Below are 57,671 nucleotides of genomic sequence, written 5' to 3'. Positions count from 1 at the left end.
TATCAAATAATCTCTTTGTTCATTTTACACAGTACAATCGATATCTCGCAACAACTTACAAATATTCTTTTCATTTCCTAAAAAGGAAAAGTGTAGAGCTTGCTTTCCTCTACACTTTTAAAATAAAACACATTGTGCAAATTGCATTGGCACTACCATCATAATTATATGCTTATTTCATATATTTTTAAAGACTTTTATTACAAACGCAACGTTTTTTGTAATAAAAGTCAAAAAAATGTTACAAATAAAACTTCTTCCTATCATATATCTTCAAATCGAAGCTTCACTCATTTTCTTGCAAATTTCTATACTGATACAATTGATTTTGCGACTTTCTCAACAGTTCTTCAAACGTTTTTCCTTCTACTGGATAGCTAGCTGCTCCAAATAAAAGAGTGACACTGAGTAAATCACCTTCTATTTCACTTTCAATATTTTTCATTAATCTGTTTGTTATTGTTGATGTTTCATGACCATTATCAATTGCTACAATAACATACTTATTTTCATCCCACTTTGTAACAACATCTCCCTTCCGAATTGTCTTTACAATGGTACTCTCTAATTTTTGTACTAACACTCCCAATTTTTTTTCTTGCAACGTGTCTTTTAATCCTTCCCATTCTTTTACAGAAAGAATGTAAACTGTAATATTACGGGAATCTCTTTCAGATAAAGCGGCTACTTTCCCAAAAAAATCAACAACAAAATCGTTGCTTGCCATTCCTCCTCCTTCCACATTCATACGCTTGTTCGCTCTTTTATCGTACCAATGTCCAAAATAATAACTTAGTATCATTTGCAATATATAAATAATAAAGACGGTATAAAATGATCGTGAATCCAGTTTTGCAATTACATCCTGAAGTGCAATCCATTCTGTAACTGCCACTGTATTTCCAAGTAATAATCCACTAATTTTCCCTTTATGTTTCATACTTCTCCCCCTTTTATACCAATATATGTTTCTATATCAATAATGTTTTTCTACAAAATAAAAAATGTACATATGCAATGTACATTTCTGCTTAAGCTTGTATACCTTTCCTACTCTATTTCATATATATAATATATAACTTTTATAGAAAGGAGTAATCTATATGCTACAAAAAGAGAATCTATCAGATGCTATGCGTTTACTAGCTGGTTTTCTATTATCATTAAAATTATTATTTACCTCTTTCGGCATACACTTTATTACAAACGATCAAATCGACGCTATTGTTAATGTTGTTTCATTTTTATTTATTCTATACTTTGGCTACAAAAATAACTATGTAGGAAAAAAAGGAATAGAGCAAAAGAAAATACTCAAAAAACACAACCTTCACTAAAAAAGGAACCTTTTGTACAGGTTCCTTTTTATCATTGCCGCACAACAACTTCATTTGTTTGCAGTGGACCATATGATATCTCTTTATCTTGAAATGTATATGTAGCCTGAAAGAATGCTTGTTTAAGAGCTTTATCTTTATTAGCTTTTATTTTGCAACGTAGTTCCACCTTTTCATTTGGTAACAAATCATCAATTCGCCACCTTACAAGCTGGAATAAAAACTCACTTATCCCCTTATCAACTTTTAAAGAATTAGGAATATAAGCAAAGTAATCTCGAATCATATGACTTACAACAACTCTCGAAATCATTTCTACCCCTTTATTTTCCACTTGAATTCGCATAATAAGTATGTCGTTTACATCGTAGGTCAATTCATACGAAAATTGTTCTGTATACATACTACCAATTTGCAATGTAACGGCTACTTGAGGAAATTCATTTTCCTTTTTCGATCCGTCAATCCACAATACTGGTTGTAGCGGTATTGAATACTTTCCTGTATCCGAAATTCGTCCCCATATTTTCATAATATATATTCACCTCATTTCAGATGTACCATACACACAATGAATTCCCCAACTTACTAAAGCTTGCTACAAGTAATGTTTAATATTTCTCTTCCTTTTATCCTATTCGACAATATGAAGAAAAAACCATTTTTCATCTATTAACAGAAGGTGTTCTTTATGAAATTTTTTTACAATTTACTTCATTTCCTTTATAGCAATATTCGTATCGCTCACTCGTTCTCTACTCATATGAAAGAATATTTTGACGGAAGAAAAAATTTGCCTTATAGTCAAATTTGACTATAATATTCTTTATGGCATATTAGTGCACTTATGGAAAAGAAATTAAAATCAACTATACATTTAAATTTTTTTCCACTGCACTCAAAACTTGATATAGTTTACTTATTTCTAAAGGAGGGTTATATTTGGAAACTCAACCATTAAAAAAAGACACCAACAAGACAAAATTTGTTGTTGCTGGTTTGCTGCTTGGTATATTAATGGCCGCAATGGATAATACAATCGTTGCAACCGCAATGGCAACAATCGTTGGAGACCTAGGAGGCTTTGATAAGTTTGTTTGGGTCACATCAGCTTATATGGTAGCAACAATGGCAGGGATGCCTATCTTTGGGAAACTTTCTGATATGTACGGGCGGAAACGTTTTTATATTGGGGGCCTCATTCTTTTCTTATTCGGTTCTGCGCTTTGCGGAACAGCTTCAAGTATTGAGCAATTAAGTATTTATAGAGCTATTCAAGGTATCGGTGGTGGTGCCCTTATGCCTATCGCCTTTACAATTATGTATGATATCTTCCCACCAGAAAAACGTGGGAAGATGACAGGGCTATTCGGTGCTGTTTTCGGGACATCTAGTGTATTCGGTCCTTTATTAGGTGCTTATATTACAGACTATATAAGTTGGCATTGGGTCTTCTATATTAATATTCCATTAGGACTTATCTCCTTTTTCTTCATTACTAAATACTACAGTGAGTCTCTAGAATTTAGAAAACAAAAAATTGATTGGGCTGGTGCTATTACACTTGTCATAAGTATCGTTTGCTTAATGTTCGCATTAGAACTTGGTGGTAAGGAATATGCCTGGAATTCCACTGTAATTATTGGCTTATTTACAACAGTAGTTATTGCGCTTATTATTTTCTTCTTTGTAGAAAGAAAAGCAACCGAGCCTATTATTTCGTTCCATCTATTTAAAAAACCTTTATTCGCAGCTAGTCAAGGAGTTGCCTTTTTCTATGGTGCTGCTTTTATTATCTGTACAGTTTATATTCCAATCTTCATTCAAGGTGTTCTTGGAGGTTCGGCCTCTAATGCTGGATTAATTTTAACACCAATGATGGTTGGTTCTGTAATTGGAAGTCAAACAGGAGGACAATTAGCTTCTCGAACAAGTTATCGTAACATTATGATGGTATCTGGTGTCTTCTTCGTTCTTGGTATTTATTCATTAAGTACTTTAACAATGGACACACCTCGTTTACTCGTAACACTATTTATGATTCTCGCTGGGCTTGGTGTTGGCTTCTCATTCTCAGTATTAAGTATGTCTTCTATTCACAAGTTAGAAATGCGAGACCGCGGTTCGGCGACATCAACAAACTCATTCTTCCGATCACTCGGTATGACTCTTGGTGTAACGATTTTCGGTACAATTCAAAATCATATTTTTACAGATAAACTAAACTCTGTGTTCCCCCCTGAACTAGCAAAATTAGCTCCAAAAGGCGGAGACACAAGTTTCTTATTATCACCAGGCGCTACCGCAAAAATTCCTGTTGAAATATTAGCGGGTATTAAAGAAGCTCTCGCTACATCTATTGCGAACACATTCTTCTGGGCAATCATCCCGGCTGTACTAAGTGTTATTTGTATTTTACTAATGGGAAATGAACGCCTCTTTACAGGCCCTAAAAAGAAAGAAAAACAAAAGCAAGTCAGTTAATATAAAAAAGAAGCGGCATATCCCTTTATGAAAAAGGATATGCCGTTTATAATATGTATAAAGTTTTTATATACAGGAGTTGAGACAGCATGAGCATGAAATTAGTCATTCTCGGCTTGCTACTCGAAGGAGATAAACATCCATATGAAGTGCAGCATATTATGAAAGAACGACAAATGGATTGTTATATTAAATATGCTAAAGGATCACTTTATTACGCTTTCGAGCAATTAGAAAAGCAAGGCGCAATTCACATTACAAATGTAATTAGAGACACAAACCGACCTGACAAAACGATTTTTCATATAACAGAAGAAGGCAAAAAACTATTCCACACTTTACTATTAAAACAATTCGAAGCAAAAAACCAAATATATAAACCTATTTATTCAGCCCTATCTTTCGCTCACTTTAGCAATGATCACGAATTAGTTCCTATTTTAGAAAAAAAGAAAAACGATACTCTTCAATATTTACATACTATGCAAACGATATATGATTGTAATAAAGGAAAGGTTCCACGTGCACAACTATATATTTTGCAAAGTGTAATTGAGCATATTACAGTTGAATTACAATGGCTAAACACCCTCCTTAAAGATGCTATAGCAGGCCGACTTTCAGAAGTTGCTATAGATGAAAATTGAGCTATGAAAGAAGACATCCCTACTTCTTTCATAGCTCAATTTCTCTTTTTATACTGTAATATTATTAGTTACTTCAGAATAAAAAGTCAGAATAATAAGAAATAAAAACTTTGGAATTTTCTTATTTTAAAACAGTAGACAAAATTCCAAAAATTGTGTTAGAATTTGTTTCAATATCATATCGCTTGTTAAATTCCTTTCAAAAGGAAAATAGGTACACGAACATTTCGTTTCGTGTTTAAAAGGGAAGCTTGGTGAAACTCCAACACGGTCCCGCCACTGTAAATGCTGAGATTTCTTTTTGGTGCCACTGTGAAAACGGGAAGGTGAAAGAAATTATATGAAGCATAAGTCAGGAGACCTGCCTGTTTTAACAACACTGATAGATTCACGGATGATGATGAGGTGTTAAAACAAAAAGGAAGGCTTATTTTCTATGTCTTTGCACTTTTTGTTATAGGTATTTCCTAGTAAACGGAAATGCTTACTTTCAATTAGGGAGGAATTTAAAATGGCAATTCAAACAAGTAACTTAGGTTATCCACGTATCGGACTACAACGAGAGTGGAAAAAAACATTGGAAGCTTTTTGGTCCAATAAAATTGATGAAGAACAATTTTTAACAACAATGAAAGAAATTCGCCTTCAACACGTAAAAGTACAGCAAGAAAAAGGGATTGAACTCATTCCAATTGGCGACTTTACATATTATGATCACGTTTTGGATACTGCCTATATGCTAGGATTTATCCCATCACGTTTTTCTGAGTTTACATCTTACCTTGATGTATATTTCGCAATGGCGCGTGGCTCTAAAAATCACGTAGCTTCCGAAATGACAAAATGGTTTAACACAAACTATCACTATATCGTTCCTGAATATGAAGAGGGATTACAAATCTCTTTAAAAGATAATCGTCCACTTCGCTTATACGAAGAGGCAAAACAAGAATTAGGAGTAGATGGAAAGCCTGTTATTTTAGGTCCATATACTTTCTTAAAATTAGCTAAAGGCTATACACAAGAACAATTCCCTTCGATTTTAAAACAGTTAGTTGCACCTTACGTACAACTGCTTTCAGAACTACATGCAGCTGGTGCACAAGCCATTCAAGTTGATGAACCAATTTTCGCTTCTTTAACGAAAGAAGAAGTTCAACAAACAAAAGAAATTTATGAAGCTATTCGTAAAGAAGTTCCAAATGCGACTCTTCTTTTACAAACGTATTTTGATAGCGTGGAAGAAAACTATGAAGAAATTATTACATTCCCGGTATCCGGTATTGGATTAGATTTCATTCATGGTAAAGAAGGTAATTTAAATGCTATTTCAAAATATGGATTCCCAGCTGATAAAACTTTAGCTGTCGGTTGTATAGATGGCCGTAACATTTGGAGAGCTGACCTTGATGAAGTTCTTGAGTTATTTACAACGTTACAAAAACAAGTCCAAACGAAAGATTTCATCGTTCAGCCTTCTTGTAGCTTATTGCATACACCGATCGATAAAACAGAAGAAACTCACTTATCGACTGAGCTATTTGATGCATTAGCATTTGCAAATCAAAAATTAGAAGAGTTAGTTCTTATTCATTCCGCTCTCACTCAAGGTACAGAAAGCATTAGTACTGAGCTGGAAACATATCGAAACGTACATCATACAATTCGCTCATCTGCTGCACGTAACCGAGAAGATGTCAAAGCAGCACGAACAGCACTAAAAGAAGAAGATTTTTCACGCCCTCTTCCATTTGAAAAACGATACGAATTACAACAAGTTGCCCTGGAGTTACCGCTATTACCAACAACGACCATTGGTAGCTTCCCGCAAACAACTGAAGTTCGTCAAACGCGAAAAGAATGGCGTAACGGTGTTATTTCAAATGAACAATATGAACAATTTATTGAAAAAGAGACAGAAAAATGGATTCGTTACCAAGAAGAAATTGGGCTTGATGTCCTTGTACATGGTGAATTTGAAAGAACTGACATGGTCGAATATTTTGGTGAGCGCCTTGCTGGTTTCTCATTCACTAAAAACGGTTGGGTACAATCATACGGTTCCCGCTGCGTAAAACCACCTGTTATTTATGGTGATGTAGCCTTTATTAACGGCATGACTATTAAGGAAACAGTTTATGCACAAAGCTTAACGGAGAAAGTTGTAAAAGGAATGTTAACTGGACCTGTTACGATTTTAAATTGGTCCTTCGTTCGAAATGACATTCCAAGAAAAGAAGTTTCGTATCAAATTGCACTAGCTCTTCGTCACGAAATTGAACTACTTGAATCTTCCGGAATTAGAGTAATCCAAGTCGATGAGCCAGCACTTCGTGAAGGAATGCCACTAAAAGAAAAAGATTGGGATGCTTATATTACATGGGCAGTACAATCCTTCCTTTTAGCAACTTCTTCTGTAGCAAATGAAACACAAATTCATACTCATATGTGTTACAGTAACTTCGAAGATATTGTTGACGCGATTCGCGCATTAGATGCAGATGTAATTTCTATCGAAACATCAAGAAGTCACGGAGAATTTATTGATACGTTAAAACATACAACATATGAAAAAGGCATCGGTCTAGGTGTATATGATATTCATAGCCCACGTGTACCGAGTAAAGATGAAATGTATAAAATCGTAGAACAATCTTTAGAAGTATGCGATCCTAAATATTTCTGGATTAATCCTGATTGTGGTTTAAAAACGAGAAGAACAGAAGAAGTTATTCCAGCTTTAGAACATATGGTTCAAGCAGCGAAAGATGCTCGTTCCCTTTTAAAAACAAACGCATAACAAAAATGGGTTATCCTTTTCTCAGGATAACCCATTTTTTATTCTTTACTTTCAAAGAAGAATTCGTATTGTATTTTATATAATTCATCATCCGTTGGCTCTTCAAGAGGAATTGCTTGTAAGACAACTGTATACTCACCATTTGGAATAGATATTTGAAATTTGTTTGAAAGAATACTCGTTATAACGATACTTTCATTTTCAACCGTAAAAGGAACCGTAATCGTTCTAACCACTTCTTCTTTTTCAATATGTTTCCCTGGGGTCACTTTCACTTCACAAGTATAATCAGAAAGTGCTTCAAAAATAACAGTTCCCTCTGCCTCAGCATAACCTCTTTCAAAATCTTCATCCGTCCAGTCTACATAAGGCTGCTCACCGTCATAGTTCATTAACATTAATTGCGAATAAGAAATTGTTAACTCCATAGTTCCCCTTCTCCTTCATTATGAAATGTACAAATACTACTTCACTTCAAATTTCACACGCGTACCATCTGGATATTTATCTAACTTATTCCCTACCCAAGAGCCTGCTCCCCGGTTATCCGCCGGACTTATATATTCAATATGTGCTCCTTTTCCGCCTTCCTTGCACATCGCCATTGGCCATTCATCACGATCATACCCTTTTTTTGATGGATATGGTGCTAACGACAATTTCCTTCTATCTGCAGCACCACCACGATCGATTGTACAAACTTCTGAATGCCCTTCTTTTATAGCATCCGTAATATGTTTTCCTGTCTCTGGATAACGTTCTTTCGGAAATTCTAACACTTGATCATACGTATTCGTTTTCTTTACACTTGTTTCCTCTGGCACAAGTACTTCATAAACTGCTACTAAAATAGACAGAATTGCAATAATTGAAATGATAATACCTTTTAATTGCTTCATGTATACCTCCATGTTTCTACCAGTTTCTTTTCCTCAGTTATTATAACAAACTTCTCCTGTATATGTTTTCAGACATTATTTTAGTTATTCCTTGCCATTCCGCCAAAAAATTTCATTTTTTCACTAATGCTGTAGAAAACTAATAGCCTTCCGACATTCTTTTTCAAAGGAAGTCCTCATAAAAGATTGAAATGATATATACGATACTTTTTGGGGAGGAAATATCATGGAAGCTACCTATAAAACGAAAGATGTCACGAATAAAACAGGCATCCCAAAACATATAGTCCGCAAATATAGTCAACTGTTAGAGGAACATGGTTATATGATTTCTAAAACAGCTGATGCTCGTATTTATAAACTTGATGATTTAAAACTATTGAAATCTATACATGAAAGAGCTGCCACATTACAAGAAGATATTTCAGAAACGATACCGATTATTTTAAAAGAAAAAGAGGCCCCACCTGTACCAGTTATACAAGATAAGCAAGAGATACAACCGAAAGAAAAAGAAGATGGGCGTAACTTTGAGGAGTTCATGTTGAAACTTGAAATGCTAGCTCAATTAAATGAAGCAATTATTCATCAAAATTCTACTCTAATTACACAAAATCGTTTAAAGGATGAGAAACTAGATGAATTGATGCAACAAGTGTATGTAAAAGAAGGCTCTCAAGAAAAAATGCTTCAAGAGTTAGTCGAGCACGCCGCTCAAACAGATGCATTGCAAAAAGAAAAAATGGACTTATTAATGAATCATATGTATAAACGAGAATCCAAACAAGAAGAAAAAATGAATAAACTTGTTAGTCAAATTTATAACAAGGACAGTAATCGTGATGCACAGCTTATGCAAGTTATTCGAGAAATTCAAGAAACAAAAAGAATGGTCGCTGCCTCAAAAGAGCAAAGCTTCTTTCAATCATTTAAAAGTTTATTTAGCCGAGCAAAACAAGAAAAAACAAATGAATAAACAATATAAAATAAAAAGTTACCTTCCATCGGTAACTTTTATTCCTTATTTTGTACAGCTGGTAATATAATAATTGCTTCAGTGCCTTTTCCACTTTCACTCTTATATTCCAATGTACCATTATGCGCTTGTAAAATACTAAATGTTACCATAAGCCCTAATCCTGTCCCTTTTTCTTTTAAAGAATAATATGGTTGCCCCAGCCTTGCTAACTGTTCTTTCGTCATACCAACACCACTATCTTTAACTCTTATTATGATTGTTTCGTCTTTTTGAATAGCTGTTACTTTTAAATATCCTTTATTTCCTTGAATTGCTTCAATACCATTTTTAACAACATTCATAATAGCTTGCTTCAATTTTGTCTTATCACCAATCGTATAAAGACTTTCTGAAATTTCAACTTGTAAATATACACCTTGCATCGCTGCAAATGACGACATAAGAGTGGTCATTTCTATTAATTGGGCTGATAAACAAATGTGTTCTTTTTTCTCAATTTGCGGCCTTGCTAAATTCAAGTAATCTGAAATAATTTGTTCCGCCCGATCCAATTCAGCTAATACGAGACGCATATAATCCTTATTCTTCACATCTTCCGTACTTTCTAGCAATTGGATAAATCCACGAACAACAGTAAGTGGATTTCGAACTTCATGTGCCACACTTGCTGCTAACTCACTTACAATATTAAGCTTTTCTGATTTTTGCATCTCTGTACGTAGCAATGCATTTTCATTTAAATATTCAGTTAAATACACCTGAAATACCATTGTCATGACCATGATAAGCGAGGCAAATATAAATCCGCTATATATTTGCGAAATATACGGTGTAAATCCTGTTTCCAAAAGAACATTAATCATGCCTAATACTAAAGAAACAAGCACATAAAATGATGAAATCATAAATGCTAAAATTAATTTCTTATCTCTTGAAAAAAGAGACCATTTCTTTGATAAAAATAGCGGAACTATCAATAGAAATGTTACTTCTAAAACTGGAAGAAAGCTCATTCCCTTTAGTAACCATTCATATGCAACAAAAATAACCGCTGGGATTAAACCAACAATCCCACCATATAAAAAACCACTGACAATTGGAATTGGGTGAAAGTTATACCCACACACATTGCCAAAACAAATAGAGTATGTCATGGAGAGAACGAGCGTAACGCTAGATAAAAACATAATAAAGTAACGATTTGGCTTCGGAGGCATTTCTTGATAGCGATTTAAACGAATCGCTTCATATAAAAATAGTGGTAAAATTATGATGGCAATTTGAATCAACAAATCACGGATAAGCTCCATAACCTCTCATCCCCTATATGTATTTTGATATGATTATATCATTTTATAGGTTTATTTGTTTTAAAATTTTGATTTTTCTTAACATATTTGTTAATTCTTTGTTAACAACTCATAATAATTGTTACAGATTTTCGAAATGATTGTAAACCCTGTACCAAATTTCCTTCGTGCAGTATACAATGAATACGGATTACAAAGAAAATGTAAAAATACTTTTTTAGACGGACAACTATAGCAAAATACAGCATATAATCCATACTATCTATGTTTACAAATAAGTGATCATTACTTTAGTAGGAGGAAGATAAATATGGCGGGTACTACGCTTGTTTTAAAAGAAGAAAATTTGGTTGTTCTAGAAAATGTTGAAAAATCAGTATATGAAGAGTTACAGCATAAAGCAGGAGATGAAGATTGCACATGTGCTGTGAACGAATCAGTTGTTCACCTTGGCAAGGTATCCTCTGTACTCTGGAATGAAGATGAAATAGATTGGGAATACGGATATTAAAAAGTCGCTTATAGCGGCTTTTTTTCTCTTTTCTCTCTCTTTCTAAATTACATATACAAAGCGCAATCATAGAAAATATGATAAAATGAACTTAATTTTCAAACGGAAGAAAGGGAGATACAATGGAACAATTCATTAACCCTAGAGTGAAGGATATCCAAATTTCTGGAATCCGTCAATTCTCTAACATGATTCAAAACTATGATAATTTGATTTCTTTAACAATCGGACAACCCGATTTCCCTACACCTTCTCTCGTAAAAGAAGCGGCAAAACGGGCTATTACAGAAAACTATACAAGCTATACACATAACGCTGGTTTACTAGAATTACGTAAGGCAGCTTGTAACTTCGTAAAAGATAACTACGATTTACATTACTCACCTGAAAACGAAACCATCGTTACAATTGGTGCTAGCGAAGCGATTGATGTTGCATTCCGAACGATTTTAGAGCCAGGAACAGAAGTAATTTTACCTGCTCCTATTTATCCAGGTTACGAACCTATTATTCGATTATGCGGTGCAACGCCCATTTTTGTAGATGTTCGTGAAACTGGATTCCGTTTAACAGCTGACGCGCTAAAAAATGCTATTACAGAAAAAACAAGATGTATCGTACTACCATATCCTTCTAACCCAACTGGTGTAACTTTATCCACAGAAGAATTAAAAGATATTGTAGATGTTTTAAAAGATAAAAATATTTTCGTCCTTTCAGATGAAATTTATAGCGAGCTTGTGTATGAACAAAAGCATACATCTATCGCTCATTTCCCAGAAATGCGTGAAAAGACAATTGTCATTAACGGTTTATCTAAATCACATTCTATGACTGGCTGGCGTGTTGGACTTTTATTTGCACCAAGCTATTTAGCAGGACACATATTAAAAGTTCATCAATACAATGTAACGTGTGCTACTTCAATCGCTCAATACGCTGCAATTGAAGCATTAACAGCAGCTAAAGACGCACCAAAAATGATGCGCCACCAATATAAAAAACGCCGTGATTACGTATATAATAGACTCACTCAAATGGGATTAACAGTTGAAAAGCCAACAGGTGCATTTTACTTATTCCCATATGTTGGTCATTTGACATCTTCATCATTTGATTTTGCACTTGATCTTGTCAAAGAAGCGGGACTAGCTGTAGTTCCTGGAACAGCATTCTCTGAATACGGTGAAGGCTACCTTCGCTTGTCCTATGCGTATAGTATCGAAACTTTAAAAGAAGGCTGCGACCGATTAGAAGCCTTTCTAATGAAAAAAGCTAAGAGTTAAACTCTTAGCTTTTTTATGCATAATGATCACAAGTTTGACGTTTTAGTAATTTATGAGGAATAATGATACACTTTGCAGTGGATTCTGCATTCTCTACTTTATCAACTAAAGCTTTTGCTGCCTCATATCCTAGCTGATAAATATTCACATCAACTGTCGAAAGTGGAGGGCTCGCAATTTCTGATAATAAAGCATTATTAAAGCTTACAATAGAAACATCTTTCGGTACAACGAATCCTTTTTTAGAAAGAGCACTTAACACACCAAGTCCAATTAAGTCATCCGTTGCCATAATTGCCGTTGGCGGTTGCTGCAGTCCCATTAATTCCTCAACAGCTTGTTGACCACTTTCCCTCGAAAAATCAAAATGTAAAATATATTCTTTTGGTAATACAATGTCTGCTAATTTCAAGGCATCACTCATACCAGCTAAACGATCTCTCGTTACAAGTAAATCTGATCCACCACCAATGAACGCGATTTGCTTATGCCCTAATGAAATTAAATATTCTGCCACTTCTCTTGCAGCTGTATAATTGTCATTATCTACATATGTAATTTCATCTTTTCGATCATATGGTTTTCCTATTAAAACAAACGGGAAATTTTGTTCATGTAAATATTGAATAATCCGATCATTCTCCCTTGAATATAAAAGAATAATGCCACCAATTTGGCGTCCCTGTACCATCTTTACGACACCATTAAAAATTTCTTCTTCCGTTTCACCTGTCGACATGTAAAGCGCATAACCTTCTACGTGTGCAAATGAACTAATCCCTCTTATAACTTCTGGGAAAAATGGATTTTGAAAAGCTTTACTTGCAGAACTTGGCATAACAAGACCAAGTGTTTTCGTCGTTTGGTTCGCAAGATTTCTCGCATTTAAATTGGGATGATACCCTAATTCACTCATCACTTTCCTAACACGGCGCTTTGTCTTTTCACTTATACTTGGATTATCAGCAATTACACGAGAAACTGTTGATGGTGCCACATTCGCTTGCTTCGCCACATCTTTAATTGTAACTGTCATAAAAATCCCCCTCCTCTCATTTCTCTGCCATTTTTCATATATTTTATCTCGCACTCATTGCAAGTCATAAATTTTCATTTCTTATATCTTGCAAAACTAATCCTATTCTCCCTCTTCATGTATTGTAAGGGATATAGCTATTTTTTCCTATACTATAATATACTATTTATTTCACTTCTTTTCACATGTGATGTCAAATCTCTTTTCATCTCCCTATAAACTTATTTATAGGGAGATGAAAAGAAAAATGGGACGTAATGTCCCATTTTTCATCCTTTTGTACCTCCAGCTGTTAAACCGGAAACAAAATATTTTTGTAGTGATAGGAATAAAATTGAAATCGGGATCGCAATTAACACTGAACCCGCTGCAAACGTTGTAAATTCATTACCGAATTTTTTCGCAACCATTTCATATAATCCAACTGCTAAAGTATAATTTTCTGGTGTTCGCAAAATAATACTCGCTAAAATGAAATCTGTAAATGGACCAATGAAAGTAAATAATGCTACAACCGCTACGATTGGCTTTGCAAGTGGCATAATGATTTGCCAGAAAATACGGAAATGCCCTGCTCCATCCATTCGAGCTGATTCATCCAACTCTTTCGGAATCGTATCAAAATACCCTTTCATAAGCCATGTATTCATCGGAATTGCTCCGCCCACATAAATTAAAATTAATGCAAGGTGTGTATCAAGTAATCCTGTTAACTGAGCTAATATATATAGTGCGATTAACGCTGCAAAATTCGGGATCATTTGCAGAATTAAAAATGTTAATAAACCATTCTTTCTTCCAACAAAACGATATCTCGAAAATGCATAAGCAGTAAAACTAATGGCTAGTACAGAGAAAATCATCGTCATTACGCTAACTTTCAAAGTATTTTTATACCAAAGTAAGTAATTACTTGAATCGAGATCAAGTAGCTTGCGATAATGATCTAATGTGGCGTTTTTTGGAATAATACTTGACCCAGATAAACTATCACCTGGATTAAACGATGAGCCAATTATCCATAGTAATGGATAGAAAACAATCGCACACATTATGAAGATAACTAAATAACTTAATGAAAGACGTAGCATCTTTTGTCGTTTAATATTCATTTACATCATATCCTCTTCTTGGAATGATTTTGTTCTCTTAAATTGCCATAACGCAACTGTAATAACGATTAACGATAAAATCATTGTAAGAGCTGCTGCTTTGCCGTATTGAGCCGAAGTCATCGTTAACTTATAGATCCATGAAATTAAAATATCCGTTCCACCTGCATTTTGTCCAGACACAGCAGGTCCCCCGTTATTAAATAGATAAATAATACTAAAATTATTAAAGTTAAACGTATATTGCGTAATTAATATTGGCGCTGTTGCATATAACACAAGTGGCAATGTAATTTTGCGGAACTGTTGCCAAGCAGTTGCTCCGTCTACTGTAGCCGCTTCATATAATTCTCCTGGAATCGATTGTAGTATACCTGTTGTCATCGCAAAGACGAACGGGAAACCAAGCCACGTTTGAATCATAATTAAAGCAATCTTTGACCAAAACGGGTCTGTCATCCAAGCAATCTTTTCAATCCCGAATAAAGCTAATACTTGGTTATTAATTGCTCCAAATGTTTCATTAAACATACCAGCAAATACAAGAATAGATACGAATGCTGGAACAGCCCACGGTAAAATAAAGATTGTTCGAATAATTGCCTTACCTTTAATACCAGGCTGATTTACGATAATCGCTAAAAAAATACCAAGTGCAACTTGTAATGTTGTTGCAACGAATGTCCAAATGACAGTCCAAGAAAATACACTTAAAAATGTATCTCTCCACATCGGTAATGTGAAAATATCAATAAAGTTTTTAAAGCCCACCCAATCTACTAATTTAGCTGGAGGAGAATGATATAAATCATAGTTTGTAAATCCAATTAAAATTACGAAGATGATTGGAAATACGACAACAAAGATAAGTAGTAGAAAACCTGGTGAAACCATTAAATAAGGAAAGCCTTGATCTAACAAATTACGGTATTGCTCTTTTACAGAATTTAACGGTGTTCCAATATCACGTTTCTTCCCATTTTGATATGCATCATATAAGTTAAATGCATATATGCCAAGCCCAAAAGCGATAACGATAAGTGCCAAGATCCCTTCTACTAATAGAAAGACGGAATGGTCACGTGGAACTTCTGTACCGAGCGTTACAATGCCCCATAATCCCATATTTAATAAATCAGCAAAGGCTACAATAAATGAACCTGTTAATACTAGAAAAATAAGACCTTTTACAAATTGTTTATTATACATTTGGCCCACGCCTGGAATGATTGATAACATGGTTGCCACTTTCCTATGCTTTGAATCATTTAACCCCTTTGCAGGTTCCATAGATGTTTGCATGTTCCTTCCCCCTTTTTTCTTCCTACATGGAAGGGAGAGAATTCGTGCCCCTCATATTAGAGGCACGAATTTCACCTTATTTTTTCTTACTATGATTTGCCTCAATATTACCTTTAATTTGTTTCACTGCACTATCAAGTGCGGATTTTGGTGCTTCTTTATCTGATACAACTAATTGAAGTGCATCTCCAGCTGGTTTCCAAACTTCTTGCATTTCTGGAATATTTGGCATTGGAATTCCATTTTCAGATTGTGTCGCAACCGCTTTTGCAGCCTCATTTTCTTTAATGATTGGATCTTCCATTACTGATTTTACTGGTGGAATTTCTTTCGTTTTCTCAAAGCGAATTTTAGCATTTTCTTCATTTGTAACCCACTCAGTAAATTTTGTAGCTAAATCATTTTGTTTAGAGAAGCTTGTTACATGCCATCCTTTTACGCCAACGAACGTTTTCATCGGTTGACCATTTGGTAATTTCGGCATTGGAGCAACACCATAGTCTATTCCAGCCTTTTCCATCGCTTGGAATGCCCATGGACCATTCATAATAGATGCTGCTTTTCCTTCATTAAATAATCCATCTGCAGCTGAACCACCAGATTCACCGATAATACCTTTCGGGAATAACTTTTCTTTATACCATTTTTGAATATATTCAGCACCTTGTACCGCACCGCTATTATTTAATCCAATATCATTTGCATTTGGCTTTCCATCTTTTTCACCAAATACATAACCACCCATACCTGCCATAAATGCATTAGCAAAGTAGAAGTTATCTCCTAGTGCTAAAAATCCGTATTTTCCATCTTTCGTAAAGTCTTTTGAGAAGTTAAACAGTTCATCCATCGTTTCCGGCGCTTTTTGCATCATTTTTTTATTATAAATAAAGATTGGTGTTTCAATCGCTTTTGGTAAACCATATATTTTTCCGTTATATGTTTGTGCTTCTATTGATAAATCTGTAAATTTACTTTTTACTGTATCATCTACTTTCACTTCTGAAAGTAGCCCTTCTGTTACCGCATTACCAATATGATCATGTGGCAATGTTACAACATCTGGCCCTGTGCCAGCTGGACCGTCGAGACGAAGTTTTTCTATTTGTTTCGTCATCTGAACCTCTTCAACTTTTACTTTCACATTATATTTCTTTTCAAAACTTTTCACCGCTGGCTCTAGACCCACACCTTTTTTCTCATCTTCCCAAACAAGAAGATCATAGTCTTTTTTCGCTTTACTTTCCTCTTTTTTCCCTGAATCTTTCGGTCCACATGCAGATAACATACCAATAGATAATGCTGAAACCGTTAATAATGATAATGCTTTCTTCATCCCAAAAACCTCCCTAAATTGTCTATGTACCTCAGTAACTGAAAACGTTTGCATTTAATAGTTTAATTGAAGCGCAAACAATATCTCAAGTCTATGAAAACGTTTGCGCTATTTGTCTATCATTATACATTCTTTTATTCATTTTGCAAATATTAATTTAAAAATTATGTCATTATACTCTTTATACATTGACTTTATATGAAATGAATACTACTCTTATAAGCAATATTAAAGCTATAAGAAAGGCAATCGTTTGCAATACAGGCTTTATTATTACACTTAAGGGAATACTATGTATAGAGATATTGAAGGGGGATTTTCTATATGTTTAAAGAAGCCATTTATCATAGGCCGAAAGATAATTATGCATACGCTTACGATGAACAAACAATTCACATCCGAATACGTACTAAGAGAGATGATGTTCAAAGCGCCGATCTTATTTACGGTGATCCTTACGAATGGAAAGACGGGAAATGGATATCAGCAAGTACACCAATGAAAAAAACGGGTTCTACTGCATTATTTGATTATTGGTCCATTGCAATCGAACCAAAATTTAAGCGCTTACGTTATGGGTTTGAATTAAAATCTGAAACAGACACTCTTATTTATACAGAGCGAGGATTCTTTTCTAACATTCCAAATGATGATGTTGGTAACTTTTTTTGTTTTCCATTTATTCATGCAGATGATGTATTCAAAGCACCATCGTGGATTAAAGACACCATTTGGTATCAGATTTTCCCTGAACGATTCGCTAATGGCGATAGTACGCTGAATCCAGAAAACACCCTTCCTTGGGGAAGTACGAATCCAACTCCAACTAATTTTTTCGGCGGGGATTTTGCTGGTGTTATTCAAAACCTTGATTACCTTGTTAAGCTTGGCATTTCCGGAATATATTTCACACCTATTTTCAAAGCTCATTCAAACCATAAATATGACACAATTGACTATATGGAAATTGATCCACAATTTGGGACGAAAGAAACTTTTAAAGAGCTCATTGAAGAATGTCATAAACACGGTATAAAAGTAATGCTCGATGCTGTGTTTAATCATAGTGGATACTTTTTCGAGAAATTTCAAGACGTTCTAGAGAACGGTGAGAAGTCTGCATATAAAGAGTGGTTCCACATTCATGAATTTCCAATTATAACCGATCCACTTCCCAATTATGATACTTTCGCCTTTACACCGTATATGCCTAAATTAAATACAGCTCATCCAGATGTAAAAGAATACTTACTTGAAGTAGGACGTTATTGGGTACGAGAATTCAATATAGATGGCTGGCGCCTTGATGTCGCAAATGAAGTCGATCACAACTTTTGGAGAGAATTCCGAACTGAAATAAAGACATTAAATCCTGAAGTATATATTTTGGGAGAAATTTGGCACGATGCCCTTCCGTGGCTACAAGGCGATCAATTTGATGCTGTCATGAGCTACCCTGTTACAAACGCTCTACTTTCTTACTTTGCTAACGATTCCATTAAAGCAAGTGAATTTATGAAGCAAATTACAGAATCTCTACATTCCTACTCTATGAATGTAAATGAAGCAGCCTTTCATTTATTAGATAGCCATGATACTCCAAGAATTTTAACAACATGCAATGGAGATAAAAATAAGTTGAAATTGCTCTATGTATTCCATCTTTCTTTCATCGGCTCTCCATGTATTTATTACGGAGATGAAATCGGCATGGATGGTGGTATGGACCCCGATTGCCGTAAATGTATGATTTGGGATACTAAAGAACAAGATCATGCATTATTTACACATATACAAACATTGATTTCATTACGAAAACAACATGCAGCTTTTGGAGGACATGGTACTTTTCAATTCATCGAAGCAAATGATGAACATAATTATATTTCTTATACGAAAACATATGAGGATGAAACTATCTTTTTCGTTTTAAACCCTACTAATAGTGAAGTTACAGTTTCACTCCCTCTTCATGTTACTGGTAAGAAAATAATTAACATTTATACAAATGAAGAATTTTCAGCAGAAGCAAGTGTATTACAAGTTACACTTCCTCCATATGGATTCTCCATATTAAAATGGTAACCCAAAAAATCCTTATGCCAAGGTGGCATAAGGATTTTTCTTATTTCAATTTGAATACCATCGCTTCATACGGACGTAATGTAATGTTATCTATCAATCCGATTTCTACATCGTAATTGTGTATGAATAATTCTGATTCACTATAACTAATATCCTCAGGCATTTCAAATACACTTTCATCCGCAGTAAAGTTTGCAATAACAAGTAGTTTTTCGTCTCCATATGTTCTTACATAAGCAAAAATAGAAGGATTATTCTCTAATATTAAATCATATGATCCATATACAACTATTTCATTATTTTTGCGTAGCTCAATTAATTTCTTATAGTAATAAAAAATTGAACCTTCATCTTGGATTGCTTGTTTCACATTAATCTCTTTATAGTTAGGATTTACAGTAATCCAAGGCTCACCCGTTGTAAATCCAGCGTGATTCTGATCATCCCACTGCATCGGAGTTCTAGCATTATCACGACCCTTTATATAAATAGATTCCATTACTTTTTCTATATCTTCACCATGGTCTATCACTTTTTCTTTATACATATTTAACGTTTCAATATCTCGATATTCATCAATTGATTGGAATCGAACGTTCGTCATTCCGATTTCTTCACCTTGATAAATATATGGCGTTCCTTTCATCATATGAAGAACAGTCGCCAACATTTTCGCAGATTCAATGCGATATATTCCATCATTACCAAAACGAGATACAACGCGAGGCTGATCATGGTTATTCCAATAAAGGCTATTCCATCCAGTATGCTCTAATGCTTTTTGCCACTTTGTTAAATTCTCTTTTAAAGTAAGAAGTGAACATGGTTTTACATCCCACTTTCCACCTTCTCCTGAATCTAAATCCATATGTTCAAATTGGAATACCATTTGCAACTCTTTTCGTTCTTCTCCAGTATACAATTTGGCTTCTTCTGTCGTTACACCAGGCATTTCACCAACCGTCATAATATCATAATTCGATAATACTTCCTCATTCATTTCATGCAAATATTTATGAATGTTTGGACCGTTCATAAAATGTTTATGACCTGAAACATAACCATCTTCATCTGTTTCAACTGTTGGTAACCCTTCTTCTTTAGAAATAAAATTGATAACATCCATGCGGAATCCATCAATTCCTTTTTCTAACCAAAACTTCATCATCTCATAAACATCTTGTCTTACCTTTTCATTATCCCAGTTTAAATCCGGTTGTTTTTTAGAAAACAGATGTAAATAATATTCATCCGTCATTTCATCATACTTCCATGCAGATCCACTAAAAGCAGCTCCCCAGTTGTTCGGTTCTTTCCCTTCTTTTCCAGGACGCCATATATAGTAATCTCTATATTTATTATCTTTTGATTTACGTGATTCAATAAACCAATTATGTTCATCAGATGTGTGATTAACAACTAAATCCATCATCAATTTCATATTACGTTCATGCATTTCATGTAATAGTTCATCCCAATCTTCCATTGTTCCGAACTCGTTCATAATTTTACAATAATCACTTATATCGTAACCATTATCATCATTTGGAGATTCATAGACTGGTGATAACCAAATCACATCAATCCCTAACTCTTTTAAGTAATCTAGCTTTGAAATAATCCCTTGAAGATCTCCTATACCATCACCATTACTATCCATAAAGCTACGAGGATAAATTTGATATACTACGCTTTCTTTCCACCATTGTTTTTCCATTATGCTACCCCATTTCATTCATAATTCATTTTTCTCTTTTTTTAAGGCGCAAACGTTTTCATTAATGAATGATAACAGATTCTATCTCAATTTAAAATAGCGCTTACAATTTTTATTGTTCTTTTTCTAAGAAAAAACGCGAAAATCACTAATAATTCTCCAATATATGAAAACGTTTTATTTTTTTTATTTATTTTTTGAATCTATTCGTTTATAATGAACTCAAAGAAAACGTTTGCATAATTATTTCTAGGGGGAAATACCATGGCAGAACTTAAATTAGAAAACATTTATAAGATATATGATAATAACGTAACAGCTGTAACTGATTTTAATTTACACATTCAAGATAAAGAATTTATCGTATTTGTCGGTCCTTCTGGATGCGGAAAATCTACAACGTTACGAATGGTAGCTGGACTCGAAGATATTTCAAAAGGCGAGTTTTCAATTGATGGTAAACTAATGAATGATGTTCCTCCAAAAGATCGAGATATCGCAATGGTATTCCAAAACTACGCTCTTTATCCACATATGAGTGTATATGATAATATGGCATTTGGATTAAAACTTCGAAAAATACCAAAAGATGAAATCGATCGTCGTGTAAAAGATGCAGCAAAAATTTTAGGACTTGAACAATATTTAGATAGAAAACCGAAAGCATTATCAGGTGGACAGCGCCAACGTGTTGCGTTAGGTAGAGCAATCGTTCGAGATGCAAAAGTTTTCTTAATGGACGAGCCATTATCAAACTTAGATGCTAAACTCCGTGTTGCAATGCGCTCAGAAATTTCTAAGCTACATCATCGCCTTGGAACAACAACAATTTATGTAACACATGACCAAACAGAAGCAATGACTATGGCTTCGCGTCTTGTCGTTATGAAGGATGGAAAGATTCAACAAATTGGAACACCAAAAGAAGTATATGAAACACCAGAAAACATTTTCGTGGGTGGATTTATCGGGTCACCAGCGATGAACTTCTTCCGTGGTAAATTGACTGAAACCGATTTCGTTATAGACAATACTATAAAAATCAAAGTATCTGAAGGAAAAATGAAGATGCTACGTGAACAAGGCTATGTAAATAAGGAAATTGTTTTAGGTATTCGCCCGGAGGACATTCATGATGAACTACTATTTTTAGAAGCTTCACAATCTACTACTTTCACAACAAAAATTGAAGTTGCTGAATTGTTAGGTGCTGAATCTATTTTATATATGAAACTTGGAAATCAAGATTTTGCAGCACGTGTTGATGCAAGACATATATTCTCACCTGGAGACCAAATTAAATTGGCATTTGATTTAAATAAAGCGCATTTCTTTGACAGCCAAACAGAACAACGTATTCGCTAAAAAAATTTCCTTCTATATAACATACAAAAAAACCGTCCACATATATTGAGGGCGGTTTTCATTATTATACTAGGGCTTCTACTGTATGAAATGATTGTCCTTTCGTGCCAATAATACCGAAAATCGGTAAATCACTAAGCACCACTTCTTCTTGCTGTTTCATAAAAGATGACGTTAATTGTTTTATCTCTATCCAAACGTCATTAATACAAAGTACATTGGAATCGTTCTCTTGTTGGCGAGAAAAAATAGAATCTATTTTATATAAACCAGCATTTTGAAAAAGCATGTCAATGCGACTGAATGCATTCAAAGTAATGCTAATAACGCGTTGCCAATCTCCTTGCTTTTCCATATCATAGAATACAAAAAGGGCTTCTCCGCCTAGATTCGTAATTTCCTCCACTGTTGCTTGTCCACTTTCTTGATCAATGTCCGTCACAATTACTTTTGCGCCTTGTTTAGCCAACAAAAGAGCTGTATTACGTCCAATACCGATGCCACCGCCAGTTACGATAGCAACTTTTCCTGCAAGCTTCATTTTCATTACCCCTTCTATAAGTCTTACCGTCATTCAGTATACTCCTTTATGAGATTATTCTGCAAGCAAGAAAAATTGCTATTCAATTTGTAAGCGTTTACTTTTTATCCTTCTTTTTTCTTACTCTTACGCTGATCAAGAACTAGACCGATAAAAATGAGAATGCCCCAAAAAATTATGCTACCTCCTGTCATCTCAACTTCCCCCTTATTATATAAAGTAAAACTTTAATCAGCCCCAAATGGTGAGATAAAGATATTATTTTTAATTATTATACCATTATCTTAATTTTCAATCTATTATAAATAGAAATGACACATTTTAGCTTTTCCTCACTGTAAATATTCACAATATACTTATAAAATAAAAAAAGACCCTTTTTATATATAAAAAGGGTCTTTTTTTATTTTATTATACAAGACTTATTATTTTCGTCTTTGTAATTAAGTCCTGAAAACCGCAATTGTCTTTGCGGAACAACATCATATATACGTTACATATTAATGGAATTCCTAATAGCAATACGTTGGGTAATAACACTACAAAAAATCTTATAATTAATGTTTGCAACGTTAGCTTTTCACTCTTCAATGAAATTAATTTTATTCTTGTTACCTTTTTGCCAAGTGTAACACCGTTCCAAATAAAGGGTAACACAATAAAATATATCGCCATTAATATGAAAACTACTGCGAAATCATATCTAAAATCACCTAAGCTTATATTAAAGCGCTTAAACATAGCACTATAGTTTCCGGTCATAATAGCTACTACTGCACCATACATAACCGAGATTAAAAACATGTCAATTAGGGAAGCACCTATGCGATTCATTACAAGCGCTGGACGATGCATCTTTAACTTCATTTTATGTCGACTCCTTCATATCCTTCTTTACCCGTCTCATCGTACCACTTCTAAAAAACATTGTAAACTAGCGTTTCTCTTACTTTTCTTGTACAATTTGTTACAATAGCATTATAAAGGAGGTTCCCATATTGAAAAAATGGATAATCCTATTCGTCGCCTTCCTATTAACTGGTTGTGCAGGAAACACAAGTCACTTAACTTATACGGTTAACGATGAATACGAACTCATACGTACTTCTGGAAATGCATTTGAACTTTTCCCCTCGCAAGATGCTGTATATGCCACACAATACATCCCTGCAAAAATTACAGACATTGCTTGGGATGATAAATACATTATTGCAAAACAAACTGAGGAAAAATCAGATCCAAATAACCCTGACGCAGCAATTGCAAATAAAAAAAGTGAACATTATTGGATTATTGACGTAAAGCACAATAAACGTTTCGGTCCCTACAATGAAAAGCAATTTAATGAACAAAAAGATGCGTTTAAAATTAAGGTGCCTTTTCAAAATGTAGATTCATACATAAAAGAAATAAAAAAACAGTCAGCATAATATTTGAGTGCTGACTGTTTTTCTTACATTATTTTAAAAACACCTTACTCCGAAAGTGAGATATTAAACGTTTGTGACTCTTTTACAACATCTTGTGTTTCAGAATCTCCTGCAAGTAAATCATCAGTTGTAAACTGAATATCCTTTACTTTGTCTTTTCCATCGTCAAGTATTAAACCAATAATACCATCTCTTGTTTCACCAGGCTTATAGTCTTCTCTTGACACATTTTTTGTACCAACTAACGTATCTTCATCATATAAAAAGTTTTGAGTCGCTACTTTAAAATGTTGCTTACCATTAATCATAACATCATTCATAGAGAAAAATTGCATATTTTTATTTCCGCTATTCTCCACTTTATATGTAATCTCAACGTAACGAATTGTATTACTAATCTCTGTTCCACTTAGCGATGCATATAACTCTGCATCTTCTTGGCTTACTTTATCCCCTAATCTACGTTTTACTTCTTCAGGAGTTAGTGCCGTGTATACTTTCAATGTATTTTTTGCCTTTTCACTCATCTGTGATAAAGAGATTACTTTCACATCTTGTACGTGAATTTTCATTGGCGCTACTTCAAATGTTTGATTCACAGAGTGCATCTGCTCTAACTTGAAAGTACCCCATCCTGTTTCTTTCACTTTTTGTCCTACTTTTTTCAGCTCACGCCCACCATATTCTTTCGTTTCAGGAATAGATTCTTTCTTCTTCGGTTCAGCTTTCTTTTCTTCTTGATGGAAGCAACCACTTAACATAAGAAGAAAACTACATAAAACAAAAATACTTTTCCATGCTTTCATCATTTCATTTCTCCTAACACTATCATTCATGAATATAAAATTAGTCCCTTGCCTTGTAAACTATAGAAACAATGAAAAGTCCACAAAATGAACTTGTCAGTCCAGATACTATTATACCTCCAATTTGGAAAATATGAAAATAGGGATCTAGAAACGCATGCACGATAAATATAATAGTTGCCACAACAATTACTGAAATCCAATACTTTCTTTTTTCCGAAGCTAAAATAAGATCTTTACCCATTCCATTTCTATACTTCCATAAAACGTATACTAATAATAGAAAACCAATACATGTACTTCCATGTTGCATATATTTATAAACAGGGATACCGTACCATTCTCTTTGCAATAATGGTATTTTCATAACAAAATAGCCTGTCTTATGAGTGAATGCATCCCAAACAACATGCGTTAACATACCGAATAATGCTGAATAACAAAATACAAAAAGATCCTCCCATGTATGAAGCCCCCATCTCTTGTCTATTGCATATGTATAGTAGCCAGCAAATGGTTTAGGTAAATGTGTTATAAAAGGCTTTTTTAAAACGTAATGATATATACATGCTAACAAGAAGACAAGTGGTAAATTTAAATATAAGAACCCAAGCCACGTATGCCCAATAACACCATACGGTCTAAAGTGTAAAAAATATTCAAAGTCAGGCGCCATACTACCTAATATAAGAGCCGTTACGGAAATATGTTTAGAATGCTTTTTAGCCAAAGGAAGAACCGCTGCTGGATGTGCAAATGTAAACGGCATGTTTTAACTCCTTCTCACATTTTCAATAGAATACCATCTATCATAACGAGAGAATAGATCTTCATGCAATATTTATTTTCACATTGGAATATGATAGTTTAAATGATATAATCCACATAAAATATTCAGAAAATAAGGAAGGGATTCAGGTGTCATTAACACTTGTATTTGCTGCCTTTTTAGATTCAAAATCCGTTATGAATTGAGGTTTATATATTGATTGACGTACCCTTTTTACAAAATGTCACATTAAAAAAAGAAAATATCCCTAGTTTTTCCGCATATCCTTACTGCTTACCCGCTATCCGAACATTACAATCACTAGCTTTCCATCCAAATGTAACATTCATTATTGGAGAAAACGGAACGGGTAAATCAACATTACTTGAAGGAATTGCAATTGCGTTAGGTTTTAATGCAGAAGGTGGAACGAAAAATTTCCGCTTTAGCACAAACGATTCACATTCATCTTTACATGAATACCTTCGAATTTCAAAAAGTTTCAATACACCAAACGACGGTTTCTTTCTTCGCGCTGAATCTTTTTATAACGTTGCTTCTTATATTGATGAAATAGATGCTATAAAATCTTATGGCGGCGTTTCACTTCACGAGCAATCACATGGTGAATCATTCTTTTCCTTATTTATGAACCGTTTTTCAGGACAAGGTTTATACATTTTAGATGAGCCTGAGGCCGCTCTATCACCTATGAGACAACTTTCCATGCTCATTCGAATGCATGAACTAGCGGAACAAGGTTCACAATTTGTTATTGCGACGCATTCTCCTATTTTAATGGCTTACCCTGAATCTACTATATACTCTTTAACACAAGAGGGGATTCACGAATCCACATTAGAAGAAACCGAGCATTATCAAACGACGAAACTTTTCTTTGAAAATCGTGATCGATTATTTCATCATCTATTTGAGTCATAAAAAAAGAAGCAGCAATAGCTGCTTCTTTTTTATAGTGCTTCTATAAATAAGGCAACCCCGATACCGCCACCGACGCATAAAGAGGCAATTCCTTTTTCTAACCCACGTCTTTTTAATTCGTGAATTAAACTTACCGTAATACGAGCCCCTGTACAACCAATTGGATGCCCAAGTCCTACGCCACTACCGTTTACGTTCACTTTTTCACGGTCTAAGCCTAACTCTTTCTCTACAGCTAAATATTGAGCCGCGAAAGCTTCATTAATTTCAAGTAAATCTGCATCTTCCAATGACCAATCTACTTTTTCTAAACCTTTACGAATTGCTGGTGCTGGTCCAATACCCATAATTTTTGGATCTACTCCAGCTACTGAATATCCAACAATTCTAGCTAACGGTTGTAAACCTTTTTCTTTCGCTTTTTCTTCGCTCATTAATACTAGAACTGCACTCCCGTCATTAAGGCCAGATGCATTTCCCGCAGTCACTGATCCATCTTTACGGAATGCCGGCTTCAATCCAGCTAATTTTTCAGCTGTAATATCTGCACGTGGATGTTCATCCTTCGAAAATACAACTTCTTTTCTACGCTCTTTTATTGTAATAGGAACAATTTGATCGTCAAAGTATCCAGACTCGATTGCCTTCAGTGCCAATGTATGACTGCGAAGAGCAACTTCATCTTGTTCCTCTCTTGTAATTTCATATTGTTCAACTAAATTTTCCGCGGTTTCACCCATCATAATATGGTGAATCGGATCTTCTAACACTTCCCACACCGTGTCACGAATTTCTCCGTGCTGTAGACGTTGTCCCCAGCGGTGCTGTTTCAATGCATAAGGGCTCGAACTCATCGCTTCTACTCCACCTGCAACAACAACATCACTTACACCTAATTGGATTTGCATTGCAGCTGACATAATTGCTTGCATACCTGAAGAACATTGACGTTGGATTGTATATCCCGTAACTGTGTCAGGAAATCCTGCCGCTAATGCAGCTGTTCTCGCCGTATTTGCTTCATCAGTTCTTTGAATACAATGACCTAAAATTACTTCATCAACTTCATGTGGTTCTACCCCGCCTCGTTTTACAGCTTCCTGAAGTACAGGAACAGCTAATTCTACTGGCGTTACATTTTTTAGCGCTCCTCCAAAAGTTCCAATTGGCGAACGAACTGCAGCTGTAATAACAACATTATGCATTTTGTACTTGCCCCTCTCTTATGTACCCTAGTCAGTTTTTAGGTGAAATTCCATAAGATGTATATCTACAACTATCATACTATAAACATACTAAAAAATCAAAATATTTAATATAATAAAAATAGAAGGAATTAACCTTCTATTCTGTCAGTGCATATAAAAACTTTTGCAAAATTTTCTCTGTCGTTTCATTCAATTTTGGCAACTTATCTACTGGAAAATATTGAAGTTTCAACCCTTCATGATCGAGCTTTAATTCCCCGCTCACATGATGTGCCTGATACAGATGAATGACATTGAAAATTTCATCGCCATTCGGATAACGGAAATATACTTCTTTTCCTGATAGAACACCAAGAAATTGCATTATTTTTGCAGTTAACCCCGTTTCCTCAAATAACTCTCTACGTGCCGTTTCTTCTGTCGTTTCACCCAGTTCCATCGCCCCGCCAGGTACACCCCAATCATATGTATCTGAACGATATTGAAGCAATACTTCTTGATTATCATTTAATATAATGATTGCTGATCCTACGAGAATAAGCGGTCTTGTACCAACGACTTTTCGTAACTCTTCAATATACCCCATATGTAAATTCCCCTTTCCCTAACCTCCCTTATCATAACAAAATTTCTCTCTTTTTGTTCATGTAATTTTAAAGAAAAAAAGGAAGCTTTCGCCTCCATTTTTTCACCTTTATTTCTTAAAACTTTCATATTTTACAGCTTCAAAAGCTTCCTCAATTTCATCATTACGATAATGGACATATGTAAAACGGCCCAATTCTACTAACCTTGCTATTTCCTGTAACGCTTTATGCTGCTCATATGTTTCTTTCAGCTTAATATGTACATAAAACTTCATTAAAGGATGTTCATATAAAGGTTCTCCCACCTCTACATATACATCTTCAACCCCTTGTACAACTCTTACATAACTCGCAAATTGATAAAGTGCTTCTCTGTCTGAAACGATTTTTAATGTATACATATATTCTCCCCCTTTCCTTTACTATATCAAAAAGACGACCATACCATGTTATAGAACTATGAAATTTTTTCGACTTGTCATCTATATATTCAATAAAGAAGGCGTTTATCCATACATGACATCTTTTTCCCACATATATTATAGGAAGAACTTTTTTTCATTTGAGGTGTTCCTTATGGATCCATACGTCAATATATGTATTTGCATTACTCCCGGCGCCGATATTTCTGATGACCGCATCGCAAAAGATTTAGCTGTTGCAGAATCAATTTGGCACCCCATTACATTTCAAATTCAAGAAGTAATTGTATTAAATGAACTTTTCCGTTTTTTTGACCGTGAAATCAGTTATAAAAATTCCATTCAAAGTCAAGAAAAGTTGGCATCCTTTTTCCAAACATGTGTAAATGAAGCTCCTGAATGCGACCTTTATATTTGTTATATTGGCAGTGATTATTTCAAAGAAACAGCAGTAATTGCCTGCGCTTATTCTTTAGCAAAACAACAGCAACTTACTGGCTATATCGTTTTAACAAATTCGGCTGCCCCTATGAAAAATATATATACGCTCGCTCACGAAATCGGTCATATTTTATTTACAAGACGTATTCATGGAAAACTTACTCATGCAGATCCTCATTCTCCAACCGGCTCGGAGCACCACCCTTCTCCAACAAATCTTATGTATCCGATAGTCCCTCGTCCAGAAAACGTTCATATTCATTCCTTATTAACAACAGAACAAAAAGCGCTCTCTTTACAAAGCTCTTTACTACAAAGAAAAAAACAGTAACCCTCATGTTACTGTTTAAAACAACTTGTTCCAATCAACAAACCAAATCCCGGCTGCTAGAAATAAAAATAGACAACTAAATGTAAATGTAATCCCTCTAAAAATCCCTATATAATATTTCTTTGGAAATAATTTTTTGTATATCCAGAGCAGCCGCTTTCCTATTAAACCGAAAAACAGAATATATCCTGATGTATAATCTAATATATTAATAAAATAGTCAACATATATCCTTTTTATAAAAGAGTTATTGTTAGGTTAACCTTAGAAAACTACTACTTAATTTACCTATAAATAATACTGTCTCTCTTTTTATTCGTATACTTTCCTTTTTCTAATTTTATATGAATTTTCAAAAGCATATAAATAACAATGAAAAGAATTATTTGTTGTACATACATTCCAATAATACTTGATAAATCTATCATTACGAATACATATTCCAATGCAATTGGAACTAGTAAATACGCCAAAGTAAACCAACCACCAAATTTAATATTTACAATAGCTGCAAATAGAACTACTATTCCAACAAGAATGAAGCTTTCTGTCGCAGTAAATTTAATAAATGTTGTACCATAAAAATTATTTAATAATGCAATACTGAAAATTGATAAAAACCATATCGCACCTGTTATATACATAATTAAAAATTCAGTTCTTTTACGCTTAAATGAGGCTGTTCTCATGCCCCATATTAATACACTAATTCCTACAAAAATCATAATCGGATATCCGATTAATTCAATTAAAGAATAAGACAAACGATGGTCGGCTTCACTAAAAAATACACTCTTCATCATCGTGAATGCTAATAAATTTATAATAAAGTAAAGCAATAATTTATAATTCCCTTTTTTATCAACTTCCATCTCTTTGGCAAGTTGATTTGCATACTCTTTTGGAGCATGACCGAATATATCATTTACACTCTTCCCTCTCTTTTCTCCTTCTATTAAATGAACTTCCGCATCTTCTATAAAGGAAATAATATCAGCTTCTCTAATGCCCTTCGTTCGTAAATACCCTTGAGTATCATCTAAAAACTTTTGCCCTTCATTCGATAGCACTTTTATCACTCCCTTATTTAACCATTTCTCTTCTATTCGTCTTCATCATAATTTCAAGGAAAATTAAAATAAACAAACTTCCGTATAAACATATAATTTGAAATAACATTGGCATAAGATCTTCAGATGTAAATGTTTTAAACATTAACATAATAGAAAGCGGAATGATTAAATATAAGTTTTTAAACCATCCTTCAAAATATATATTTATAGCTACTGTTATGATAAAAATCCCACCAGCTAATATATAACTTTGGACTTCGGTGAATGTGAGCATTTTTGTAGGATATATCACATCTAATATCGTAACAGCTCCTAATAAAAACAATGGAGCAATCATAACTAAAGACCACATAGAAAACCATGTTTTTGTAAAGCTTGTGACGAAGGTCATTTTGCGAAGTAGAAAATTAGGACCCATAACAACTAAAATCAATGAAAAACTGTAACCGATACACTGAATAAGTGAAATCTGTAACATTCCATTATTCACTATTAAGATAGAAGCAATAATCCAAAAAGATACGATATTCATTACTGTAAAACCAATTTGCTTCCACGTTTCCTGTCTATCTCTTTCCATCACTTTTACAAGTTCATTTGCATATTCTTTCGGTGAGCTTCCGAAAATATCTTCTACACTCTTCCCCTCACTCTCACCTTCTATTAAATGAAGTTCTGCGTCTTCTAAAAAGTTTTCAATATCACTTTCTTTCACACTCTTTGCCGTCAAAAATAATCTCATATCTAACAAAAACTTTCGTGCTTCACTTGATAACATTATTTTCTCCTTCCCTTCCCTTCAAGTAGACGTTCTACACTACTTTGCATCGCTTCCCAGCGATCCATAAATTCATCAAGTGCTTCCTCGCCTTTTTCTGTTAATGTGTAATATTTTCTCTTTGGACCAGATGGAGATTCCTTCATTACGCTTGTTATTAGTCCTTCTTTTTGCATTCGTATTAATAACGGATAAATACTTCCCTCACTCGCCATTGTAAAACCATACTTTGCTAGCTTCTCACTCATTTCATAACCGTATATTTCGCCTTCAGAAATAATAGCAAGTAAGCATCCTTCTAAGATCCCTTTCAGCATTTGACTTGTCGACATAATTCAAATCCTCCTACTATCTTGTTTTACAAGATAGATAAGCGTAAGTATCTTGCTTTACAAAATAGTATAGCAAAGACTATTTTGCAAAACAAGATAGCTAACGATATTTTTTCCAAATGTTTGCAGGATTTTCATTATAAACTCTCTAAATAGAGCACTATGAAAACTTTATTATGAAGGGATGTTTTTCATCATGGTTACAAATCGAGTTGTCTTTTTAACAGGTGCTGCGAGTGGTATTGGATATGAAATGGGAAGTGCTTTTGCAAAAGAAGGTGCAAAAGTTGTGATTACTGATCGTCTTGAACAACGTGCGAAAGAAGCTGCTGAGCAATTACAAAGTGAAGGTTTTCAAGCTATCGGTTTAAAATGTGACGTTACATCTGAAGAGGAAATTACAGCATCAATTTCTCAAACAGTTAGTCATTTCGGTTCATTAGATATATTAATTAACAACGCAGGAATGCAACACGTTTCACCCATTGAAGACTTTCCAACGGAAAAGTTTGAGCTACTAATTCAAATTATGCAAATTGCTCCGTTTATCGCAATTAAGCATGCCTTTCCGATTATGAAACAACAAAAATATGGTCGTATTATTAATGTCGCTTCTATTAACGGCCTTGTCGGGTTTGCTGGAAAAGCTGCCTACAATAGTGCAAAACATGGCGTAATTGGATTAACAAAAGTTGCCGCTTTAGAAGGTGCTACGCATGGTATTACTGTTAATGCCCTTTGCCCTGGTTATGTCGATACCCCTCTTGTACGTAATCAACTACAAGACTTAGCTACTACACGAAATGTACCACTTGAAAATGTTTTAGAAGATGTTATTTATCCACTCGTCCCACAAAAGCGCTTATTACAAGTACAAGAAATCGCTGATTATGCTATGTTTTTAGCGAGTGAAAAAGCTAAAGGTATTACTGGTCAAGCTGTCGTTATCGATGGTGGCTATACTGCGCAATAAAAAATAAAGTTTGCTCAAGAAGAGCAAACTTTATTTTTTATTGCGAGGATCTTCGTACTTTAGTAATTGCCGCGGGAGCTTCTCAATTGCAACAATTACCCCCTCTAATTTACTTTCAATACGGTGGAGTAAATATAATGTTACAACAATTGGAAACCCTACATTACCTATCATCTTGATCCACTCTTCCATCCTCTTCTCCTCCTTTCATTATATAAGTAAGAGAAAACAATGCATTTAGGCATAAAAAAACAAGCTATTATGTATTAGCCTGTTTTTCAAATAATGATGCAATTTCTCGTTTATAATCCCCGCTTATAATACCTTTCTCAGTAATAATTCCTGTAATTAATTCGTTCGGTGTTACGTCAAATGCAGGGTTATAAACATTCGTTCCAATTGGTGCTACTTGTTTTCCAAAGATTTTCGTAACTTCTGTTTCATCTCTTTCTTCAATAATTATTTCGGCTCCAGTTTCTTTCGTAACATCAAATGTTGACAGTGGCGCAGCAACATAAAATGGGATAACAAAGTGCTTTGCTAAAATAGCTAAATTCATTGTCCCTATTTTATTTGCCGTATCTCCATTTGCGACAATTCGATCCGCCCCTACAATAATTGCATTTATTTCTTTCGTTTGAATAGCATGAGCTGCAGTATTATCTGTAATAAGGGTCACATCAATATTTGCTTGCTTTAATTCCCAGGTCGTTAAGCGACCACCTTGTAAAACTGGTCTCGTTTCACACGCATATGCATGTAAACGCACACCTTTCTCTTTTCCAATATAAAAGGGAGCTAATGCAGTTCCATATCTGGCAGTTGCGATACTTCCAGCGTTACAGATTGTTAAAATATTATCGCCATCTTTAAAACATGTTAACGCATATTCCCCAATATTTCGGCACACCTCTTCATCTTCCTGCTGAATGCGAAGCGCTTCTTCTTCTAATGTTTTTTGTGCTTCTTTTATTGTAGTAATCTCTCGAATAGATTCTCTCATACGATCAATTGCCCAAAATAAATTTACTGCTGTCGGGCGTGACGTTCCTAAATAATTACAATCTCTATTAAACTTCTTTTGAAATTCTTCAATATGTACAGTGTTATATTTTTTTGATGCAAGCGCCAAGCCAAATGCAGCTACAATTCCAATTGCAGGCGCTCCTCGTACTTCTAACATTACGATACTTTTCCAAACCTCTTCAATAGTCGTCAATGTTTTGTATTCTGTGCTATGCGGCAATTTCGTTTGATTTAATACCGCAATTGCATCACCTTTCCAGCTTACAGATCTCGGAACAGTAACAATTGTACTCACGCTTTTACGCCCCCTGAAACTGTCTGTTGAAATAATGTTCGAAACAGTTGAATATCAGCACTTTTAGATTCATATTTTATTAGTTCTTTACCTAAGGATAGCGCTTGTTTCTTAGCTTGAATTCTTGTTTCTTTATTTTCTATTTCATCTAAATCTGCTACATGAGCTAAACCAATTGTTCTACGAATCAGTTCACATCCGGCAAATCCAACTGCATCAGTAAAGATATTTTGCAAAATAATTGGTAACCATTGTTTTTCTTTCGTATATGCTTCTACACCTTCTCCAATCCATAATTTTGTAAAATTTTCTACAAAATAACTCCACGTCTTTTCTATATGGAAAAATAGTACACTTCTTTTTTCTTCTTCTCTAGATAAAGCATTTAGTAATAGATTTGCAATAAATTGACCTATGTCAAATCCAAATGGGCCATATGTCGCAAATTCTGGATCAATCACTTTCGTTTCAGAAGGTGAAGAAAAAATACTACCAGTATGTAAATCACCATGAATAAGAGTTTCTTTTCTTGTTAAGAACTTATATTTATATTGTGCTACTTTTAGTTTTAAAGTTTTATCACTCCAAAGTTCATCAACCACTAGCTGTAAATCTGGCTCATAATCATTTGTATCATAATGTCCAAACGGATCTGTAAACACTAATTCCTCTGTAATTTTACAAAGGTCCGGATTTACAAAGGTACCTTCTAGTACCCTCTTCTCTTCTGACTGTAAACCAAAATCTGAAGTGTAAAATAAAACATGTGCTAGAAAACGGCCGATATGCTGGGATAAAAGCGGATATTCTTCTCCGTCTATTAATCCTTTTCTTGTAATTGTTAGTCTTGATAAGTCTTCTATTACCGTTATCGCTAACTCTTCATCATGACTGTACACTACTGGAACATAATCCGGTACATACTGCGCAAAAATTTGTAATGCCTTGCTTTCAATCGTTGCTCTTTTTATAGACAATGGCCAGCTTTCACCAACTACTTTCGCATAAGGCAGTGCTTGTTTTATTATAATTGATTTCTCTCCATCATCTAATTTGAACACATAATTTAAGTTTCCGTCTCCAATTTCATGACAAACGACATTTGCCTTTGCTTCAAAATAGCCATGATCTTTCGCATATTGTACAGCTGTTATTTCTGTTAATGAATAATATCCCATCGTCTTCTCCCCCTTTTTAAATTCAGAGGTTTTTCTAACATAGAAAAACCTCTTTCCACTAAGAAAGAGGTTTGAAGTTTATCTTCTCCCCTCTTATCTGCCAGAAAGTTTTACTTTCTGCTGGAATTAGCACCGTGCCTTTTGGCGTAATAAACGCCCCATTTCACAATGGTATTACGGTCGGTTGCTGGGCTTCATCGGGCCAAATCCCTCCACCTGCTCTTGATAAGAGTTGTATAATTTTTTGAATTTTTAACTTTATGTTGAAGACTATACCAAGAATAAAAATCACTTGTCAACATTTTATTTGTATAATTCTGGACGGCGATCCGCAAAAACTGGAATTCCTTTACGTACTTCTTTAATTTTCTCGAATTCAAGCTCTCCAAATAAAATTGATTCCTCTTCATTCGCCTCTACTACAACTTCACCCCAAGGGTCCACAATTAAAGAATGACCCGCAAATACATTATTTGGATCCTTTCCTGCTCTATTACATGCAACAACATAACACTGATTTTCAACTGCTCTTGCTTGCAATAGCAAACGCCAATGTGCTAAACGAACTAATGGCCATTCAGCTACAACAAATAATACTTTTGCCCCTTTAGCAGTATGGACACGCATCCACTCTGGAAAACGAATATCATAACAAATTGTTCCAGCGCATTCAACATCATCCAGCTTAAATTCGCCCGTACCATTACCCGCTATTAAATATTTATGTTCATCCATAAGCTGAAATAAATGTACTTTACTATATTCGTTGACTAGCTGTCCTTCATTATTTACAACATACATCGTATTTGTAACGCCTTGCTCTGTTTGCTTTGCTATAGAACCACCAACAATATGTACATCATATTGCTTCGCCCATTCTATTAACTTTTCTTTCGTTTCCACTCCATCCCTATCTGCAATTTCAGAAAGTCTCGTTAAATCATATCCTGTTGTCCATAGTTCTGGTAAGACGATAACATCTGGCCTTTCCTTCATAGCTTCGCTTATTTTATTTTTAGCATTCTCAATATTTTTTTCTACATCTCCAAAAACAATATCCATTTGAATACATGCGACTTTCATTTTTTCAGCCCCATTCTTATTTTTTTCTTTACAAAATACTGGAAAGATTATATTATTTGTCACTAGAATTGTAACAACTTTCAAAAGAGGTGGAAAGTATGAAATTATTTCAACCTTCTGAGATAGTAACATCATTGCCAACACAATTTTTCGCTTCACTTGTTGCAAAAGTTAACAAAGTCGTTGCAGCTGGTCATGATGTTATTAATCTAGGTCAAGGTAATCCAGATCAACCAACACCGCAGCATATCGTAAAAGCTTTACAAGACGCTGCCGAAAAGACCATTCATCATAAATATCCGCCATTTCGCGGACATGAAAGTTTAAAGGAAGCCGTGACTACATTCTATAAACGTGAATACGGCGTCGAATTAAACCCAAAAACTGAAGTTGCTATTTTGTTTGGTGGGAAGGCTGGATTAGTAGAATTACCAGTTTGTTTTACAAACCCTGGTGATACGATTCTCGTTCCAGATCCAGGCTATCCAGATTATTTATCAGGAGTTGCTTTAGCCAAAGCACAATTTGAAACAATGCCGCTTATTGCAGAAAATAACTTTTTACCAGATTATACAAAAATTAATAACTCTATTGCCGAGCGTGCAAAATTAATGTTTTTAAACTATCCAAATAATCCTACAGGTGCTACTGCATCAAAAGATTTTTTTGATACAACCATTCATTTTGCTAATAAACATAATATATTAGTTGTTCACGATTTCGCTTACGGTGCTATCGGATTTGATGGTCAAAAACCTGTTAGTTTCTTGCAAGCAGATGGTGCGAAAGATATAGGAATTGAAATTTACACGTTATCAAAAACTTTCAACATGGCTGGCTGGCGTATTGCTTTTGCAGTTGGAAATGAAAGTGTCATCGAAACCATTAACCTATTGCAAGATCATATGTATGTTAGTATTTTTGGTGCAATTCAAGATGCTGCTCGCGAAGCACTATTAAGTTCACAGTCTTGTGTAGTAGATCTTGTAAATAGTTACGAATCTCGGAGAAACGCTCTTATTTCAGCTTGTCACTCAATTGGTTGGAATGTAGACATTCCAACCGGATCATTCTTTGCATGGCTTCCTGTACCAGAAGGTTATACATCCGAGCAATTTTCTGATATTTTACTAGAAAAAGCACACGTTGCAGTTGCTCCTGGTGTTGGATTTGGTGAACATGGCGAAGGGTATGTCCGTGTTGGTCTCTTGCATACAGAAGATAGATTACGAGAAGCCATTAATCGAATTGATAAATTAAATTTTTTCAAAAAGTAATTGACAACATGAAAAATATCTGACAAAATTCAGTTATCTTAAAAATTTAAACATTTCTAAATACTTCTTATCAAGAGCAGGTGGAGGGACGAGCCCGACGAAACCCGGCAACCGATCTACAATCGTAGACACGGTGCTAATTCTCGCAGCATTATGCTGACAGATAAGGAGCTGGTTGTAAAAAAACCTCTCCTTAGCTGAGAGGTTTTTTTATTTAACTAGGAGGTTATAACAATGAGCGGAATTATAGCGACGTATTTAATCCATGATGATTCACATAACTTAGAAAAAAAGGCTGAGCAAATTGCACTTGGTTTAACAATTGGCTCTTGGACTCATTTGCCACAATTATTGCAAGAACAATTAAAGCAACATAAAGGCAACGTCATTCATATTGAGGAATTAGCTGAACATGAACATACGAATTCGTATTTACGTAAAAAAGTAAAACGCGGAATTATTAAAATCGAATATCCGTTATTAAACTTCAGTCCAGATTTACCAGCAATTTTAACGACTACATTTGGAAAGCTATCCCTTGATGGCGAAGTAAAATTAATTGACTTAACTTTTTCAGAAGAATTGAAAGAACATTTTCCTGGTCCAAAATTCGGGATAGATGGGATTCGAAACCTTTTACAAGTGCATGATCGTCCCCTTTTAATGAGTATTTTTAAAGGAATGATTGGACGAAATATTGGGTATTTAAAAACGCAATTACGTGATCAAGCAAGTGGTGGTGTAGATATAGTAAAAGATGATGAAATATTATTTGAAAATGCATTAACACCACTTACGAAACGCATTGTATCTGGAAAAGAAGTTTTACAATCCGTATATGAAACATACGGACATAAAACGTTATATGCCGTAAATTTAACAGGACGAACTTTTGATTTAAAAGAAAATGCGAAACGTGCAGTGCAAGTTGGAGCTGATATTCTATTATTTAACGTATTTGCTTACGGACTAGATGTACTGCAATCACTTGCAGAAGATGATGAAATCCCAGTTCCTATTATGGCACACCCTGCTGTAAGTGGTGCTTATTCAGCATCTAAGTTATATGGAATTTCATCTCCATTATTACTCGGAAAGCTACTACGCTATGCTGGGGCTGACTTTTCATTATTCCCATCTCCATACGGAAGTGTTGCGCTAGAAAAAGAGGAAGCTCTTGCTATCTCAAAATATTTAACTGAAGACGATGCATTTTTCAAGAAGAGCTTTTCTGTTCCATCTGCTGGTATTCACCCTGGTTTCGTTCCCTTTATTGTACGAGATTTCAGTAAAGATGTTGTTATTAATGCTGGCGGCGGGATACATGGACATCCAAATGGAGCGCAAGGCGGTGGTAAAGCTTTCCGTACTGCAATTACAGCTACTTTGCAAGGTAAATTACTCCATGAAGTAGATGAAATTAATTTACATAGCGCACTACAAATATGGGGAAACCCCTCTCATGAGGTGAAGTTATGAGTATTCAATTGTTTTGTGATTTCGATGGTACGATTACAAATAATGATAACATTATGTCCATTATGGAAAAATTCGCTCCACCAGAAGCAGAAGAAGTAAAAAATAGAATTTTATCACAAGAGCTATCTATTCAAGAGGGTGTTTCTCAATTATTTCAATTAATACCTACTCATCTGCACGATGAAATTATTCAATTTTTAATAGAAACTGCTGAAATTCGTAATGGTTTTCATGAATTTATACAATTTGTAAATGAAAATAACATTTCTTTTTACGTTATATCAGGTGGAATGGATTTCTTCGTCTATCCACTCTTACAAGGACTCATTCCAAAAGAGCAAATTTACTGTAATGAAACAGATTTTTCAAATGAATACATTACGGTGAATTGGCCTCATCCTTGTGATCATCATTGTCAAAATCATTGCGGATTATGTAAATCATCACTCATCCGTAAATTGAGTGATACGAATGACTTCCATATTGTGATTGGAGATTCAATTACTGATTTACAAGCTGCGAAACAAGCAGATAAAGTATTTGCTCGTGACTTCCTTATTACAAAGTGTGAAGAGAATTATATTGCTTATACACCGTTTGAAACATTCCATGATATTCAAAATGAATTAAAACATTTGTTGGAGGTGAAATCATGAAACAACTTTTTCGTCAATGGTATGACTTAAGCGAGATAAAAAAAGAATTAACAACTCGAAATTGGTTCCCAGCAACAAGTGGTAATATTTCTATAAAAGTTAGTCATGAGCCACTTACTTTTCTCATTACAGCAAGCGGTAAAGATAAAACAAAAACCACTCCAGATGATTTTCTATTAGTAGATCATGTAGGAGTTCCCGTTTTAGAGACTGAATTACGCCCTTCAGCAGAAACAATATTGCATACACATATTTATAACAATACGAATGCCGGATGCGTACTTCATGTTCATACAACTGATAATAATGTCATCACAAATTTATATAGTGATGCAGTTACCCTTCAAAATCAAGAAATTATTAAAGCTCTCGATATTTGGGAAGAAGGGGCAACAATTCACATTCCTATTATCGAAAACCATGCCCATATCCCAACGCTTGGAGAAAACTTCCGAAAGCATATACAAGGTGATTCGGGAGCGGTATTAATCCGTAACCACGGTATTACCGTATGGGGCCGAGATAGCTTTGATGCAAAGAAGAGATTAGAAGCTTATGAGTTTTTATTCCAATTTCATATAAAACTATTATCAATTCAAGGAGGCGTTTCTAATGGCGCAAATTCATATTCATGAAGTAAATACTCGTATTGAAAATGAAGTGGAAGTATCTAAATTTCTACAAGAGGAAGGCGTTTTATATGAGAAATGGAATATTTCTAAACTTCCTACTCATTTAAATGAAAATTATTCTTTAACAGATGAAAACAAAGCTGAAATATTAGCTGTTTTTTCAAAAGAAATCGCTGATGTTTCAGCACGTCGAGGTTATAAAGCACATGATGTAATTTCACTTTCAAATAGCACACCTAACCTTGACGAATTATTAATTAATTTCCAAAAAGAACATCATCATACAGACGACGAAGTCCGCTTTATCGTCAGTGGTCATGGCATTTTCGCTATTGAAGGCAAAGATGGGAAATTCTTTGATGTTGAACTTGAGCCAGGCGATCTAATATCTGTTCCAGAAAATGCAAGACATTATTTTACCTTGCAAGATGATCGTCAAGTTGTAGCTATTCGTATTTTTGTAACAACTGAAGGCTGGGTTCCAATCTATTAAGGTAGTTAGTTGAATAAAAGGACTTGGATCCCCTTTTCCAAACTTTTATTCACTCTACATATATACATCCTCCTATGGAACAGGCTTATTTCACTTTTGAAATAAGCCTGATTTTTTATTTACTCAAAAGTACCATTTCATCACAAATTTAACGCCTTGATTTTTCAAGTGTATTTTTTGAACATTTATTGAACATTTATTGAAATTTTTCTGAAAATTCTGTTTTAAATGTGATATACTACAATTAACTAAGAAGGAAAATAATATCGCAAACAGAGGGGGATAATCATGAGCTTACTTATCGCACTTATACTTGGAGTTACATGTGGAGCATTTCCTGTTATTTTAGGAGCTATTATGGAAGAGTTAGAAATTGGTGTTTTAGGATTTGTCGCATCTTGTGTAAGCGCTTTATTTTTTGGTTTATTCGGCGCTATTCCTGTTTCAATTCTGTGTGCTTTTTATATAATACGCCATGCTCGTACAAAACAATTTGGTCCTAATCACATCGCACAAATTATCCCATTCCCGGTTGAACGATGTCGCCGCGCTTCTAACTTATAATGACTAAATAAATAAAAGTCCTCAAATGAGGACTTTTATTTATTTTCTTCTAGAAATTGAAACAATTCTTGTAGATGTAGGGCATCTTCACCATAGCTAACAGATACATGAAATATACCGTCAATCTCAGCTTGCATATAAAGATCCACTCCATCACGATCATATTTCAATGCCAAATAAAACTCCATTTCTTCTAACATCTTTTTAGAGGTTCGAATTACATAATGCCCCTTCTCATCTCTTCCATATTCAAAGTCTGGTTCAAAATCATATTTTTGTTTAAAAGCTTCTTTTTGTTTTTCATTAATTTGCATACAAGTAGCTCGCTGTACAGTATCAATCATCTCATCAAACTTTTGAAGGTCCACCTCGTTTACCCCCTTATATATTTTTTATATAATACTTGTGTTCCACTATTTTCTTCGCCATCCTTAATTAACTCTTCATACAATTCTTTCGCCAAACTTAAGCCTGGGACTGGTAATTGTAATTTTTCTGCTTCCTCTAAAGCAATTTTCATATCTTTCATAAAATGCTTTACATAAAATCCTGGCTCAAAGTCTCCTTTTAACATTCGAGGAGCTAAATTACTTAATGACCAACTACCTGCTGCCCCTGTTGAAATACTCTCTAACACTTTATCTGGATTCAATCCAGCCTTCTTCGCGTAAGCAACAGCCTCACATACTCCAATCATATTGGAAGCAATCGCAATTTGATTGCACATTTTTGTATGTTGTCCACTCCCAGCTGGTCCTTGTAATTGAATGTTTGTTCCTAACTTTTCAAGTAAAGGTAAGCATCTATCATATATTTCTTTCTCTCCACCTACCATAATTGCGAGTTTTGCTTCTTTCGCACCAACATCTCCTCCTGAGACAGGTGCATCTAACGTATATATATTTTTGCTTTTTGCAACTTCATTAATATGTTTTGCTAAAGTAGGTGTAGATGTCGTAAAGTCAATTGCTATCGTACCTTCTTTTGCATGTTCTATAATTCCTTCTATACCAAAATACACTTCTTCTACATCATGTGGATATCCAACCATTGTCATTACAATATCAACTTGCTTCACTAACTCTTTTGGCGTATCACACCATTGTGCACCATCTTGCACTAAAGAATCTGTTTTTGCTTTCGTTCTATTATATACATATACTTTATGACCATCTTGCATTAAGTGATAAACCATACTTTTTCCCATTACGCCAATACCAATGAAACCTATTGATAAAGTTTTATGTTCCATTTTCTCATCCCCTTTGTTCTAATAAATCATTTACCATCTTTCGGAACTCTTTATTAAAGTCATCATCCATACTATTTTTTACATTTGAAAATAACATAACAAAAATTCCTTTTTCTTTATTAAAATTATTGAAAGTGTTCCAACCAGATAATACACCATGATTATGAAAATAATCTGGATATATATAAAAACTAAATGCATATTTCCGTTCTGCTGAAGGCGAAAACATTGCTTGTATACTTTGTTCAGAAAGAAGTTTTCCACTTATAATTGCTTCGTCTAACTTCTTCATATCTCCAACTGTCGTATACATCTCACCACAACCATATAGCCAATCCATGCCTAACTTCTGCGCTGGTACAAGCTCTTGATTTTTTTTCACATAACCCTTTGTAAAATTTTTATCTCCAGGTACCATATTTCCCATACCGGATTCATGCATATCTGCTTTTACAAATATGTTTTCTTTTATGTAATCTCCTAAAGGTTTTTTCGAGATATGTTCTATTATATAAGCAAGAACCATATAATTATAATCTGTATATCTCCAACCTGTTCCTGCAGGAAATTCTAAATTTTGACGTCCAATCCAATTAATTAACTGTAAACGGGAAGCAGCATTCACATTTCCTTTCGCATGTTCAGGTAAACCAGAGGTATGGGTTAATAAATGATATAGCGTAATATTTTTATTCTCCGGAAATGAAGGAATATATTTATTTACATTATCTTGAATATTCAATTTACCTTGTTCTTGCAACTGTAAAATAGATGTGGCAACAACTGTTTTCGTAATAGAACCAATACGATATTTTGTTTGAGGCGTATTTTCTATTTTATTTTGAACATCAGCATACCCATATCCTTTATTCAATATAACACGCTCTTTATCTGTTACCAAAACTGTTCCATTAAATTGCTTTCCGACTAAATATTGATCTAATTTTTGAGATATGCTAGCATAATCAATTTGTTGCTCTTCTTTTTCTTCTATATTCCCTTGTACTTCTGATTCAATAATAGGATTCACTTTAGTTGTTAATACAGTGTTTTCCTTTATATTGGGGCTAACAAGAAAATAGTATACTCCGCCGCCAACTATAGCAGACAGTGAAGCCATCACCATTACTTTTTTTATCATATTGATCCTCCATAATTCCTTCGCTAAAAATTGTCCCCCTATTCTATTATCAAACAATAAAAAAAAATCGCAACAATTTGTTGCGAAAAATTACATTTTTTCTTTTCTATACACACATACTTGATTCTTCCCATTTTTTTTCGCTTCATATAATGCAATGTCCGCTCGTTGCATTAATTCTTCTCTTGTAGTTCCTTGTTCATATAACGCAACTCCAAAGCTAGCTGTTAGCTTCGAAATTCCAGTGAATTGCTTTGTTTCAATGAAGAATCGTAATGACTCCGCAACTTGAAATGCTTCCTTTTCTACTGTATTTGTCACTAATATAATGAATTCTTCTCCTCCCCATCTTGCAAATACATGTTGTTGCTCCACTTTAGATTTCATAAGCTCTGCAAGTTGTATTAATGCCAAATCACCAAAATCATGACCATATGTGTCATTAACCGTTTTAAAATTATCTATATCAAATAAAATGATAGCTATTTTCTCATCACTACGTATTACCTTTTCCCACTCTACCTCTAGTATTTGTTGAAACTTTAAACGATTATAAATCTCTGTCAATGAATCTACCATAGCAAGTCTTTCTTGCTCTTGATAGATTTCATCTAATTCTGTAATTTCCGTGCACTTTACAATAAATCTTGATAAATCTTCTGGCAATGGTGTCGCACGTAATAAAAAAGTTGATACTACCCCTTCATAATTTAGCATCTTAATTCTTCTACCACTTGATAAAGTATCGTCTAACCATGTTATATCATGCGTCGTCGAATAGTATCCACTTTCTCTAATAAAATGTTCAGCAAATACTAAATGTTGCTCACGATAGGCAAACAGATTTTCATATCCAAAAAAAGCTAAAAAATTTGTATTACAATCAACAATCTCATCATCTTCTACTATAAATAATAGATCATTTTGAAAATCAAACATCGTTTGAAGCAATTCCTGCTGCAAACCGACTTGCCTTACTAAAGAAAGTTGATACAAACTCTTATTCACTTCCTCTAACACTGCTTGCGGAGTTACAGGAGCTATTACAATATTACGTATTCCTAATGCAAGTACATCTGTGAATTCTTTTGTTATTTGTTGATCCCAAATGACAATGAATGTACTGTGCGGAGTATACATATTCTTTATATATTTTATTTGAGAATAATCTGTTACATACGTAATGATAATGTGTGGTTTCGTTCTTTGAAATAATAGTTCGCCCTCTTCAAAACTATTTGCTATAAACATACATTTTGGATGGATAGTTTCTACCGTTTGTTGATGCTTACATCCATTTTCTATATAAAGGACATTTAACTGCAGATCTTGTAACACATTTTGGAAAACCGTATTCTCTAATAAAAAATGTAGTATGTTCATCACTAGTCTTCACTCACTTCATATATCTTGTTCTACTGAATTCCTCACAAACTTTTTTAAAAGACTGTTCTCCAATAAACTTTAATTTGTGAGAGATACATATTAACAAGCTAATTGAGAATGTTATCTTCGCTTTTCACTCTATAAATTCCTTTTTTAGTGTATGATTGTAGGAATTGTATCGTTTGTATGAATGCCCTAGCTTATTTTTAAAACTTGACAATTAAAATAAAGATATTATATTCTTAAATTCGATAACTTACAAAATGTAAGTAGTGTATATTATTTTTTTGAAAATAATTCGATATACAATTTGGAGGATATACAATGACAAACGACAACTTTTTTAACGTTCTATATGAACGCACATCTACACGTGCATTCAACCCAAATAAAGAAATCTCATCTACAGAATTACATGAGATTTTAAAAGCCGCAGCACAAGCACCTTCCGCTTGGAACTTGCAACACTGGAAATTCCTCGTTTTTCAAGGTGAAGATGTACAAAAACGATTACACCCAATAGCTTATAACCAACAACAAATTCTTGATGCTTCTGCAGTAGTCGCTATTTTAGGTGATTTAGAAGCTTATAAAAATGTTGAGCCAGTATATGGTCCAATTGTAGAACAAGGATTTATGAAAGAAGAAGCAAAAGAACGCTTAGCTAAAAATATTGAATCTGCATATGCTCGTGAACAATTCCCAAGAGATGCTGCCTTTTCAAATGCATCTTTAGCAGCAATGCAACTTATGCTTGCAGCTAAAGCAACTGGTTGGGATACTTGTGCTATTGGTGGCTTCAATCCACAAGCACTGACAGACGAATTTAACGTTTCATCTCGTTACGTTCCAATTATGCTTATCACAATTGGTGAATCAACTTTAAAAGGCCACCCTGCACCTCGTATGAGCGTAGAGCAAGTGAGTGAGTGGGCAAAATAATAAAAAACGAAGGTAACTACATTGCCTTCGTTTTTTTATTTCCTGTCATACTTTTGTAATATTACTACAAATCATTCGACATTTATACTTATGGAAAAGTATATTCTATTCCCTTATCATAAATAAACTTGACGTTTTGTGTCGAATTTTGTTTAGGTGTTGAAATATACCCGTGTGTTTTTGTTACAATTGTGATACAATGATAACAAATAGATAACAAGAGAGGGATTTTCATTGAGTTCATACGGAAGCTTTATCGCACTTTTATGTTACATAGTAACTGTACTGCTTCTATATTTTATTGGTGATGCCGCAAACATCTCCATTTTACAATTCCCAAAAGAAGAAGCATTCCAATTAGAATCAGAAAAACATACTGCACGATCCATTGTACCACTACTCCTAGCTCTTCCTGTATATATCATCGTTTTATATAAAAGTAAAAAAGTGTAAAGGCTACCTATTTCATTTATTTCGGTGGTTTTTACATTTTTTTGTTATATTTACCCTATTTTAAACATCATTCCATACTAAACACCCAGCTAGTCATTTAAAATGAGAAAATCCCCTAGAAAAAATTCCACTCTCTGTCCAGTCACTCACTACCGAACTTACATAGATTATAAGTGTGAAGGGGGTGATGAGGATTATGTTTGGATCATTTGGATGCTGTGATAACTTTAGAGACTGTCATCATCATGAAAGAGAGTGCAGACATCATGAGAAAGAGAAAGAGAGAGAAGTAGTTAGACCACAACAACCAGCTGTATGTAACGTACTTGCTAGCATTTCAGTTGGAACAGAACTTTCTCTTTTAAGCATTAGAGGTAATGGCACTTTCAACAATGTAATTTTTGAAGGTTTCGCTAACGGTGTTGCTCTTTTCTCTGCTTTAGCTCGTAATAACAAAGACGACAAAGATAACAATAAAGACGATAAGAACAATCAAAATCGAAATACTTTTACTGGTATTTTACGTGTATGCCCAACTGATATCGTTGCTATCGCTATCTAATTCCGTTCCTTATCCTCTATAGTAAGAAAATAAGATTTATTTTTCTCATAGAAAAAACCTGAGACCGATTTCAAATCGACTCAGGTTTTTTTATTGGTTATATGCTTTTAACTAGTTCAACAACTTCTTCAGCAGTTGACATCATTAATGCTTTTTCTGCTAATGTTTCCATTTCTGCTTTTGACAACTTGCTTAGTTGTGTTCTTGCAGGAAGAATAGATGTTGCACTCATACTGAACTCATCTAAACCTAATCCTAATAATAATGGGATAGCAAGTGAATCGCCTGCCATCTCACCACACATACCAGCCCATTTGCCTTCTTTATGAGCAGCATCGATAACCATTTTTACAAGACGTAAAATAGATGGGTTATATGGTTGGTATAAGTATGATACTTGTTCGTTCATACGGTCTGCAGCCATTGTGTATTGGATTAAATCATTTGTTCCGATAGAGAAGAAGTCAACTTCTTTCGCGAATTGATCTGCTAATACAGCTGAAGCTGGGATTTCAACCATCATACCAACTTCAATAGAATCAGAAACAGTTGTACCCGCTTCTACAAGTTTCGCTTTCTCTTCTAATAAAATTGCTTTTGCTTGACGGAACTCATCAAGAGTTGCAATCATTGGGAACATAATTTTTAAGTTACCGTATACGCTAGCACGAAGTAATGCACGAAGTTGTGTACGGAACACATCTTGCTCATCAAGACATAAGCGAATTGCACGGTATCCTAAGAATGGGTTCATTTCTTTTGGTAAATGTAAGTATGGAAGCTCTTTATCTCCACCGATGTCAAGTGTACGAACAACGACTGGTTGACCTTCTTTTACACCTTCAAGAACTGCTTTATACGCTTCGAACTGCTCTTCTTCTGTTGGAAGATTGTCACGACCCATGTATAAGAATTCTGTACGGTATAAGCCAACGCCTTCTCCGCCATTATCGATAATACCTTGTACATCATTTGGTGTTCCGATATTTGCAACAAGCTCAACGTGATGTCCATCACTTGTTACAGTAGCTTGGTCTTTTAATTTTGCCCATTCAGTTTTTTGCTCTTCAAATTTCGCTTTCTTTTCTTCAAACGAACGAAGAGTTTCTTCTGATGGGTTTACAATTACTTCTCCATCTAAACCGTCAATGATAACGATATCGCCGTTTTGGATTTTCTCCATAACAACTTTCGTACCAACAACAGCTGGAATTTCCATAGAACGAGCCATAATTGCAGAGTGAGATGTACGTCCACCGATATCAGTAGTGAAACCTTTTGCATACTTACGGTTTAACTGAGCTGTATCAGATGGTGTTAAATCTTCAGCAATAATGATTACCTCTTCAGAAATTGTACCAGGATTTGAGAAGTTAATTCCTAGTAAATGTGCAAGAACGCGTTTTGTTACGTCACGAATGTCCGCAGCACGTTCTTTCATATATTCATTATCCATGTTTTCAAACATAGAAATAAACATTGATGCAACTTCATCCATTGCAAATTCAGCATTTACTTTTTCGCTATTTACTTTATCTTTTACTGGGTTTACTAGTTCTGGATCATTTAACACTAATAAATGTGCTTCAAAGATCGCAGCTTTGTCAGCACCTAGCTCAGCAAATGCGTGGTCCTTAATAGCTTCTAATTCAGTTTTTGCTTTCTCAAGCGCAGCGTCTAAGCGTGCAATTTCTGCAGCTTCGTTTGTAATTGATTTCTTTTCGATGTTAAATTCAGGATTTTCAAGTCTGAAAGCCTTTGCAATAGCAATCCCACTTGATGCAGCGATCCCTTGAATGTTAAGAGTCATTATTCTCCTAATCCTTCGTTTTTCATAGTTTCTTCGATAGCTGCTAGTGCTTGAGCTGCATCATCACCATTTGCAGTGATTTTAATTTCTGCGTTTTGTTGAATGCCTAAAGACATAACGCCCATGATTGATTTTAAGTTAACGTTCTTTCCGTTATACTCTAAGTTAATATCAGAACCGAATTTGCTTGCAGTGTTTACAAGTAGAGTTGCTGGACGAGCATGAATTCCTGAGTCGCTAGTTACTTTAAAGATTTTTTCCATGATTATTTATCTCCTTTAAATTACAGTTTTTTTTAGTTGTATAGACGTGAGTACTACATCATCTATTGTATATAATAGGCGATGTTCGGTCAACCACATCGCCTATTATAATTATAAACATTTTGCGTCAAATTCCTACTGAATGTCAATAATAGCGGTTTCGCCCTTCTTAACATTTCCATCTTTTTTCAATTCGACTTGTTGCCCTTGTTGTAAGTTTGTAAATACAATTGGTGTAATGATAGATGGTGCATTTTCTTTTACAAATGCAAGATCTACTTTTAATAATGGTTGGCCTTGCTTCACTTTATCACCTTGTGCTACAAGTGCCTCGAATCCTTCACCATTTAATTTTACAGTATCAATACCAAAGTGGATTAAAATTTCTTTTCCGCCTTCAGATTGAATACCAATCGCATGTTTTGTAGGGAATACATTGACAATTTCACCGTTAACTGGAGAAACTACTGTTCCTTCAGTTGGCTCAATTGCAAATCCGTCTCCCATCATTTTTCCTGAGAATACTTGGTCAGGCACTTCTGTAATTGGTAAGATTTTCCCTTCGATTGGTGATACAATTGTTTCATTTTCATCAACTTTTTGAGGAGTTTCTTCCACTTTTACAGGTTCTTCTTTTTCAACATGAGGTGTACGACCTGACATTATATCATGAATTTGTGATTTTAACGTGTCAGATTTCGGTCCGAAAATAGCTTGAATGTTATTTCCAACTTCAAGTACACCAGCTGCTCCAAGTTCTTTTAAGCGGTCTTTGTTTACATTCTTTTGTTCGTTAACTTGAACACGTAAACGAGTAATACAAGCATCTAAAGAAGCAATGTTTTCTTTACCACCAAGTGCTACTAATACTTCACGAGGAAGTTCGCCTGCTTCTGTTTTTCCTGCACCGTCATTCGCATTTGCCTCTTCACGACCAGGTGTTTTTAGATTCCATTTACGGATTGCAAAGCGGAATCCGAAGTAGTAAATAACTGCTAGTACAAGACCAACAATAATTACCCACCACCATGCTGTACGGCCTGGTAATACACCGAATAATAGGAAGTCAATTAAACCACCAGAGAATGTCATACCAATTTTAACACCTAAAATTTGCATTGTCATAAATGATAGACCAGCAAATACAGCGTGAATTCCGAATAATACTGGCGCTACGAATAAGAATGAAAATTCAAGTGGCTCTGTAATACCTGTTAAGAAAGATGTTAATGCTGCAGAACCTAAAATACCTGCTGCTAATTTTTTATTTTCTGGACGTGCTTCATGGTACATTGCTAAAGCTGCTGCTGGAAGACCGAACATCATGAACGGATACTTACCAGTTGTAAATGTACCTGCTGTTAATTCTACACCGTCTTTTAACTGTGCCATAAAGATTTTTTGGTCACCACGGATTAATTCGCCAGCTGCATTTGTATACTGACCGAATTCGAACCAGAACGGTGAATAGAAAATGTGATGTAGTCCAAATGGAATTAATGAACGTTCAATTAAACCGAATATAAATGCTGCGATTGTTCTATTTGCATCAATCATTTGATGTGAGAACGTGTTTAAGCCACCTTGAATGTATGGCCAAACGAAGCACATGATAATACCTACTATTAAAGAGAATGTTGCAGTTGCGATCGGTACGAAACGCTTACCTGCAAAGAAACCTAAGTATGATGGTAATTCAATGTTGAAGTATTTATTATAGCAATATGCCGCTACTATACCTACGATAATACCACCAAATACCCCTGTTTGTAGCGTTGGAATACCTAATACGTTTGCATACGCTGGATCTGTAAATCCAATTTTTACTGGGTCTGCTCCAGAACTTGTCACTTTCACTAGCTTATCTACTTCTAAGAACACACTCATCGTTTTGTTCATAATTAAGTAGCCGACGAATGCTGCTAAACCAGCTACTCCGTCTCCACCAGCTAAACCAATTGCTACCCCAACTGCGAATAATAATGCAAGGTTAGCGAAAATAATATCACCAGATTGTTCCATAATTTTTGCAACCATTACGAACCAATCTGCTTTTAAAGCAGGAATAACATTTGTTAACTGTGGATTTTGAAATGCATTACCAAATCCAAGTAAAATACCTGCCGCCGGTAAAATCGCTACTGGAAGCATTAACGCTTTTCCGACTTTTTGAAGAACACCAAAGATCTTCTTAAACATGGAAACCCTTCCTCTCTTATCTATATTGATACCTTCCGACAAACGCCAAAAAGACATGAGGAAAAAAAGATAGAACGATAGCTATACAAAGGGTAGTATATCCCTTTCTCTAGCTTACATTCCTTACTTTTCTCCACTCATGCCTGATCGAATCAGTAACACGTGTCAAAAATAGGTTTACGTATAAGTTCACTATAATTAAGGCAAACGTTTTCGTTACTCACCTTAATGTGTTTGTCGAAATTTGTATAACTTTGCAATAGTTATTATACATAACTATTGTAAGCGATTCAATCATTTTTTTTAACGTTTTCATTTTAGACAAAAATATATGACTTATTACACATGCTCTGCCTTGACTAAGCGTTGCAAGTGCATCGTTAAATAAATACTTTCAGCTTCATATACAGGTAGTTGCAACTCTTTTTGCATGACTTTAACTAACTTCCAAGCTACGTTATAGCAAACTGGATACTCCGCCTTTAATAAATCAGCAAAACTTTGCGATTCTTCTACTTTTTCTCCTTTTTTCACCCTCTCAATAGCATATTGAAGATGACGAATAAGGCGTAAATAATGAATGCTCTCTTGATCTAATGTAATTTCTAAGTTTGTCTCAATTAAAGATACAAGTTGTGCAATCAGACGAGAGTTTTGATTAACTGAAGATAAATCAGAATTTGTAAGCGAACTGTAAATGTGAAGTGCAATAAAACCAATTTCTCCTTCTGGCAATGTAATTTGCAAACGAGAATTTAAAAGTTCTACAACACCTTCCGCAATTTCATATTCCTCTGGATAGAGCATTTTTGTTTCAACTAAAAAAGGATTATCAATTGTAAGTCCTTGTTTTAACCTTTTAATTGCAAATGAAATATGATCTGTTAACGCAATATGAATATGTTCATTTAGTGGAGATTTCGCTTTTTCTTGAATGTACAGCATAATATCGTTCATCAATTCAATTAATTTTTCACTAACATGCGGCACTAATAATTTATATTGTTCACGATCACGTTCATTTTTTAAGACAAACATTTTTTCGATTTGTTCTTGCTCCAATACATCTTTCGCTTTTTTCCCAAATCCAATTCCTTTACCAATCACTACTACTTCCTCGTGTTCAGGATGGCTAGCAATGATGACATTATTATTTAAAACTTTTTTAATTTCTAGATAATTATTCATATAACACCACCCTCGTACTTAAATAGCCTACTTTTATGTTACAGAATATTCTTCTTTGTCGTCAATGTAAAACATCTGCCATTTAATAAAAATTCATTTTTTAGACATGTTTATATATGATGCGTATAATGTAAGAGCAACTGTACATAGAAAGGAGATAACAGCATGATTAAAATGTTTGTAAGTGATATCGATGGTACAATGATGCAACACGGAGGTCTTATTGATGAACAAGATGTTGCGGCACTACGCAGCCTCGCCGAGCAAAATGTTATTCTTTGCTTCGCTTCTGGAAGACTTGATAATGAAATTGCAGACTTAATGAAAGCTGTAAATACAAATTTTCATCGTATTAGTGTAAATGGTGTTTTTGTATATACACATGAAAATAAACAACTATTATCTGCAACTTTTGATTCCAGCATACTTCCCGATTTGTTAGCTATGACGAATGAAAATCCTTATTTCCGTTATGTAAGTGATGAGCATAATTATTACATTGAAGAGAAAACACCTTTTATTCAAGAACTTGAACAACAAGTAACAATGACTTCTGTTGAAGAACCAAACTTACTACAGAAGATTGATGATACAATTTTCCCAAATAAAATTTCTGTCGGTGGAACAAAGGAGAGCTTACAACTCCTTCAAAAAAAAATTGATGAAAAATTCCACGGGAAAGTTAGTACTTTCATCTCAGCAGAACAATGTTTAGATGTAATGCCACCGAATGTTAGTAAAGGCTCTGCCATTTCTGTTTTATTAAATGAGTTTGAAATAAAACCTGAGGAAATTGCTTGTATAGGGGATTCTTACAATGATATTCCTATGTTTTCTTTAACTCCTCACAGTTTTGCTATGTCGCAAGCAGATGATGCAGTAAAAAAACACGCTCACTATGTAGTAAATCACGTCAAAGATGCTGTTAACCACGTAATTGCTCATAATAAAAATACGACTCATTCCTTATAAGGATGAGTCGTATTTTTATTTCTTTACATGTTATCCATTTTCATTTCGACTGTACTTCACAAACTGAAATATACTATTTGTTACGTGCGATATTCGTAATAAATTTATAACGATCTCCACGATAAATACATTTCACGTACTCTAGCGGTATCTCACCTTCTGAATATGACCATTGACGCATTACAAGTACAGGCGCCTTTTTAGGAATATGCAGATGTTCAGCTTCATTTTCCGTCGCAACAGAAGCTTCAATTGACTGAGTAGCGCTAACAAGTTTAAAGCCCAGTTTTTTCTCTAAATGTTCATATAAAGATTGTTGCAATATCTCTTCGTTAATATCTTTTACAAGAGCTGGCGACAAATATGTCGTCTCAAAAGCAATCGGTTCATCATCAGCTAAGCGAATACGCCTCACTTCATAAACCGATTCCCCCTCCTGTATTCTCAACCGGTCTGCTATTTTAGCAGTAGCTGGAACTAGGCGGAAACTAAGTAATTGACTACTTGGGTTCATTCCACGAGAAATCATATCTTCTGTGAATCCCGTCATTCCTTGCAATTTTTGTTCCACTTTCGGAAGTTGGACAAATGTTCCAATTCCACGCTTCCGATATAAATAGCCTTGTTCCACTAAATTATTAATCGCCTGTCTGATTGTCATACGACTCACTTCGAACTTATCACAAAGTTCATTCTCAGATGGGATTTTATCTCCCGGCTTCCATTCGCCGTCCTCAATTAGCTGTTTCACCCACTCTTGAATCTGATAATAGATCGGAAATGGTGAATACTTGTCGATGTTCATCAGCAATCGCCTCACTGCATAAAGATAGAGCTTCTTGATCTGCGATTACGGTTACATTCGGATGACGTTGTAAAACTGTAGCCGGACACTCTTCACTATATTCACCTTGCAATAATTCTTTAACAGCTTCTGCCTTTTTAGAACCCATAGCAACAAGTAGAACTTGTTTCGCTTTCATAATGCTTCCAATTCCCATTGTAATCGCATGAGTTGGCACATCTTCTTCTTTTTCGAAGAAGCGAAGGTTTGCTTGGCGTGTAGATTCTGTTAATTCAACAATGTTCGTTGGAGAATTAAACGGTGTTCCTGGCTCATTAAATCCGATGTGACCGTTTTCACCGATTCCAAGAATCTGTAGGTCAACTGGGTTAGCAGTTAGAATGCCCTCGTAACGTTTGCACTCTTCCTCTAAATCACTTGCCATCCCGTTTGGTACATAAGTTTGTTTAAATGGAAGATGATCAAACAACTGTTCTTGCATGAAATAGTGATAGCTGTTTTTATCTTCATGTGGTAAATTTACGTACTCATCTAAGTTTACAGTGGTTACACGGCTTGTATCAAGTTTATTTTTTCGCATTTCTGCATAAATACCTAATGGAGAGCTTCCTGTAGCCATTCCTAATGTTGGATTTTCTTTTGTTTTTACAACTTCTTCAATTAATTTATAACCTGCTTCGGCTAGTTCTTCTGGAGTTTTTACAACAAGAATATTCATTTAATTACTTCCCTTCCTTCATATGAATTCCTAAACGAACCGTATCATATACATGTAAATCTTCATTCATCACAACAAAGTCTGCATCTTTTCCTACTGCTAATGCACCTTTATTATTTAATCCAAACTCTTCTGCTTGGTTAACTGATGTCATCAGTACTGCATCTTCGATTGAACAACCCGTAAATTCAATTACATTTCGGAAAGCTTGATCCATTTTTAGAATACTACCAGCTAACGTTCCATCTTCTAATCGAGCACTACCATCTTTTACATGTACTGGCTGTCCGCCAAGCTCATATAATCCATCTTCAAGACCTTTTGCGCGCATTGCGTCAGTAATAACACTTACTTTTTTCGGTCCTTTTAACTTATATGCTAATTTCACCATATCAGGGTGAATATGAATACCATCTGTAATTACTTCAACCATTACATCTGGATTTAATAACACATGACCAACAACTCCTGGTTCACGGTGATGTAATCCACGCATTTGATTGTATAAATGTGTCGCATGTGTAATCTTTCTATTTTTTAGTTGCGCATCAATTGCATCTGTATGCCCCATTGTGCCCACTACACCAGTTTCAGCAAGATATTGTTCAAACTCTAATGCTCCCTCTTCTTCTGGTGCATATGTTACTAATTTAATTAAATTCCCACTTGCTTCTTGCCATTGTTTAAATTGCTCAATATTTGCAGGAACGATATGTTCAAGTGGTTGTGCACCTGCACGTTTCTTTGAAACATAAGGTCCTTCTAAGTGAATATATTCGAAATGCGCTCCTTTTTCTTTTGCTTCTTTCGCAGCAGTTAGCGCTGCTTCAATTGCCTCTGGAGCTTGTGTCATTGTTGTCGGGAAGTAAGTTGTAACCCCTTCTTTTAACATTTCTTTACCTAGAGTTACTAACCCATCGCTATTTGCATCCATCGCATCAATATCGTATCCACCATGAATATGAACATCGATCATACCTGGAATTACAATCTTCCCTGTAGCATCAAAAACAGTTTCATTTTCTTGTGGTACATATTGAGCCATCAAACCAATTTCTTTAATGGTTTCTGCGTAACGGATAAATCCGTTTTCCACTATTTCTTGACCTGTGTAAATTTTGGCATTGATGACAATTTGCGTTTTCATTTTCATCGATCCTTTCCCATGAAATACCTACTTGTTATTATTACCTTATTCGCCTAGTTCCATCTTAATATATGCACGAGTAGTTGTCTATACATTCTAATGAAATTTCCTTTTTATTCAACAAAAAAGGAAATTTCTTACGTCCCTTATAATATATATTATTCATTTTTCCAAAAAGGGACAGTATCCACCCCTAATATAGAAATCACTTCAACAATGGCATTAACCCGCTAGACTCTAACATAACATGTTCACCATCTGTTTCTATTTCTACTGTACGTTTATTCGTTCTATATACCATTATACCGTGCCTTTTTAAGCGTTTTACTACACTTTGATGAGGATGTCCATACGGATTACTACTCCCGTAAGACAGAATAGCAAACTGCGGTTCCACTTTTTTTATAAACGTTTCACTGGTTGAAGTATACGAGCCGTGATGCCCCACTTTTAAAACATCTGCATGTACATCAAATTGTTTTAATATTTCATGTTCTGTCCGTACATCCGCGTCACCCATTAATAAAAAATCCGCTTTTCCATATCGCACCTTTAAAACAATTGAGGATTCATTATTTTCATCTTTTGATTTCCCATTGTTTAATACTTGTATAGAAACATGTGGATCCAGCGGTATATATTGCCCTTCCTTTACTGAAACGAAAGGTATCCCTCTTTTTTTAATATTATTCCGATATGTATGATAAGTAAGAGAACTATATGTTTTTCCGCTATCTAATATAAGCGATACCGGCATTTGCTCTACAATTGGAATTAGCCCCCCTATATGATCCATATCAGGATGGGTACTGACAATTACATCTAAATGATTAATCCCTTTCTCAATTAATTTCTGAATAATAACCTCTCCTGCTTCATAAGGTCCTCCATCAATTAACATTGTTTGTCCGTTTGGCATTATGATAAGTGTTGCATCACCTTGCCCCACTTTTAAAAAGCTCACTTTCATTTTACTAAGATGTTGCCGATGCATATGTAAAGGAGACGTAGTATGAATAGACATCATATACCTTTTAGCTGATGCGCTATTTAAAGAAAAACATAATAAAACAGAAACTAATAATAGAATAATCCGCATACCTCTCATAACTCGTCTCCTTTTTTCATTTAGTATGGCACTGTAAATAATTGATATACAAAAAAAGCTTAGCAAAATGCTAAGCTTTTATTTCGATATCTCTTGTAAGGAACCGAAGAATAAATCCGCTTCATTCATTTGTTCATTCTCTTCAGAAAGCGGCGGTAAATCATCTAATGTTTTCAATCCAAATGTGTCCAAAAATTCTTTTG

The 57,671-nt window shown here is 34.6% G+C and carries 62 protein-coding genes and 3 riboswitches (1 of these 65 cut by a window edge); of the genes, 23 read left to right on the top strand and 39 right to left on the bottom strand.

From position 1 onward, the window contains the following. Nucleotides 1–286 precede the first annotated feature (286 nt). Nucleotides 287–940: a diguanylate cyclase domain-containing protein gene (locus tag CQ064_RS15275; protein WP_000680816.1), complete on the bottom strand. Its 654-nt coding sequence runs from the start codon at nucleotides 938–940 to the stop codon at nucleotides 287–289. Nucleotides 941–1,103: 163 nt separating this feature from the next. Here CQ064_RS15275 and CQ064_RS15270 point away from each other — a divergent pair, with 163 nt between their 5' ends. Continuing rightward, the gene (locus CQ064_RS15270; protein WP_000939446.1) at nucleotides 1,104–1,337 is read left to right on the top strand and encodes an SPP1 phage holin family protein; all 234 of its coding nucleotides are present in this window, start codon (nucleotides 1,104–1,106) and stop codon (nucleotides 1,335–1,337) included. A gap of 31 nt (nucleotides 1,338–1,368) precedes the next feature. Here CQ064_RS15270 and CQ064_RS15265 read toward each other — a convergent pair whose 3' ends face one another. Then, complete coding sequence (locus tag CQ064_RS15265; protein ID WP_000708123.1) at nucleotides 1,369–1,869, bottom strand: hypothetical protein; 501 nt, start codon at nucleotides 1,867–1,869, stop codon at nucleotides 1,369–1,371. Between the two features lie 410 nt (nucleotides 1,870–2,279). Here CQ064_RS15265 and CQ064_RS15260 point away from each other — a divergent pair, with 410 nt between their 5' ends. From CQ064_RS15260 to metE, 3 genes are all read left to right on the top strand, one after another. Further along, nucleotides 2,280–3,821 (top strand): MDR family MFS transporter, encoded by a 1,542-nt coding sequence (locus CQ064_RS15260; protein WP_000449905.1) that lies wholly within the window; start codon nucleotides 2,280–2,282, stop codon nucleotides 3,819–3,821. A gap of 89 nt (nucleotides 3,822–3,910) precedes the next feature. Further along, entirely contained in the window at nucleotides 3,911–4,468 is a 558-nt protein-coding gene (locus CQ064_RS15255; RefSeq protein ID WP_000062063.1) for a PadR family transcriptional regulator, read from the top strand. Nucleotides 4,469–4,663: 195 nt separating this feature from the next. Continuing rightward, a riboswitch (cobalamin riboswitch) is annotated at nucleotides 4,664–4,851 on the top strand. A gap of 128 nt (nucleotides 4,852–4,979) precedes the next feature. Further along, a complete protein-coding gene (metE, locus tag CQ064_RS15250; protein WP_001007616.1) occupies nucleotides 4,980–7,268 on the top strand; it encodes a 5-methyltetrahydropteroyltriglutamate--homocysteine S-methyltransferase in 2,289 nt (762 codons plus the stop codon). Between the two features lie 38 nt (nucleotides 7,269–7,306). Here metE and CQ064_RS15245 read toward each other — a convergent pair whose 3' ends face one another. Together CQ064_RS15245 and nucA are read right to left on the bottom strand one after the other, a co-directional pair. After that, nucleotides 7,307–7,696 (bottom strand): competence protein ComJ, encoded by a 390-nt coding sequence (locus CQ064_RS15245; RefSeq protein ID WP_000424024.1) that lies wholly within the window; start codon nucleotides 7,694–7,696, stop codon nucleotides 7,307–7,309. 36 nt (nucleotides 7,697–7,732) lie between these two features. Next, nucleotides 7,733–8,167, bottom strand: a complete 435-nt coding sequence (gene nucA, locus CQ064_RS15240; RefSeq protein WP_000811494.1) for a DNA-entry nuclease — start codon at nucleotides 8,165–8,167, stop codon at nucleotides 7,733–7,735. Nucleotides 8,168–8,393: 226 nt separating this feature from the next. Here nucA and CQ064_RS15230 point away from each other — a divergent pair, with 226 nt between their 5' ends. Beyond that, entirely contained in the window at nucleotides 8,394–9,143 is a 750-nt protein-coding gene (locus CQ064_RS15230; protein WP_000388467.1) for a DUF3967 domain-containing protein, read from the top strand. A gap of 38 nt (nucleotides 9,144–9,181) precedes the next feature. Here CQ064_RS15230 and kinB read toward each other — a convergent pair whose 3' ends face one another. After that, entirely contained in the window at nucleotides 9,182–10,456 is a 1,275-nt protein-coding gene (gene kinB / locus CQ064_RS15225; RefSeq protein WP_000420372.1) for a sporulation sensor histidine kinase KinB, read from the bottom strand. 310 nt (nucleotides 10,457–10,766) lie between these two features. Between kinB and CQ064_RS15220 the strand changes: the two genes are divergently transcribed. Next, the gene (locus CQ064_RS15220; protein WP_000929276.1) at nucleotides 10,767–10,967 is read left to right on the top strand and encodes a hypothetical protein; all 201 of its coding nucleotides are present in this window, start codon (nucleotides 10,767–10,769) and stop codon (nucleotides 10,965–10,967) included. Nucleotides 10,968–11,089: 122 nt separating this feature from the next. After that, nucleotides 11,090–12,253, top strand: a complete 1,164-nt coding sequence (locus tag CQ064_RS15215) for an aminotransferase A (RefSeq protein ID WP_000434575.1) — start codon at nucleotides 11,090–11,092, stop codon at nucleotides 12,251–12,253. Between the two features lie 13 nt (nucleotides 12,254–12,266). Here the strand turns inward: CQ064_RS15215 and malR are convergent, their stop codons facing one another. The 4 genes from malR to CQ064_RS15195 form a co-directional block, all read right to left on the bottom strand. Then, a complete protein-coding gene (gene malR, locus CQ064_RS15210; protein ID WP_000219053.1) occupies nucleotides 12,267–13,289 on the bottom strand; it encodes a maltose operon transcriptional repressor MalR in 1,023 nt (340 codons plus the stop codon). Nucleotides 13,290–13,558: 269 nt separating this feature from the next. Further along, the gene (gene malD / locus CQ064_RS15205) at nucleotides 13,559–14,401 is read right to left on the bottom strand and encodes a maltosaccharide ABC transporter permease MalD (RefSeq protein WP_001022603.1); all 843 of its coding nucleotides are present in this window, start codon (nucleotides 14,399–14,401) and stop codon (nucleotides 13,559–13,561) included. After that, the gene (malC, locus tag CQ064_RS15200) at nucleotides 14,402–15,703 is read right to left on the bottom strand and encodes a maltosaccharide ABC transporter permease MalC (protein ID WP_001194982.1); all 1,302 of its coding nucleotides are present in this window, start codon (nucleotides 15,701–15,703) and stop codon (nucleotides 14,402–14,404) included. It lies immediately after the preceding gene. 76 nt (nucleotides 15,704–15,779) lie between these two features. Beyond that, nucleotides 15,780–17,039, bottom strand: a complete 1,260-nt coding sequence (locus CQ064_RS15195) for an extracellular solute-binding protein (protein WP_000709931.1) — start codon at nucleotides 17,037–17,039, stop codon at nucleotides 15,780–15,782. A 324-nt stretch (nucleotides 17,040–17,363) separates the two neighbouring features. Here CQ064_RS15195 and CQ064_RS15190 point away from each other — a divergent pair, with 324 nt between their 5' ends. Further along, nucleotides 17,364–19,124 carry an alpha-glycosidase gene (locus CQ064_RS15190; RefSeq protein WP_000471774.1) on the top strand — a complete coding sequence of 587 codons (1,761 nt, stop codon included), beginning with the start codon at nucleotides 17,364–17,366 and terminating at the stop codon, nucleotides 19,122–19,124. 40 nt (nucleotides 19,125–19,164) lie between these two features. On the opposite strand, the gene malL is transcribed toward CQ064_RS15190, so the two are convergent. Continuing rightward, nucleotides 19,165–20,841 carry an oligo-1,6-glucosidase gene (gene malL, locus CQ064_RS15185; RefSeq protein WP_000415171.1) on the bottom strand — a complete coding sequence of 559 codons (1,677 nt, stop codon included), beginning with the start codon at nucleotides 20,839–20,841 and terminating at the stop codon, nucleotides 19,165–19,167. 264 nt (nucleotides 20,842–21,105) lie between these two features. Here malL and CQ064_RS15180 point away from each other — a divergent pair, with 264 nt between their 5' ends. Further along, nucleotides 21,106–22,206 carry an ABC transporter ATP-binding protein gene (locus tag CQ064_RS15180; protein WP_000818934.1) on the top strand — a complete coding sequence of 367 codons (1,101 nt, stop codon included), beginning with the start codon at nucleotides 21,106–21,108 and terminating at the stop codon, nucleotides 22,204–22,206. A 64-nt stretch (nucleotides 22,207–22,270) separates the two neighbouring features. Here the strand turns inward: CQ064_RS15180 and CQ064_RS15175 are convergent, their stop codons facing one another. From CQ064_RS15175 to CQ064_RS15165, 3 genes are all read right to left on the bottom strand, one after another. After that, the gene (locus CQ064_RS15175) at nucleotides 22,271–22,780 is read right to left on the bottom strand and encodes an SDR family NAD(P)-dependent oxidoreductase (protein WP_000218413.1); all 510 of its coding nucleotides are present in this window, start codon (nucleotides 22,778–22,780) and stop codon (nucleotides 22,271–22,273) included. Between the two features lie 71 nt (nucleotides 22,781–22,851). Next, nucleotides 22,852–22,941: a hypothetical protein gene (locus CQ064_RS15170; RefSeq protein WP_000145638.1), complete on the bottom strand. Its 90-nt coding sequence runs from the start codon at nucleotides 22,939–22,941 to the stop codon at nucleotides 22,852–22,854. A 217-nt stretch (nucleotides 22,942–23,158) separates the two neighbouring features. After that, nucleotides 23,159–23,614: an RDD family protein gene (locus tag CQ064_RS15165; protein WP_000769080.1), complete on the bottom strand. Its 456-nt coding sequence runs from the start codon at nucleotides 23,612–23,614 to the stop codon at nucleotides 23,159–23,161. A 131-nt stretch (nucleotides 23,615–23,745) separates the two neighbouring features. Here CQ064_RS15165 and CQ064_RS15160 point away from each other — a divergent pair, with 131 nt between their 5' ends. Further along, entirely contained in the window at nucleotides 23,746–24,177 is a 432-nt protein-coding gene (locus CQ064_RS15160) for a DUF3997 domain-containing protein (RefSeq protein WP_000758789.1), read from the top strand. A 44-nt stretch (nucleotides 24,178–24,221) separates the two neighbouring features. Here CQ064_RS15160 and CQ064_RS15155 read toward each other — a convergent pair whose 3' ends face one another. Continuing rightward, complete coding sequence (locus tag CQ064_RS15155) at nucleotides 24,222–24,986, bottom strand: hypothetical protein (RefSeq protein WP_000973900.1); 765 nt, start codon at nucleotides 24,984–24,986, stop codon at nucleotides 24,222–24,224. 37 nt (nucleotides 24,987–25,023) lie between these two features. Next, nucleotides 25,024–25,752, bottom strand: a complete 729-nt coding sequence (locus tag CQ064_RS15150) for a DUF4184 family protein (protein ID WP_001116896.1) — start codon at nucleotides 25,750–25,752, stop codon at nucleotides 25,024–25,026. A gap of 216 nt (nucleotides 25,753–25,968) precedes the next feature. Here CQ064_RS15150 and CQ064_RS15145 point away from each other — a divergent pair, with 216 nt between their 5' ends. Further along, the gene (locus CQ064_RS15145) at nucleotides 25,969–26,694 is read left to right on the top strand and encodes an AAA family ATPase (protein WP_000568001.1); all 726 of its coding nucleotides are present in this window, start codon (nucleotides 25,969–25,971) and stop codon (nucleotides 26,692–26,694) included. A 29-nt stretch (nucleotides 26,695–26,723) separates the two neighbouring features. Here CQ064_RS15145 and CQ064_RS15140 read toward each other — a convergent pair whose 3' ends face one another. The 3 genes from CQ064_RS15140 to CQ064_RS15130 all read right to left on the bottom strand — a co-directional run bounded on the left by CQ064_RS15140 (nucleotide 26,724) and on the right by CQ064_RS15130 (nucleotide 28,890). Next, nucleotides 26,724–27,899, bottom strand: coding sequence for an acetyl-CoA C-acetyltransferase (locus tag CQ064_RS15140; RefSeq protein ID WP_000552078.1), 1,176 nt, complete (start codon nucleotides 27,897–27,899; stop codon nucleotides 26,724–26,726). Nucleotides 27,900–28,038: 139 nt separating this feature from the next. Next, nucleotides 28,039–28,488, bottom strand: a complete 450-nt coding sequence (locus CQ064_RS15135; RefSeq protein ID WP_000540529.1) for an NUDIX hydrolase — start codon at nucleotides 28,486–28,488, stop codon at nucleotides 28,039–28,041. 108 nt (nucleotides 28,489–28,596) lie between these two features. After that, nucleotides 28,597–28,890: a DUF3928 family protein gene (locus tag CQ064_RS15130; RefSeq protein WP_000288330.1), complete on the bottom strand. Its 294-nt coding sequence runs from the start codon at nucleotides 28,888–28,890 to the stop codon at nucleotides 28,597–28,599. Between the two features lie 175 nt (nucleotides 28,891–29,065). Between CQ064_RS15130 and CQ064_RS15125 the strand changes: the two genes are divergently transcribed. Next, a complete protein-coding gene (locus CQ064_RS15125) occupies nucleotides 29,066–29,683 on the top strand; it encodes an ImmA/IrrE family metallo-endopeptidase (protein ID WP_000371606.1) in 618 nt (205 codons plus the stop codon). 15 nt (nucleotides 29,684–29,698) lie between these two features. Here CQ064_RS15125 and CQ064_RS34085 read toward each other — a convergent pair whose 3' ends face one another. Genes CQ064_RS34085 through CQ064_RS15105 form a run of 4 tightly spaced genes read right to left on the bottom strand, consistent with a single transcriptional unit; the run spans nucleotide 29,699 to nucleotide 31,866 of the window. Beyond that, on the bottom strand, nucleotides 29,699–29,923 hold the full coding sequence (locus CQ064_RS34085) for a DNA-binding protein (protein WP_370541918.1): 225 nt from the start codon (nucleotides 29,921–29,923) through the stop codon (nucleotides 29,699–29,701). Nucleotides 29,924–29,967: 44 nt separating this feature from the next. Continuing rightward, a complete protein-coding gene (locus CQ064_RS15115; RefSeq protein ID WP_000950457.1) occupies nucleotides 29,968–30,753 on the bottom strand; it encodes a DUF1129 domain-containing protein in 786 nt (261 codons plus the stop codon). A gap of 13 nt (nucleotides 30,754–30,766) precedes the next feature. Further along, a complete protein-coding gene (locus CQ064_RS15110; RefSeq protein ID WP_000952893.1) occupies nucleotides 30,767–31,534 on the bottom strand; it encodes a DUF1129 domain-containing protein in 768 nt (255 codons plus the stop codon). After that, the gene (locus CQ064_RS15105; RefSeq protein WP_000107977.1) at nucleotides 31,534–31,866 is read right to left on the bottom strand and encodes a PadR family transcriptional regulator; all 333 of its coding nucleotides are present in this window, start codon (nucleotides 31,864–31,866) and stop codon (nucleotides 31,534–31,536) included. The genes CQ064_RS15110 and CQ064_RS15105 overlap by 1 nt, the downstream gene beginning before the upstream one ends. A 196-nt stretch (nucleotides 31,867–32,062) precedes the next feature. Between CQ064_RS15105 and CQ064_RS15100 the strand changes: the two genes are divergently transcribed. After that, the gene (locus tag CQ064_RS15100; RefSeq protein WP_000258451.1) at nucleotides 32,063–32,839 is read left to right on the top strand and encodes a 3-hydroxybutyrate dehydrogenase; all 777 of its coding nucleotides are present in this window, start codon (nucleotides 32,063–32,065) and stop codon (nucleotides 32,837–32,839) included. Nucleotides 32,840–32,869: 30 nt separating this feature from the next. Here CQ064_RS15100 and CQ064_RS15095 read toward each other — a convergent pair whose 3' ends face one another. The 4 genes from CQ064_RS15095 to CQ064_RS15080 form a co-directional block, all read right to left on the bottom strand. Further along, nucleotides 32,870–33,031, bottom strand: a complete 162-nt coding sequence (locus tag CQ064_RS15095; protein WP_000393338.1) for a YvrJ family protein — start codon at nucleotides 33,029–33,031, stop codon at nucleotides 32,870–32,872. 67 nt (nucleotides 33,032–33,098) lie between these two features. Beyond that, complete coding sequence (gene mtnA / locus CQ064_RS15090; RefSeq protein WP_000104614.1) at nucleotides 33,099–34,160, bottom strand: S-methyl-5-thioribose-1-phosphate isomerase; 1,062 nt, start codon at nucleotides 34,158–34,160, stop codon at nucleotides 33,099–33,101. Continuing rightward, the gene (gene mtnK / locus CQ064_RS15085; RefSeq protein WP_000542679.1) at nucleotides 34,157–35,338 is read right to left on the bottom strand and encodes an S-methyl-5-thioribose kinase; all 1,182 of its coding nucleotides are present in this window, start codon (nucleotides 35,336–35,338) and stop codon (nucleotides 34,157–34,159) included. Before mtnK ends, mtnA begins: the two co-directional genes overlap by 4 nt. Nucleotides 35,339–35,428: 90 nt before the next feature. Continuing rightward, nucleotides 35,429–35,570: riboswitch (SAM riboswitch) on the bottom strand. Nucleotides 35,571–35,641: 71 nt separating this feature from the next. Then, a complete protein-coding gene (locus CQ064_RS15080) occupies nucleotides 35,642–36,505 on the bottom strand; it encodes a carbon-nitrogen family hydrolase (RefSeq protein WP_015055186.1) in 864 nt (287 codons plus the stop codon). A 14-nt stretch (nucleotides 36,506–36,519) separates the two neighbouring features. On the opposite strand from CQ064_RS15080, the gene CQ064_RS15075 reads away from it, so the two are divergent. The 6 genes from CQ064_RS15075 to CQ064_RS15050 all read left to right on the top strand — a co-directional run bounded on the left by CQ064_RS15075 (nucleotide 36,520) and on the right by CQ064_RS15050 (nucleotide 41,522). Next, a complete protein-coding gene (locus CQ064_RS15075; protein WP_000765537.1) occupies nucleotides 36,520–37,698 on the top strand; it encodes a pyridoxal phosphate-dependent aminotransferase in 1,179 nt (392 codons plus the stop codon). 64 nt (nucleotides 37,699–37,762) lie between these two features. Continuing rightward, nucleotides 37,763–37,868, top strand: a riboswitch (SAM riboswitch). A gap of 64 nt (nucleotides 37,869–37,932) precedes the next feature. After that, nucleotides 37,933–39,177 (top strand): 2,3-diketo-5-methylthiopentyl-1-phosphate enolase, encoded by a 1,245-nt coding sequence (gene mtnW, locus CQ064_RS15070; protein WP_000014204.1) that lies wholly within the window; start codon nucleotides 37,933–37,935, stop codon nucleotides 39,175–39,177. Further along, on the top strand, nucleotides 39,174–39,833 hold the full coding sequence (mtnX, locus tag CQ064_RS15065; protein WP_000027178.1) for a 2-hydroxy-3-keto-5-methylthiopentenyl-1-phosphate phosphatase: 660 nt from the start codon (nucleotides 39,174–39,176) through the stop codon (nucleotides 39,831–39,833). Before mtnW ends, mtnX begins: the two co-directional genes overlap by 4 nt. Beyond that, nucleotides 39,830–40,468 (top strand): methylthioribulose 1-phosphate dehydratase, encoded by a 639-nt coding sequence (locus tag CQ064_RS15060; protein WP_000811341.1) that lies wholly within the window; start codon nucleotides 39,830–39,832, stop codon nucleotides 40,466–40,468. Before mtnX ends, CQ064_RS15060 begins: the two co-directional genes overlap by 4 nt. Further along, on the top strand, nucleotides 40,446–40,958 hold the full coding sequence (locus CQ064_RS15055) for a 1,2-dihydroxy-3-keto-5-methylthiopentene dioxygenase (protein ID WP_000057209.1): 513 nt from the start codon (nucleotides 40,446–40,448) through the stop codon (nucleotides 40,956–40,958). Before CQ064_RS15060 ends, CQ064_RS15055 begins: the two co-directional genes overlap by 23 nt. A gap of 288 nt (nucleotides 40,959–41,246) precedes the next feature. Then, nucleotides 41,247–41,522 (top strand): hypothetical protein, encoded by a 276-nt coding sequence (locus tag CQ064_RS15050; RefSeq protein WP_000054658.1) that lies wholly within the window; start codon nucleotides 41,247–41,249, stop codon nucleotides 41,520–41,522. A 35-nt stretch (nucleotides 41,523–41,557) separates the two neighbouring features. Here CQ064_RS15050 and CQ064_RS15045 read toward each other — a convergent pair whose 3' ends face one another. The 4 genes from CQ064_RS15045 to CQ064_RS15030 all read right to left on the bottom strand — a co-directional run bounded on the left by CQ064_RS15045 (nucleotide 41,558) and on the right by CQ064_RS15030 (nucleotide 45,298). Further along, on the bottom strand, nucleotides 41,558–41,890 hold the full coding sequence (locus CQ064_RS15045) for a DUF3909 family protein (protein ID WP_000365617.1): 333 nt from the start codon (nucleotides 41,888–41,890) through the stop codon (nucleotides 41,558–41,560). A gap of 5 nt (nucleotides 41,891–41,895) precedes the next feature. Then, nucleotides 41,896–42,774: an NAD(P)-dependent oxidoreductase gene (locus tag CQ064_RS15040; RefSeq protein ID WP_000400434.1), complete on the bottom strand. Its 879-nt coding sequence runs from the start codon at nucleotides 42,772–42,774 to the stop codon at nucleotides 41,896–41,898. Nucleotides 42,775–42,778: 4 nt separating this feature from the next. Then, complete coding sequence (locus CQ064_RS15035) at nucleotides 42,779–43,915, bottom strand: serine hydrolase (protein ID WP_000592896.1); 1,137 nt, start codon at nucleotides 43,913–43,915, stop codon at nucleotides 42,779–42,781. A 90-nt stretch (nucleotides 43,916–44,005) separates the two neighbouring features. Then, nucleotides 44,006–45,298, bottom strand: a complete 1,293-nt coding sequence (locus CQ064_RS15030; RefSeq protein WP_001023193.1) for a GGDEF domain-containing protein — start codon at nucleotides 45,296–45,298, stop codon at nucleotides 44,006–44,008. Nucleotides 45,299–45,625: 327 nt separating this feature from the next. Here CQ064_RS15030 and CQ064_RS15025 point away from each other — a divergent pair, with 327 nt between their 5' ends. The 3 genes from CQ064_RS15025 (at nucleotide 45,626) to CQ064_RS15015 (ending at nucleotide 47,258) form a co-directional block, all read left to right on the top strand. Beyond that, a complete protein-coding gene (locus tag CQ064_RS15025) occupies nucleotides 45,626–46,243 on the top strand; it encodes a nitroreductase family protein (protein ID WP_000180387.1) in 618 nt (205 codons plus the stop codon). Nucleotides 46,244–46,477: 234 nt separating this feature from the next. After that, complete coding sequence (locus CQ064_RS15020; protein ID WP_000100485.1) at nucleotides 46,478–46,696, top strand: hypothetical protein; 219 nt, start codon at nucleotides 46,478–46,480, stop codon at nucleotides 46,694–46,696. 196 nt (nucleotides 46,697–46,892) lie between these two features. Next, on the top strand, nucleotides 46,893–47,258 hold the full coding sequence (locus CQ064_RS15015) for a DUF3915 domain-containing protein (protein ID WP_000468017.1): 366 nt from the start codon (nucleotides 46,893–46,895) through the stop codon (nucleotides 47,256–47,258). A gap of 97 nt (nucleotides 47,259–47,355) precedes the next feature. On the opposite strand, the gene ptsP is transcribed toward CQ064_RS15015, so the two are convergent. The 4 genes from ptsP to glcT form a co-directional block, all read right to left on the bottom strand. Continuing rightward, the gene (gene ptsP / locus CQ064_RS15010; protein WP_000174216.1) at nucleotides 47,356–49,068 is read right to left on the bottom strand and encodes a phosphoenolpyruvate--protein phosphotransferase; all 1,713 of its coding nucleotides are present in this window, start codon (nucleotides 49,066–49,068) and stop codon (nucleotides 47,356–47,358) included. Beyond that, nucleotides 49,068–49,331 (bottom strand): phosphocarrier protein HPr, encoded by a 264-nt coding sequence (gene ptsH / locus CQ064_RS15005; protein ID WP_000411080.1) that lies wholly within the window; start codon nucleotides 49,329–49,331, stop codon nucleotides 49,068–49,070. The genes ptsP and ptsH overlap by 1 nt, the downstream gene beginning before the upstream one ends. Nucleotides 49,332–49,466: 135 nt before the next feature. Next, the gene (gene ptsG, locus CQ064_RS15000; RefSeq protein WP_000473191.1) at nucleotides 49,467–51,530 is read right to left on the bottom strand and encodes a PTS glucose transporter subunit IIABC; all 2,064 of its coding nucleotides are present in this window, start codon (nucleotides 51,528–51,530) and stop codon (nucleotides 49,467–49,469) included. 339 nt (nucleotides 51,531–51,869) lie between these two features. Beyond that, entirely contained in the window at nucleotides 51,870–52,718 is an 849-nt protein-coding gene (gene glcT / locus CQ064_RS14995) for a glucose PTS transporter transcription antiterminator GlcT (protein WP_001067322.1), read from the bottom strand. A 165-nt stretch (nucleotides 52,719–52,883) separates the two neighbouring features. Between glcT and CQ064_RS14990 the strand changes: the two genes are divergently transcribed. Further along, nucleotides 52,884–53,690 (top strand): Cof-type HAD-IIB family hydrolase, encoded by an 807-nt coding sequence (locus CQ064_RS14990; protein WP_000594249.1) that lies wholly within the window; start codon nucleotides 52,884–52,886, stop codon nucleotides 53,688–53,690. 73 nt (nucleotides 53,691–53,763) lie between these two features. Here CQ064_RS14990 and CQ064_RS14985 read toward each other — a convergent pair whose 3' ends face one another. The 5 genes from CQ064_RS14985 to scpB form a co-directional block, all read right to left on the bottom strand. Continuing rightward, nucleotides 53,764–54,495 (bottom strand): GntR family transcriptional regulator, encoded by a 732-nt coding sequence (locus CQ064_RS14985; RefSeq protein ID WP_014894892.1) that lies wholly within the window; start codon nucleotides 54,493–54,495, stop codon nucleotides 53,764–53,766. After that, the gene (nagB, locus tag CQ064_RS14980; protein ID WP_001024208.1) at nucleotides 54,425–55,213 is read right to left on the bottom strand and encodes a glucosamine-6-phosphate deaminase; all 789 of its coding nucleotides are present in this window, start codon (nucleotides 55,211–55,213) and stop codon (nucleotides 54,425–54,427) included. The genes CQ064_RS14985 and nagB overlap by 71 nt, the downstream gene beginning before the upstream one ends. Before the next feature lie 4 nt (nucleotides 55,214–55,217). Beyond that, complete coding sequence (gene nagA / locus CQ064_RS14975; protein WP_001987227.1) at nucleotides 55,218–56,360, bottom strand: N-acetylglucosamine-6-phosphate deacetylase; 1,143 nt, start codon at nucleotides 56,358–56,360, stop codon at nucleotides 55,218–55,220. A gap of 205 nt (nucleotides 56,361–56,565) precedes the next feature. Next, a complete protein-coding gene (locus CQ064_RS14970) occupies nucleotides 56,566–57,468 on the bottom strand; it encodes a ComEC/Rec2 family competence protein (RefSeq protein ID WP_001214828.1) in 903 nt (300 codons plus the stop codon). Nucleotides 57,469–57,546: 78 nt separating this feature from the next. Further along, nucleotides 57,547–57,671: the 3' portion of a segregation/condensation protein ScpB gene (gene scpB, locus CQ064_RS14965; protein ID WP_000375171.1), read on the bottom strand. Its footprint extends 448 nt past the window's final position; only the last 125 of its 573 coding nucleotides appear in the window; its start codon lies beyond the right edge, outside the window; the stop codon is at nucleotides 57,547–57,549.

Origin of the sequence: Bacillus sp. MYb78, from assembly GCF_002975115.1 — a bacterium.
Lineage (GTDB): Bacteria > Bacillota > Bacilli > Bacillales > Bacillaceae_G > Bacillus_A > Bacillus_A cereus.
This window is presented reverse-complemented; position numbering and strand designations above follow the sequence as displayed.

Bases quoted from the DNA above. Each gene is read 5' to 3' on its own strand.
- malR (WP_000219053.1), bottom strand. From the start codon at position 13,289: ATGACAGTTACAATTAAAGATGTGGCGAAGCAAGCGAATGTGGCACCA.
- CQ064_RS15025 (WP_000180387.1), top strand. From the start codon at position 45,626: ATGACAAACGACAACTTTTTTAACGTTCTATATGAACGCACATCTACA.
- CQ064_RS15195 (WP_000709931.1), bottom strand. From the start codon at position 17,039: ATGAAGAAAGCATTATCATTATTAACGGTTTCAGCATTATCTATTGGT.
- CQ064_RS15215 (WP_000434575.1), top strand. From the start codon at position 11,090: ATGGAACAATTCATTAACCCTAGAGTGAAGGATATCCAAATTTCTGGA.
- mtnK (WP_000542679.1), bottom strand. From the start codon at position 35,338: ATGGGATATTATTCATTAACAGAAATAACAGCTGTACAATATGCGAAA.
- CQ064_RS15275 (WP_000680816.1), bottom strand. From the start codon at position 940: ATGAAACATAAAGGGAAAATTAGTGGATTATTACTTGGAAATACAGTG.
- CQ064_RS15015 (WP_000468017.1), top strand. From the start codon at position 46,893: ATGTTTGGATCATTTGGATGCTGTGATAACTTTAGAGACTGTCATCAT.
- CQ064_RS15255 (WP_000062063.1), top strand. From the start codon at position 3,911: ATGAGCATGAAATTAGTCATTCTCGGCTTGCTACTCGAAGGAGATAAA.
- CQ064_RS15170 (WP_000145638.1), bottom strand. From the start codon at position 22,941: ATGACAGGAGGTAGCATAATTTTTTGGGGCATTCTCATTTTTATCGGT.
- CQ064_RS15245 (WP_000424024.1), bottom strand. From the start codon at position 7,696: ATGGAGTTAACAATTTCTTATTCGCAATTAATGTTAATGAACTATGAC.
- malL (WP_000415171.1), bottom strand. From the start codon at position 20,841: ATGGAAAAACAATGGTGGAAAGAAAGCGTAGTATATCAAATTTATCCT.
- CQ064_RS15050 (WP_000054658.1), top strand. From the start codon at position 41,247: ATGAGCTTACTTATCGCACTTATACTTGGAGTTACATGTGGAGCATTT.
- nagA (WP_001987227.1), bottom strand. From the start codon at position 56,360: ATGAAAACGCAAATTGTCATCAATGCCAAAATTTACACAGGTCAAGAA.
- CQ064_RS15230 (WP_000388467.1), top strand. From the start codon at position 8,394: ATGGAAGCTACCTATAAAACGAAAGATGTCACGAATAAAACAGGCATC.
- glcT (WP_001067322.1), bottom strand. From the start codon at position 52,718: ATGAATAATTATCTAGAAATTAAAAAAGTTTTAAATAATAATGTCATC.
- CQ064_RS15105 (WP_000107977.1), bottom strand. From the start codon at position 31,866: ATGTCGACAAGTCAAATGCTGAAAGGGATCTTAGAAGGATGCTTACTT.
- CQ064_RS15055 (WP_000057209.1), top strand. From the start codon at position 40,446: ATGGCGCAAATTCATATTCATGAAGTAAATACTCGTATTGAAAATGAA.
- CQ064_RS15175 (WP_000218413.1), bottom strand. From the start codon at position 22,780: ATGACGGTAAGACTTATAGAAGGGGTAATGAAAATGAAGCTTGCAGGA.
- CQ064_RS15270 (WP_000939446.1), top strand. From the start codon at position 1,104: ATGCTACAAAAAGAGAATCTATCAGATGCTATGCGTTTACTAGCTGGT.
- malD (WP_001022603.1), bottom strand. From the start codon at position 14,401: ATGAATATTAAACGACAAAAGATGCTACGTCTTTCATTAAGTTATTTA.
- CQ064_RS15100 (WP_000258451.1), top strand. From the start codon at position 32,063: ATGGTTACAAATCGAGTTGTCTTTTTAACAGGTGCTGCGAGTGGTATT.
- malC (WP_001194982.1), bottom strand. From the start codon at position 15,703: ATGCAAACATCTATGGAACCTGCAAAGGGGTTAAATGATTCAAAGCAT.
- CQ064_RS15095 (WP_000393338.1), bottom strand. From the start codon at position 33,031: ATGGAAGAGTGGATCAAGATGATAGGTAATGTAGGGTTTCCAATTGTT.
- CQ064_RS15165 (WP_000769080.1), bottom strand. From the start codon at position 23,614: ATGAAGTTAAAGATGCATCGTCCAGCGCTTGTAATGAATCGCATAGGT.
- CQ064_RS14990 (WP_000594249.1), top strand. From the start codon at position 52,884: ATGATTAAAATGTTTGTAAGTGATATCGATGGTACAATGATGCAACAC.
- CQ064_RS15125 (WP_000371606.1), top strand. From the start codon at position 29,066: ATGGATCCATACGTCAATATATGTATTTGCATTACTCCCGGCGCCGAT.
- CQ064_RS15220 (WP_000929276.1), top strand. From the start codon at position 10,767: ATGGCGGGTACTACGCTTGTTTTAAAAGAAGAAAATTTGGTTGTTCTA.
- CQ064_RS15150 (WP_001116896.1), bottom strand. From the start codon at position 25,752: ATGCCGTTTACATTTGCACATCCAGCAGCGGTTCTTCCTTTGGCTAAA.
- CQ064_RS15040 (WP_000400434.1), bottom strand. From the start codon at position 42,774: ATGGAACATAAAACTTTATCAATAGGTTTCATTGGTATTGGCGTAATG.
- CQ064_RS15075 (WP_000765537.1), top strand. From the start codon at position 36,520: ATGAAATTATTTCAACCTTCTGAGATAGTAACATCATTGCCAACACAA.
- metE (WP_001007616.1), top strand. From the start codon at position 4,980: ATGGCAATTCAAACAAGTAACTTAGGTTATCCACGTATCGGACTACAA.
- CQ064_RS14985 (WP_014894892.1), bottom strand. From the start codon at position 54,495: ATGAACATCGACAAGTATTCACCATTTCCGATCTATTATCAGATTCAA.
- CQ064_RS15190 (WP_000471774.1), top strand. From the start codon at position 17,364: ATGTTTAAAGAAGCCATTTATCATAGGCCGAAAGATAATTATGCATAC.
- CQ064_RS15180 (WP_000818934.1), top strand. From the start codon at position 21,106: ATGGCAGAACTTAAATTAGAAAACATTTATAAGATATATGATAATAAC.
- CQ064_RS14970 (WP_001214828.1), bottom strand. From the start codon at position 57,468: ATGAGAGGTATGCGGATTATTCTATTATTAGTTTCTGTTTTATTATGT.
- mtnX (WP_000027178.1), top strand. From the start codon at position 39,174: ATGAGTATTCAATTGTTTTGTGATTTCGATGGTACGATTACAAATAAT.
- CQ064_RS15035 (WP_000592896.1), bottom strand. From the start codon at position 43,915: ATGATAAAAAAAGTAATGGTGATGGCTTCACTGTCTGCTATAGTTGGC.
- CQ064_RS15110 (WP_000952893.1), bottom strand. From the start codon at position 31,534: ATGTTATCAAGTGAAGCACGAAAGTTTTTGTTAGATATGAGATTATTT.
- ptsG (WP_000473191.1), bottom strand. From the start codon at position 51,530: ATGTTTAAGAAGATCTTTGGTGTTCTTCAAAAAGTCGGAAAAGCGTTA.
- CQ064_RS15140 (WP_000552078.1), bottom strand. From the start codon at position 27,899: ATGCATAATGTTGTTATTACAGCTGCAGTTCGTTCGCCAATTGGAACT.
- kinB (WP_000420372.1), bottom strand. From the start codon at position 10,456: ATGGAGCTTATCCGTGATTTGTTGATTCAAATTGCCATCATAATTTTA.
- CQ064_RS15030 (WP_001023193.1), bottom strand. From the start codon at position 45,298: ATGAACATACTACATTTTTTATTAGAGAATACGGTTTTCCAAAATGTG.
- mtnW (WP_000014204.1), top strand. From the start codon at position 37,933: ATGAGCGGAATTATAGCGACGTATTTAATCCATGATGATTCACATAAC.
- ptsP (WP_000174216.1), bottom strand. From the start codon at position 49,068: ATGACTCTTAACATTCAAGGGATCGCTGCATCAAGTGGGATTGCTATT.
- CQ064_RS15135 (WP_000540529.1), bottom strand. From the start codon at position 28,488: ATGGGGTATATTGAAGAGTTACGAAAAGTCGTTGGTACAAGACCGCTT.
- CQ064_RS15060 (WP_000811341.1), top strand. From the start codon at position 39,830: ATGAAACAACTTTTTCGTCAATGGTATGACTTAAGCGAGATAAAAAAA.
- nagB (WP_001024208.1), bottom strand. From the start codon at position 55,213: ATGAATATTCTTGTTGTAAAAACTCCAGAAGAACTAGCCGAAGCAGGT.
- nucA (WP_000811494.1), bottom strand. From the start codon at position 8,167: ATGAAGCAATTAAAAGGTATTATCATTTCAATTATTGCAATTCTGTCT.
- ptsH (WP_000411080.1), bottom strand. From the start codon at position 49,331: ATGGAAAAAATCTTTAAAGTAACTAGCGACTCAGGAATTCATGCTCGT.
- CQ064_RS15130 (WP_000288330.1), bottom strand. From the start codon at position 28,890: ATGTATACATTAAAAATCGTTTCAGACAGAGAAGCACTTTATCAATTT.
- CQ064_RS15155 (WP_000973900.1), bottom strand. From the start codon at position 24,986: ATGATGAAAGCATGGAAAAGTATTTTTGTTTTATGTAGTTTTCTTCTT.
- CQ064_RS15265 (WP_000708123.1), bottom strand. From the start codon at position 1,869: ATGAAAATATGGGGACGAATTTCGGATACAGGAAAGTATTCAATACCG.